Annotated in this window: 54 protein-coding genes (2 of these 54 only partly in view); 34 read left to right on the forward strand and 20 right to left on the reverse strand. The window is 70.7% G+C overall.

The genetic code is table 11. The features are described 5' to 3' along the window. A protein-coding gene (gene purD, locus AC3ANN_RS17470) for a phosphoribosylamine--glycine ligase (protein ID WP_488338650.1) crosses the window boundary here: on the forward strand, positions 1-1,068 show its 3' portion. The gene continues 207 nt to the left of window position 1, outside the view; 1,068 of the gene's 1,275 nt are visible here — the last part of the coding sequence; the start codon falls outside the window, past its left edge; it ends in the stop codon at positions 1,066-1,068. Positions 1,069-1,100: 32 nt separating this feature from the next. On the opposite strand, the gene AC3ANN_RS17475 is transcribed toward purD, so the two are convergent. Beyond that, the gene (locus AC3ANN_RS17475; RefSeq protein ID WP_488338651.1) at positions 1,101-2,003 is read right to left on the reverse strand and encodes a LysR family transcriptional regulator; all 903 of its coding nucleotides are present in this window, start codon (positions 2,001-2,003) and stop codon (positions 1,101-1,103) included. 118 nt (positions 2,004-2,121) lie between these two features. On the opposite strand from AC3ANN_RS17475, the gene AC3ANN_RS17480 reads away from it, so the two are divergent. After that, a complete protein-coding gene (locus tag AC3ANN_RS17480; protein ID WP_488338652.1) occupies positions 2,122-5,655 on the forward strand; it encodes a bifunctional proline dehydrogenase/L-glutamate gamma-semialdehyde dehydrogenase in 3,534 nt (1,177 codons plus the stop codon). Positions 5,656-5,826: 171 nt separating this feature from the next. On the opposite strand, the gene AC3ANN_RS17485 is transcribed toward AC3ANN_RS17480, so the two are convergent. The 3 genes from AC3ANN_RS17485 to AC3ANN_RS17495 all read right to left on the reverse strand — a co-directional run bounded on the left by AC3ANN_RS17485 (position 5,827) and on the right by AC3ANN_RS17495 (position 8,001). Then, positions 5,827-6,573 (reverse strand): GAF and ANTAR domain-containing protein, encoded by a 747-nt coding sequence (locus tag AC3ANN_RS17485; protein ID WP_488338653.1) that lies wholly within the window; start codon positions 6,571-6,573, stop codon positions 5,827-5,829. 41 nt (positions 6,574-6,614) lie between these two features. Then, entirely contained in the window at positions 6,615-7,712 is a 1,098-nt protein-coding gene (locus AC3ANN_RS17490) for a fatty acid desaturase family protein (RefSeq protein ID WP_488338654.1), read from the reverse strand. A 130-nt stretch (positions 7,713-7,842) separates the two neighbouring features. Next, on the reverse strand, positions 7,843-8,001 hold the full coding sequence (locus AC3ANN_RS17495; RefSeq protein ID WP_164861522.1) for a hypothetical protein: 159 nt from the start codon (positions 7,999-8,001) through the stop codon (positions 7,843-7,845). A gap of 120 nt (positions 8,002-8,121) precedes the next feature. Between AC3ANN_RS17495 and AC3ANN_RS17500 the strand changes: the two genes are divergently transcribed. Both AC3ANN_RS17500 and AC3ANN_RS17505 read left to right on the forward strand, forming a co-directional pair. Then, positions 8,122-8,460, forward strand: coding sequence for a TfoX/Sxy family protein (locus tag AC3ANN_RS17500; RefSeq protein ID WP_488338655.1), 339 nt, complete (start codon positions 8,122-8,124; stop codon positions 8,458-8,460). A gap of 30 nt (positions 8,461-8,490) precedes the next feature. Then, positions 8,491-9,465, forward strand: coding sequence for a phosphoribosylaminoimidazolesuccinocarboxamide synthase (locus AC3ANN_RS17505; RefSeq protein ID WP_488338656.1), 975 nt, complete (start codon positions 8,491-8,493; stop codon positions 9,463-9,465). Positions 9,466-9,565: 100 nt separating this feature from the next. On the opposite strand, the gene AC3ANN_RS17510 is transcribed toward AC3ANN_RS17505, so the two are convergent. After that, the gene (locus AC3ANN_RS17510; RefSeq protein ID WP_488338657.1) at positions 9,566-11,143 is read right to left on the reverse strand and encodes a hypothetical protein; all 1,578 of its coding nucleotides are present in this window, start codon (positions 11,141-11,143) and stop codon (positions 9,566-9,568) included. Then, complete coding sequence (locus tag AC3ANN_RS17515) at positions 11,125-11,931, reverse strand: ABC transporter ATP-binding protein (RefSeq protein WP_488340866.1); 807 nt, start codon at positions 11,929-11,931, stop codon at positions 11,125-11,127. The genes AC3ANN_RS17510 and AC3ANN_RS17515 overlap by 19 nt, the downstream gene beginning before the upstream one ends. A 155-nt stretch (positions 11,932-12,086) precedes the next feature. On the opposite strand from AC3ANN_RS17515, the gene AC3ANN_RS17520 reads away from it, so the two are divergent. Together AC3ANN_RS17520 and AC3ANN_RS17525 are read left to right on the forward strand one after the other, a co-directional pair. Then, positions 12,087-13,433, forward strand: a complete 1,347-nt coding sequence (locus tag AC3ANN_RS17520; RefSeq protein WP_488338658.1) for a uracil-xanthine permease family protein — start codon at positions 12,087-12,089, stop codon at positions 13,431-13,433. 206 nt (positions 13,434-13,639) lie between these two features. Next, the gene (locus AC3ANN_RS17525; RefSeq protein ID WP_488340867.1) at positions 13,640-14,479 is read left to right on the forward strand and encodes a VOC family protein; all 840 of its coding nucleotides are present in this window, start codon (positions 13,640-13,642) and stop codon (positions 14,477-14,479) included. A 33-nt stretch (positions 14,480-14,512) separates the two neighbouring features. Here AC3ANN_RS17525 and AC3ANN_RS17530 read toward each other — a convergent pair whose 3' ends face one another. The 5 genes from AC3ANN_RS17530 to AC3ANN_RS17550 form a co-directional block, all read right to left on the reverse strand. Further along, complete coding sequence (locus AC3ANN_RS17530; protein WP_488338659.1) at positions 14,513-15,526, reverse strand: LacI family DNA-binding transcriptional regulator; 1,014 nt, start codon at positions 15,524-15,526, stop codon at positions 14,513-14,515. Positions 15,527-15,587: 61 nt separating this feature from the next. Next, on the reverse strand, positions 15,588-17,090 hold the full coding sequence (locus tag AC3ANN_RS17535) for a GH1 family beta-glucosidase (protein ID WP_488338660.1): 1,503 nt from the start codon (positions 17,088-17,090) through the stop codon (positions 15,588-15,590). Between the two features lie 7 nt (positions 17,091-17,097). Beyond that, on the reverse strand, positions 17,098-18,018 hold the full coding sequence (locus tag AC3ANN_RS17540) for a carbohydrate ABC transporter permease (RefSeq protein ID WP_488338661.1): 921 nt from the start codon (positions 18,016-18,018) through the stop codon (positions 17,098-17,100). Continuing rightward, entirely contained in the window at positions 18,015-19,046 is a 1,032-nt protein-coding gene (locus AC3ANN_RS17545; protein WP_488338662.1) for a carbohydrate ABC transporter permease, read from the reverse strand. The genes AC3ANN_RS17540 and AC3ANN_RS17545 overlap by 4 nt, the downstream gene beginning before the upstream one ends. Before the next feature lie 92 nt (positions 19,047-19,138). Further along, positions 19,139-20,416 (reverse strand): ABC transporter substrate-binding protein, encoded by a 1,278-nt coding sequence (locus AC3ANN_RS17550; RefSeq protein WP_488338663.1) that lies wholly within the window; start codon positions 20,414-20,416, stop codon positions 19,139-19,141. Between the two features lie 266 nt (positions 20,417-20,682). Between AC3ANN_RS17550 and purS the strand changes: the two genes are divergently transcribed. Both purS and purQ read left to right on the forward strand, forming a co-directional pair. Next, on the forward strand, positions 20,683-20,931 hold the full coding sequence (gene purS / locus AC3ANN_RS17555) for a phosphoribosylformylglycinamidine synthase subunit PurS (RefSeq protein WP_488338664.1): 249 nt from the start codon (positions 20,683-20,685) through the stop codon (positions 20,929-20,931). Next, positions 20,928-21,635 carry a phosphoribosylformylglycinamidine synthase subunit PurQ gene (gene purQ / locus AC3ANN_RS17560; protein ID WP_488338665.1) on the forward strand — a complete coding sequence of 236 codons (708 nt, stop codon included), beginning with the start codon at positions 20,928-20,930 and terminating at the stop codon, positions 21,633-21,635. The genes purS and purQ overlap by 4 nt, the downstream gene beginning before the upstream one ends. Before the next feature lie 18 nt (positions 21,636-21,653). Here purQ and AC3ANN_RS17565 read toward each other — a convergent pair whose 3' ends face one another. Continuing rightward, entirely contained in the window at positions 21,654-22,085 is a 432-nt protein-coding gene (locus AC3ANN_RS17565) for a DUF1761 domain-containing protein (RefSeq protein ID WP_488338666.1), read from the reverse strand. A 61-nt stretch (positions 22,086-22,146) separates the two neighbouring features. Here AC3ANN_RS17565 and AC3ANN_RS17570 point away from each other — a divergent pair, with 61 nt between their 5' ends. Beyond that, positions 22,147-23,079 (forward strand): 2-hydroxyacid dehydrogenase, encoded by a 933-nt coding sequence (locus AC3ANN_RS17570; RefSeq protein WP_488338667.1) that lies wholly within the window; start codon positions 22,147-22,149, stop codon positions 23,077-23,079. Positions 23,080-23,308: 229 nt separating this feature from the next. Further along, positions 23,309-23,779, forward strand: coding sequence for an anthrone oxygenase family protein (locus AC3ANN_RS17575; protein WP_488338668.1), 471 nt, complete (start codon positions 23,309-23,311; stop codon positions 23,777-23,779). A 7-nt stretch (positions 23,780-23,786) separates the two neighbouring features. Here AC3ANN_RS17575 and AC3ANN_RS17580 read toward each other — a convergent pair whose 3' ends face one another. Next, positions 23,787-24,305: an adenine phosphoribosyltransferase gene (locus tag AC3ANN_RS17580; protein WP_488338669.1), complete on the reverse strand. Its 519-nt coding sequence runs from the start codon at positions 24,303-24,305 to the stop codon at positions 23,787-23,789. A gap of 145 nt (positions 24,306-24,450) precedes the next feature. Here AC3ANN_RS17580 and AC3ANN_RS17585 point away from each other — a divergent pair, with 145 nt between their 5' ends. From AC3ANN_RS17585 to AC3ANN_RS17595, 3 genes are all read left to right on the forward strand, one after another. Then, positions 24,451-26,133 (forward strand): glycoside hydrolase family 13 protein, encoded by a 1,683-nt coding sequence (locus AC3ANN_RS17585; RefSeq protein WP_488338670.1) that lies wholly within the window; start codon positions 24,451-24,453, stop codon positions 26,131-26,133. 72 nt (positions 26,134-26,205) lie between these two features. Further along, positions 26,206-27,225, forward strand: coding sequence for a LacI family DNA-binding transcriptional regulator (locus AC3ANN_RS17590; RefSeq protein ID WP_488338671.1), 1,020 nt, complete (start codon positions 26,206-26,208; stop codon positions 27,223-27,225). Positions 27,226-27,249: 24 nt separating this feature from the next. Next, a complete protein-coding gene (locus AC3ANN_RS17595) occupies positions 27,250-28,479 on the forward strand; it encodes an amidohydrolase (protein ID WP_488338672.1) in 1,230 nt (409 codons plus the stop codon). A 96-nt stretch (positions 28,480-28,575) separates the two neighbouring features. Here AC3ANN_RS17595 and AC3ANN_RS17600 read toward each other — a convergent pair whose 3' ends face one another. Continuing rightward, the gene (locus tag AC3ANN_RS17600; protein ID WP_488338673.1) at positions 28,576-29,640 is read right to left on the reverse strand and encodes a VanZ family protein; all 1,065 of its coding nucleotides are present in this window, start codon (positions 29,638-29,640) and stop codon (positions 28,576-28,578) included. A gap of 153 nt (positions 29,641-29,793) precedes the next feature. On the opposite strand from AC3ANN_RS17600, the gene AC3ANN_RS17605 reads away from it, so the two are divergent. The 9 genes from AC3ANN_RS17605 (at position 29,794) to AC3ANN_RS17645 (ending at position 41,779) form a co-directional block, all read left to right on the forward strand. Further along, entirely contained in the window at positions 29,794-31,833 is a 2,040-nt protein-coding gene (locus AC3ANN_RS17605) for an APC family permease (protein WP_488340868.1), read from the forward strand. Between the two features lie 63 nt (positions 31,834-31,896). Next, on the forward strand, positions 31,897-33,198 hold the full coding sequence (locus AC3ANN_RS17610) for a cysteine desulfurase (RefSeq protein WP_488338674.1): 1,302 nt from the start codon (positions 31,897-31,899) through the stop codon (positions 33,196-33,198). Beyond that, complete coding sequence (gene sufU, locus AC3ANN_RS17615; protein ID WP_488338675.1) at positions 33,195-33,647, forward strand: Fe-S cluster assembly sulfur transfer protein SufU; 453 nt, start codon at positions 33,195-33,197, stop codon at positions 33,645-33,647. Before AC3ANN_RS17610 ends, sufU begins: the two co-directional genes overlap by 4 nt. A gap of 329 nt (positions 33,648-33,976) precedes the next feature. Further along, the gene (locus AC3ANN_RS17620; RefSeq protein WP_488338676.1) at positions 33,977-34,066 is read left to right on the forward strand and encodes a potassium-transporting ATPase subunit F; all 90 of its coding nucleotides are present in this window, start codon (positions 33,977-33,979) and stop codon (positions 34,064-34,066) included. After that, positions 34,066-35,748 (forward strand): potassium-transporting ATPase subunit KdpA, encoded by a 1,683-nt coding sequence (kdpA, locus tag AC3ANN_RS17625; RefSeq protein WP_488338677.1) that lies wholly within the window; start codon positions 34,066-34,068, stop codon positions 35,746-35,748. The genes AC3ANN_RS17620 and kdpA overlap by 1 nt, the downstream gene beginning before the upstream one ends. Before the next feature lies 1 nt (position 35,749). Beyond that, on the forward strand, positions 35,750-37,927 hold the full coding sequence (gene kdpB / locus AC3ANN_RS17630) for a potassium-transporting ATPase subunit KdpB (protein WP_488338678.1): 2,178 nt from the start codon (positions 35,750-35,752) through the stop codon (positions 37,925-37,927). A 21-nt stretch (positions 37,928-37,948) separates the two neighbouring features. Beyond that, positions 37,949-38,560, forward strand: a complete 612-nt coding sequence (gene kdpC / locus AC3ANN_RS17635; RefSeq protein WP_488338679.1) for a K(+)-transporting ATPase subunit C — start codon at positions 37,949-37,951, stop codon at positions 38,558-38,560. 34 nt (positions 38,561-38,594) lie between these two features. Further along, positions 38,595-41,108, forward strand: a complete 2,514-nt coding sequence (locus tag AC3ANN_RS17640; RefSeq protein WP_488338680.1) for a sensor histidine kinase — start codon at positions 38,595-38,597, stop codon at positions 41,106-41,108. Beyond that, positions 41,105-41,779 (forward strand): response regulator, encoded by a 675-nt coding sequence (locus AC3ANN_RS17645; RefSeq protein ID WP_488338681.1) that lies wholly within the window; start codon positions 41,105-41,107, stop codon positions 41,777-41,779. The genes AC3ANN_RS17640 and AC3ANN_RS17645 overlap by 4 nt, the downstream gene beginning before the upstream one ends. Before the next feature lie 144 nt (positions 41,780-41,923). On the opposite strand, the gene AC3ANN_RS17650 is transcribed toward AC3ANN_RS17645, so the two are convergent. From AC3ANN_RS17650 to AC3ANN_RS17660, 3 genes are all read right to left on the reverse strand, one after another. Beyond that, the gene (locus tag AC3ANN_RS17650; RefSeq protein ID WP_488338682.1) at positions 41,924-42,826 is read right to left on the reverse strand and encodes a TerC family protein; all 903 of its coding nucleotides are present in this window, start codon (positions 42,824-42,826) and stop codon (positions 41,924-41,926) included. 69 nt (positions 42,827-42,895) lie between these two features. Beyond that, a complete protein-coding gene (locus tag AC3ANN_RS17655; RefSeq protein WP_488338683.1) occupies positions 42,896-43,876 on the reverse strand; it encodes an SRPBCC family protein in 981 nt (326 codons plus the stop codon). Between the two features lie 2 nt (positions 43,877-43,878). Further along, positions 43,879-44,301, reverse strand: a complete 423-nt coding sequence (locus AC3ANN_RS17660; RefSeq protein WP_488338684.1) for an ArsR/SmtB family transcription factor — start codon at positions 44,299-44,301, stop codon at positions 43,879-43,881. A gap of 129 nt (positions 44,302-44,430) precedes the next feature. Between AC3ANN_RS17660 and AC3ANN_RS17665 the strand changes: the two genes are divergently transcribed. The 11 genes from AC3ANN_RS17665 (at position 44,431) to AC3ANN_RS17715 (ending at position 53,872) form a co-directional block, all read left to right on the forward strand. Further along, positions 44,431-45,126, forward strand: coding sequence for a DUF2306 domain-containing protein (locus tag AC3ANN_RS17665; RefSeq protein WP_488338685.1), 696 nt, complete (start codon positions 44,431-44,433; stop codon positions 45,124-45,126). 4 nt (positions 45,127-45,130) lie between these two features. Next, positions 45,131-46,252, forward strand: coding sequence for a sensor histidine kinase (locus AC3ANN_RS17670; RefSeq protein WP_488338686.1), 1,122 nt, complete (start codon positions 45,131-45,133; stop codon positions 46,250-46,252). After that, complete coding sequence (locus AC3ANN_RS17675) at positions 46,249-46,929, forward strand: response regulator (protein ID WP_488338687.1); 681 nt, start codon at positions 46,249-46,251, stop codon at positions 46,927-46,929. Before AC3ANN_RS17670 ends, AC3ANN_RS17675 begins: the two co-directional genes overlap by 4 nt. A 44-nt stretch (positions 46,930-46,973) precedes the next feature. Then, positions 46,974-49,307, forward strand: coding sequence for a phosphoribosylformylglycinamidine synthase subunit PurL (gene purL, locus AC3ANN_RS17680; protein WP_488338688.1), 2,334 nt, complete (start codon positions 46,974-46,976; stop codon positions 49,305-49,307). Positions 49,308-49,338: 31 nt separating this feature from the next. Further along, entirely contained in the window at positions 49,339-49,476 is a 138-nt protein-coding gene (locus tag AC3ANN_RS17685; RefSeq protein WP_488338689.1) for a hypothetical protein, read from the forward strand. 67 nt (positions 49,477-49,543) lie between these two features. Beyond that, positions 49,544-49,720, forward strand: a complete 177-nt coding sequence (locus tag AC3ANN_RS17690) for a hypothetical protein (protein ID WP_488338690.1) — start codon at positions 49,544-49,546, stop codon at positions 49,718-49,720. 161 nt (positions 49,721-49,881) lie between these two features. Further along, on the forward strand, positions 49,882-50,706 hold the full coding sequence (locus AC3ANN_RS17695; protein ID WP_488338691.1) for a hypothetical protein: 825 nt from the start codon (positions 49,882-49,884) through the stop codon (positions 50,704-50,706). A 39-nt stretch (positions 50,707-50,745) separates the two neighbouring features. Beyond that, a complete protein-coding gene (locus AC3ANN_RS17700; protein WP_488338692.1) occupies positions 50,746-51,732 on the forward strand; it encodes a hypothetical protein in 987 nt (328 codons plus the stop codon). Positions 51,733-51,840: 108 nt separating this feature from the next. Next, entirely contained in the window at positions 51,841-52,233 is a 393-nt protein-coding gene (locus tag AC3ANN_RS17705; RefSeq protein ID WP_488338693.1) for a GntR family transcriptional regulator, read from the forward strand. Further along, positions 52,230-53,180, forward strand: coding sequence for an ABC transporter ATP-binding protein (locus tag AC3ANN_RS17710; RefSeq protein WP_488338694.1), 951 nt, complete (start codon positions 52,230-52,232; stop codon positions 53,178-53,180). Before AC3ANN_RS17705 ends, AC3ANN_RS17710 begins: the two co-directional genes overlap by 4 nt. Then, a complete protein-coding gene (locus tag AC3ANN_RS17715) occupies positions 53,177-53,872 on the forward strand; it encodes a hypothetical protein (protein ID WP_488338695.1) in 696 nt (231 codons plus the stop codon). Before AC3ANN_RS17710 ends, AC3ANN_RS17715 begins: the two co-directional genes overlap by 4 nt. A gap of 85 nt (positions 53,873-53,957) precedes the next feature. Here the strand turns inward: AC3ANN_RS17715 and AC3ANN_RS17720 are convergent, their stop codons facing one another. Then, positions 53,958-54,269, reverse strand: coding sequence for a chorismate mutase (locus AC3ANN_RS17720; protein WP_488338696.1), 312 nt, complete (start codon positions 54,267-54,269; stop codon positions 53,958-53,960). Between the two features lie 79 nt (positions 54,270-54,348). Here AC3ANN_RS17720 and AC3ANN_RS17725 point away from each other — a divergent pair, with 79 nt between their 5' ends. Then, positions 54,349-55,548, forward strand: coding sequence for an AI-2E family transporter (locus AC3ANN_RS17725; protein WP_488338697.1), 1,200 nt, complete (start codon positions 54,349-54,351; stop codon positions 55,546-55,548). 40 nt (positions 55,549-55,588) lie between these two features. Here the strand turns inward: AC3ANN_RS17725 and AC3ANN_RS17730 are convergent, their stop codons facing one another. Beyond that, the gene (locus AC3ANN_RS17730) at positions 55,589-56,791 is read right to left on the reverse strand and encodes a lactonase family protein (RefSeq protein WP_488338698.1); all 1,203 of its coding nucleotides are present in this window, start codon (positions 56,789-56,791) and stop codon (positions 55,589-55,591) included. After that, positions 56,791-56,812: the 3' end of an adenylosuccinate synthase gene (locus AC3ANN_RS17735; protein ID WP_488338699.1), read on the reverse strand. The gene runs 1,265 nt beyond the window's last position; the window shows 22 of its 1,287 coding nt (coding positions 1,266-1,287); the start codon falls outside the window, past its right edge; its stop codon occupies positions 56,791-56,793. Before AC3ANN_RS17735 ends, AC3ANN_RS17730 begins: the two co-directional genes overlap by 1 nt.

Raw genomic sequence — 56,812 nt, forward strand, 5'->3', positions numbered from 1 at the left:
CCCGAGGCTCCCCTGGTCGCCGGCGTCGCCGACGCGGTCCGCGAGCGCGGCATCCCGGTCTTCGGGCCGGGCAAGGCGGCCGCGCAGCTCGAGGGCTCGAAGGCGTTCGCGAAGCGGATCATGGATGCCGCGGGCGTGCCGACCGGCCGGGCGGTCCGGGCGTCGAGCCGGGCCGAGGTCGAGGCGGCGTTCGACGAGCTCGGGGCTCCGCACGTCGTCAAGGCCGACGGACTCGCCGCGGGCAAGGGCGTGATCGTGACGGCCGACCGCGCGGCGGCGCTCGACCACGCGGACGCGTACCTGCCGTTCGGACCGGTGCTCGTCGAGGAGTTCCTCGACGGACCGGAAGTCTCGCTCTTCTTCCTGAGCGACGGCGACCACGTGCTGCCTCTCAGCCCGGCTCAGGACTACAAGCGCCTGCGCGACGGCGACGAGGGTCCCAACACGGGCGGAATGGGCGCGTACTCGCCGCTGCCGTGGCTCGACGGACGGTTCGGCAGCGAGCAGGAGTTCGTCGACCTCGTGACCCGCGAGATCGCCGAGCCCGTCATCCGTCAGCTGGATGCCGAGGGCGCCCCCTTCATCGGCCTGCTCTACGCGGGCCTCATCCTCACCGAGGCCGGCGTAAAGGTGATCGAGTTCAACGCCCGCTTCGGCGATCCCGAGACCCAGGTCGTGCTGCCGCGGCTCGTCGACCCGCTGTCGGAGCTGCTGCTGGCCGCGGCATCCGGTCATCTCGAGGATCACGCGCGCCCCGCGTTCGCCGACGCCGTCGCGGTGACGGTCGTGCTCGCGAGCGAAGGGTATCCGGGCGCCCCGGTGACCGGCCGGCCTCTCACCGGACTTCGGGAGGCGGAGGCGGTCGAGGGCGTGCACCTCGCGCACGCGGCGACGGCCGAGTCCGACGCCGGGCTCGTCGCGACCGGTGGCCGTGTGCTGAACGTGGTCGGCGTCGGCACGACGTTCGTCGAGGCACGCGACCGCGCCTATCGCGCGATCGGCGAGATCGGGCTCGCCGGCGGGCAGCACCGCACCGACATCGCGTTGCGCGTCGCCGAAGGGCTCTGAATCCGCCCAGGATCGCGGAGGGGCAGGGCGGCTCAGTCCGAGCTGAGATCGGCGGCGACCTGCGCGAGCACGTCGCGGAACACCGCGACCGCCGGGAACTCGCCGCCGGCGCTGCGCGCCGACGTGAACACCGTGCGTCTGGGCGTTCCGGGCAGCTCCACGAGCCGGCACCCGTTCGCGTCGACGCCCGACCAGATGAGGTCGGGGAGGAACGCGACGGCATTGCCCGTCGCGACGAGCCGCACGTGCGCCTGGAGATCGGCGGTCTCGTACCGGACGTCGGGTTCGAAGCCGGCGACGCGGCACTGCTGCTCGGCGAAGTGGCGTGATGCCGCGCCGCGCGGTTCCATGACCCAGGGCAGGTCGCGCACCGCAGCGACGGAGGCCACCGCCGCATGCTCGCGCACCGGGACCGCGAGGCGGATCGCGTCGGTCATGAGCGACTGCCGGTCGAGTCCCGGATGATGCGGCGCGGCGTGGGCGGGGTAGTGCTCCGCCACGACGAGGTCGAAGTCGCGCATCCAGGTCTCGTGCAGCGCGGTCTCGGGTTCGCGCTGCACGAGCTCGACGCGGACGTCGGGCGCGACCTGACGCATGGCCTCGAGGGCCGCCGGCATGAGGGCGAGCATCGCGGACTGGAACACCGCCGCGCGGACCGTGCCCACGACGTCCTCGCCCGACGTGCGCAGCTCCGACTCCGCCCGCTCCATGATGTCGAGCAGCTCGGCCGTTCGGGCGACGAGCCGCTCGGCCGCCGGCGTGAGCCGCAGTCCGCGGCCCGACTTCTGCAGCAGCTCGACGCCGGCTTCGCGCTCGAGCTGCGCGAGGTGCTGCGAGATCGCCGACGGACTGTACGCCGCCGCCTCGGCGACCGCGGCGATCGTGCCGCGCAGCTGCAGCTCCCGCAGCAGCCGGAGCTTCTTCAGATCGAGCATCGGCGCAGGCTCCTTAGACAGTGAAGCGATACTGAAGAGAATACGGAAGGAACCATCGCTTTTCTTTCACGGATGCCGCGCTCACACTGAGATCCACCGCACATCTCCTGGAGCACCCGTGACCACTCCCGTCCTTCCCGACAGCACCGCCGCGTCGGGCGCCACCCCGCACCTCGCCGCCGAGACCACCGCGCTCGTCGATCGATGGCTGGCCGAGGCATCCGCGATCCCCGCGAGCGTCGCGGCCCAGCGGCTCGCCGGAGTGCTGAGCGACCCGAAGGGCCTGGAGTTCACGACGGGGTTCGTCGACGGCGTGGTGCGTCCCGAAGACACTCGCGTCGCGGCCCGCGCGCTGGCGCGCGTCGCACCTCTGGTCCCCGGATTCCTCCCCGCGCCGCTGCGTGGCGCCGTGCGTCTGGGCGGCGCCGTCGCACCGCTGGCCCCCGGCATCGTCGTGCCGATCGCACGCAGCGTGCTCCGCCGCATGGTCGGGCACCTGATCGCCGACGCGCGGGACGAGAAGCTCGATAGGACGATCCGCGCGCTCACGCGCGACGGCGTGCGCCTGAACGTGAACCTGCTCGGTGAGGCAGTGCTCGGCGCGGCCGAGGCGCAGCGGCGCCTCGACGGCACGATGAGACTGCTGGCGCGCGCCGACATCGACTACGTGTCGATCAAGGTGTCGTCGATCGTCGGTCCGCATTCCGCGTGGGGCTTCGACGAGGCCGTGGACGTCATCGTCGAGCGCCTCCGCCCGCTCTACCGGCTCGCGGCGGCGTCGCCCACACCGAAGTTCATCAACCTCGACATGGAGGAGTACCGCGACCTCGACCTCACGATGGCGGTGTTCACGCGCCTGCTCGACGAGCCGGAGTTCGTCGAGCTCGAGGCGGGCATCGTGCTGCAGGCGTACCTCCCCGACGCGTTCGCCGCGATGATGCGCCTGCAGGAGTGGTCGGCCGCACGTCGCGCGCGCGGCGGCGCGGGTATCAAGGTGCGCCTCGTGAAGGGCGCGAACCTCTCGATGGAGCGGGTGGATGCCGAGGTCCACGGCTGGCCGCTGGCCACGTGGAGCACCAAGCAGCAGAGCGACACGCACTACAAGCGCATCCTCGACTGGGCGCTCACGCCCGAACGCATCGCCAACGTGCGGCTCGGCATCGCGGGGCACAACCTCTTCGACATCGCGCACTCGTGGCTGCTCGCGACCGAGCGCGGGGTCGCCGACGGCGTCGAGTACGAGATGCTGCTCGGCATGGCCGAGAGCCTCGCGGAGGTCGTGCGCCGCGAGGTCGGCGGGCTCCTGCTGTACACGCCGGTCGTGCATCCACGCGAGTTCGACGTCGCGATCGCGTATCTCATCCGCCGCCTCGAAGAGGGCGCGTCGAGCGACAACTTCATGTCGGCGCTGTTCGAGCTCGACTCGAGTCCCGCGATGCTGCGGCGCGAGACCGAGCGGTTCCTGGCGTCGCTGCGCGAGGTCGACGCCACGGTGCCCGGTCCGAACCGCGTGCAGGACCGCAGCGCCCCTCCGGCCCCGGGTGCCTCGACCGGATTCGCGAACACGCCCGACACCGATCCGGCGGTGGCCGCGAATCGGGCCTGGGGCCGCGGCGTCCTGTCTCGCGTCCCGGCCTCGCGACTCGGCATCGACACCGCCGACGGCGCGGTGCTGACGGTCCCCACGCCCCCTCCAGGCGCCGCTGGCGCGTCGCCCGGAGCCTCCGGGCGCGTGGACCCAGCCGCAGCCGTCGACGCGACGCTGAGCCGCGGCCGCGCGGCCGCCGCCGGCTGGCAGGCGCTTGGCGCCGCCGAGCGCGCCCGCATCCTGCACCGCGCCGGCGACGTGCTCGAGGCGCGCCGCGCGGACCTGCTCGAGGTGATGGCGTCCGAGGCCGGCAAGACGCTCGACCAGGGCGATCCCGAGGTGTCGGAGGCGGTGGACTTCGCGCATTACTACGCCGAGCGCGGGCTCGATCTCGAGCGCATCGAGGGTGCCCGGTTCACGCCCGCCGACCTCACGCTCGTGACGCCGCCGTGGAACTTCCCCGTCGCGATCCCTGCCGGCTCGACGCTCGCGGCGCTCGCATCGGGCTCGGCGGTCGTCATCAAGCCCGCCCGGCAGACGCGTCGCAGCGGCTCGGTCATGGTCGAGGCGCTGTGGGAGGCCGGCGTGCCGAGGGACGTGCTGCAGCTCGTACAGCTCGCCGACCCGTCGCTCGGCGAGCGGCTCGTCGCCTCGCCGGCCGTGGACCAGGTGATCCTCACCGGCGGCTACGAGACCGCCGAGCTGTTCCGCGGCTTCCGCCAGGACCTGCGCCTCCTCGGCGAGACGAGCGGCAAGAACGCGATCGTCGTGACGCCCAGCGCCGACCTCGACCTCGCCGTCAAGGACGTCGTGTCGAGCGCGTTCGGGCATGCCGGGCAGAAGTGCTCCGCGGCATCCGTCGTCATCCTCGTCGGATCGGTCGCGCGCTCGCGGCGATTCCGCGCACAGCTCGTCGACGCGGTGCGCTCGCTCCACGTCGCACTCCCGACGGACCCGACCGCGCAGGTCGGACCCGTGATCGCACCGCCCACCGGCAAGCTCGCCGAGGCCCTCACCTCACTCGGCGACGGCGAGTCGTGGCTCGTCGAGCCGAAGCCGCTGCCCGGCGACGACCGCCTGTGGGCCCCCGGCGTGCGCGACGGCGTGCGGCGTGGCTCGGAGTACCACCTGACCGAGTACTTCGGCCCGATCCTCGGGATCATGACGGCCGAGACCCTCGACGAGGCCATCGCGATCCAGAACCAGGTCGACTACGGCCTGACCGCGGGCCTGCACTCGCTCGACGCCGCCGAGATCCGGCAGTGGCTCGCGACCGTCCAGGCCGGCAACCTCTACGTCAACCGCGGCATCACCGGCGCCATCGTGCAGCGGCAGCCGTTCGGCGGTTGGAAGAAATCCGTCGTCGGTGCGGGATTCAAGGCCGGCGGCCCGAACTATCTCGTCGGCCTCGGCCGCTGGACCGACGATGAGACGACGACGGTCCCCACGACCCCTCCAGGCGCTGCCGTGCCATCGAGCGCCGACTCGCCCGCGGCGGGGTTGGTCGCGGCGGCCGGCTCCGTACTCGACGCGGGCGAGCGCGCGTGGCTCGCCCAGGCCGAGGCATCCGACGCCGCGGCGTGGGTCGAGGAGTTCGGCGTGCTGCGCGACCGTACTGGCCTGGCGTGCGAGCGGAACGTCTTCCGCTACCTCCCCGCCGAGGTCGACATCCGTGCCGAGGTGGGAACCCCGCTCGTTCAGATCGTGCGCGTCGCCGCCGCCGCGGTGCGCGCCGGCGGACCGGTGCGCGTCTCGGTCGCCGAGGAACTGCCGCGCGCGATCGCCGAGGCCCTCCACGATCGCGGAGTGGACGTCATCGTCGAGGACGCCCGCGCGGCCCACACCCGACTCGCGTCACAGCCGCGTCCGCGCGTGCGGCTGCTCGGCGCCCCCGCCGCCGTCCTCGACCGTGCGGCGAACGGGCGACCCGACATCGCGGTGTTCGACGGTCCTGTCACGCGCTCCGGCCGCATCGAGCTGCTGCCGTTCCTGCACGAGCAGGCCGTGAGCATCACGGCGCACCGTTTCGGCACGCCGTCGGCGCTGGCTCACGAGGTGCTCTGAGCCGAGGCTGGGCCCACGCGCCCGGAGGCTCCGGGCGACCCGTCCGGGTCCCCACCGCCGGAGGCTCCGCTCGACGCGCCAACGGCGAGTGGAGGGGCAGCGGGGACGGCGCCCGGAGGGGGCGTGGGGACCGTCGACGCCGTCACCACCCGCCCGATGATCGCCGGCGGGTCAGAACGAGGGGTCGCCCGGCCCCGCGGATCGTTCGGCGTCCCCCGTCGAGCGGGCGATCAGCTCGCGGGCGACCTCCGACATGCGTGCGCGGCCGTCGCGGGCACGCGCGCGCAGCCGGCGGAACGCCTCGTCCATGTCGACGTTCTCGGAGGTGGCGATGACCCCCTTCGCCTGCTCGATGACGACGCGACTGTCGAGCGCGCGCTGCAGCTGATCGCGCGCGGTGGTCTGCTCCTTGAGCGACTGCTCGTGCAGGATGCTGATCGTGGCGACGTCGGCGAGCCCCTGCACCGCTTTGCGGTCCTCGATCGAGATCGTCGCGTCGCGGTCGAAGAAGAGGTTGAGCGACCCGAGGCGGTCGTCGCGCAGCCGCATCGGCACCGCGAGCACCGACTCGTAGCCCAGCCGGCGGACGGAGTCGGCGAACCGCGGCCAGCGCGCGTAGATCGCCGCCCAGCCGTGCACCGAAATGATCTCGCCGGAGTGGTAGGCCTCGACGCACGGGCCCTCGTCGGCGGCCAGCTGCATGAGGCTGATGAGGTGGCTGCGTTCGCTGGACGCCGCCAGCACTTCCAGGCGACCGCCGCCACCGGTGAGCAGGATGCCGGCATCCGTCGCCGCGAAGAGGTCGCGGCTCTGCTGCGAGAGCGTGCTGAGGAGGTCGACGACGTCGTACTCCTCGACGAGCGTGTCGGCCAGATTCACGAACGCATCAACCAGAGCGCCCTCGCGGCTCGAATCCATCTCGCCCCGATTTTACGGCGGAGATGGTCGGGTGGCGCGCGTCACACCGTCTGACGCTGCTGGAGCAGGGGGCACTCGAACGGGTCTCGTTCGCCCAGCCCGACGCGATTGATGTAGCGCGTCACTATCCGGTACGACTCCCAGAGCCCGGTCTCGGTGTACCGGACGCCGTGCGCGGCGCAGTACGCCTTGATCGTGCCCGATGCCTTGCGCAAGTGCGGACGCGGCATCGACGGGAACAGATGGTGCTCGATCTGGTAGTTCAGCCCGCCCATCGCGACGTCGAGGAACCGGTTGCCTCGGACGTTCCGGCTCATCAGCACCTGCCGCCGCAGGAAGTCGAGCTTCGTGTCTGCCGGCACGAGCGGCATCCCCTTGTGGTTCGGTGCGAAGACCATGCCCATGTAGACGCCGAACAGACCCAGCTGCACCGCGAGGAAGGCGGCCGCGATGCCGGGCGACAGCACGAGGAACACGAGGGCGAGGTAGCCGCCGATGCGCAGCGCCAGGAAGACGGCCTCGACGGCGCGACGCCGCAGCGGCTCTCGCGACACCACGCGTCGCACGCTCGACGCGTGGAGTGAGAGGCCCTCGAGCACCAGGATCGGGAAGAAGAACATGCCCTGGTGGGACATCAGCCATCCGAGTGCCGGACCGTAGCTCTTGGCGCGCTGTTCGACCTGATCGGGGGTGAACGAGACCACGGGCAGCTCGATGTCGGGGTCGGACCCGATCTTGTTCGGATTCGCGTGGTGACGCGTGTGCTTGTGCTGCCACCACCCGTAGCTCATGCCGACGAGCAGATTGCCGAGGATCATCGACGTCCAGTCGTTCCACCGCCCCGACACGAAGATCTGCCGATGCGCGGCGTCGTGGCCGAGCATCGCGATCTGGGTGAACACGACGGCGAGGCCGGCGGCGGTGAAGAGCTGCCACCAGGTGTCGCCGATGGAGACGAACAGGGCGAGCGACACGGCCAGCACCACGACCGCGCCGATGAGCTTGGTCCAGTAGTAGCCGTAGCGACGGCGCATGAGACCGCTCGACTGGATCGCCTTCGCCAGCTCCGTGAAGTCGTTCGGGGACCGGGTCGTGCGCGGGACGGTCGTGCGGACAGCGGGTGTCAGCTGGTCGGTCATGTCTTCAGCCCCGATCCTCCGGCCGCACAGTGGTGCGATCCGCGGATGTCGGGGTCCAGGACATCCCTGCGCTCAGGCTACGCGCGTGCCGGGCGGCGCGGCGTACCTTTCGGCGAGTTCACAGACGCATTCAGGTCTGACGGCGGATGAAGCGCATCAGCCACATGATCACGGCGATCACGAGGATGATGATGCCGATCCACAGCAGGAATTGCACCGCCTCGACGAACACGCCGAACAGCAGCAGCACGATTCCGATGATGAGCAGGGTCACTGCGAGTGCGGTCATGACGCTATCGTGAACGGATGCCGCGCCTCGCGCCACCGGGTTGACAACGCCGTCCGATCCGCGCAATCGGGCCCGGCCGCCCTCTTCCGCGGCGTCGCGGCGGGCCGTATCGTGCTCGGCATGACCGACGCTGCTGCCGTCGCACGCGCTCACGCTATCTTCGATCCGATCGTGGCCGAGTACCTCGGTCGCCCCGGCGTCGACATCGGACCGATGTTCGGCAGCGAGGGCGTCCGCATCCGCGGCAAGGTCTTCGCCTTCGTGGGTCATCGCGGCAGTCTGGTGGTCAAGGTTCCCGCGGAGCGCGCCGATGCACTGGAGGCCGCGGGCGACGGCGAGCGCATGCGCATGCGCGGTCGCACCATGCGCGAATGGGTGGTGCTCGACCCCGACCGCGCCGACCGCTGGCCGGCGGTGACCGCCGAGGCGTTCGCCTACGTCGACGAGCTCACCCCCTGACCCGGGGCGGACACCCGCGATAATGGGCGGGTGACGGATGCGACCCCGACCCCGCTCGACCTCCCCGGCTGGCGCCATGTGTACTCGGGCAAGGTGCGCGATCTCTACGTCCCCGCCGATGCTCCCGAGGACGCCGCGGAGTCGGACCGGATGCTCGTGGTCGCGAGCGACCGCGTCAGCGCGTTCGATCACGTGCTCTCTCCCGGCATTCCGGGCAAGGGCGTGCTGCTGACGACCCTCAGCCTGTGGTGGTTCGACCGGCTCGCCGGTGCGGACGGCGGGCGCGGCATCCCGAACCATCTGGCGGCGTCGCACGTGCTCACCCTCGGCGCGGACGGCCAGGCGAACACGGCCGACGATCTCAAGGCCCTGATCCCGGATGCCGTCACCGGGCGGGCGATGGTGGTGAAGAGCCTCGAGATGCTGCCCATCGAGTGCGTCGTGCGCGGGTATCTGACCGGTTCGGGGTGGGCGGAGTACCGCGAGAGCGGCACCGTCTGCGGCATCCCGCTGCCCGGTGGCCTGTCGAACGGCGACCGACTGCCCGAGCCCATCTACACCCCGGCGTACAAGGCGCCCCTCGGCGAGCACGACGAGAACATCTCGTTCGAGCGCACCGTGGAGCTCGTCGGCAAGGAGCACGCCGAAGCGCTGCGCGACCTCTCGCTCGAGATCTATGCCCGCGCATCCCGGACGGCCGAGGCGCGCGGCGTGATCCTCGCCGACACGAAGTTCGAGTTCGGCCTCGACGACAACGGCGTGATGACGCTCGCCGACGAGGTGCTCACGAGCGACTCGTCGCGGTACTGGGATGCCGCGACCTGGGCCTCGGGCGCCACCCCCGAGGAGCGCATGGCCAGCTTCGACAAGCAGATCGTGCGCGACTGGCTCGCGGCGAACTGGGCACCGCCGCGCGAAGGAGAGCCGCCGGCCCTGCCCGACGAGATCGTCGAGCGGACGGTCGCGCGCTACCGCGAACTGCTCGACCGCCTGACCTCCGCCTGACCGGCGGCCGAGGCATCGGTTCGACAGGAGATCGCGCGCTCCGCAGGACGGATCTGCCGAATCCGTCCTGTCGAACGCGAAATCTCCTGCGCTCCCGGGATCACGCGTTCTTCATCGCCTTGAGCCGGGCGAGCAGCACGGGCCCGGTGCGGTCGAGCATGCGACCGCCGAGCAGGATGCCGCCCACGAGCACAGCGACGCCCAGCACGATCCCAAGGGCACCGGCGATCCAGCTCATCGTCGCGCTCGCGGTGAAGAACCCGATGATGCCGACGATCACCGCGGGGGCCGACAGCGCGAGCGCGATCAGCCAGATGCCGAAGAAGGCCAGTCCCTGCAGGAAGGTGGTTCCCGGCACGCGTTTGAAGGGATTGTCGCCCGAGCCCGCCACGGGCACGACGAACTGCGCCGAGGTCACCGCGCACACGCCGTAGCAGGTGAAGAGGATCCCGATCGACATTCCGAGGATGCCGGGGAACTGGGTCCAGTCGCCCGAGAACGCGAACGGCAGGATGACCGCGAGCAGCACCAGCGGAAGCGCCACGGCGCCGGCGGCGAGCGTACGGCCGATCCTGTCGGCGCGACCGGACGCTCCGGTGATGAGCTCGGTGCCGAACGCGGTGCCGTCGTACGAGATGTCGGAGTACACGACGATGCCGATCACGATCGCGATGATCGGACCCGAGAACGCCAGCGCGACCAGTGGGTCGCCGTCGCGCGCGTAGAACCACAGCAGCACCGGCACCAGCGGCGCGCCGACGAGCTGGCGCAGATAGCGCGGATCCCGGGTCCAGTACGTCAGCGCGCGGGCGAAGATGGCGCCCGCAGAGCCCGTCGGCACGCGGCCGAACCAGCCGATCGAACCGGCGCGCGCCGCGGCGGTCGACGTCTGGCGCGGGTGCACGAGCGACCGGGCCAGGGACTGCCGCCACACCAGCCACAGCAGCGCGAGAGTCGCGAGTGCGATCAGCAGCTTCGCCCCGGCCGACGCCAGGTCGCCGGCCGCGGCATCCGCCGGCACCGCCCAGGCCGCGCCGATCGGCGTCCAGCCGAGCACGGGCACGACCGCCGCCAGCGTCTCGGCGTTGACCGCGAAACCCGTCGCGACGCCGACGATGATCGGACCGGCGAGGATCAGCGGGATGAACACCACGATCCCCGACACCTCGCGGAAGCGGCGGCCGCCGCTGAGGCCCGACGCGAGCGTCGCCACGGTGCGCGACGCGACGACGGCGGTGAGGACGGCGACGGGAGTGCTCACCAGCCACGCGATGATCGCCGCCGGCCAGTGCGCCCACGTCGCGATGGTCGCCAGCGCCGCCGCCGACGTCACCATGCCGGGGATGCCGCAGACTCCCGCGACCGCCAGCGCCACCATCATGCGCGACAGCGATATCGGGAACGCCACGAGCCGATCAGGGTCGAGCGTCGTGTCGACGCCGAACGCGAGCAGCGGGACCAGCGCCCACCCCAGCGTCACGAGCGACCCCGCCCCGACGATGACGAGGCCGGCCAGCCGCACGTCGCCGAATCCGAGCACCACGAGACCGGCGACGATCCCGGCGAGGATCCCGAGCCCGTACAGTGCGCCGAAGATGAACCCGATGAGCTGCCACGGGCTGCGCGCGAGCTGATTGCCGAGGACGCGGAAGCGCAGCCTCAGGAGCGTCGCAACCATTCCGGCCCTTCCGTGTGTCGCCGGCCCCCGACGAGTTCGACGAACCTGTCCTGCAGCGACTCCCCCGCGCGCACGTCGTCGACGGTGCCGGCGACGAGCAGGCGCCCGGCGGCGACGATCGCGACGTGGTCGCACATGCGCTGCACCAGGTCCATCGAGTGGCTCGAGACGATCACGGTTCCGCCGCTGGCGACATAGCCGGTGAGGATGTCCTGGATGTTCGCCGCCGAGACCGGGTCGACCGATTCGAACGGCTCGTCCAGCACGAGCAGCCGCGGCGCGTGGACGAGCGCGCACGCCAACGCGATCTTCTTGGTCATGCCCGCCGAATAGTCGACGACCATCGTGCCCGCGGCATCCGTCATGTCCATCAGGGCGAGGAGGTCCGCCGTGCGGCGCGCGATCTCGTCCTGCGGGATGCCGAACAGCAGGCCGTTGTACGTGACGAGCTGCTCACCCGTGAGTCGGTCGAACAGCTTCACGCCGTCGGCGAGGTTGCCGAGCATGCTCTTCGCCGTGACCGGGTCGCGCCACACATCGACCCCGTGCACCAGCGCCTGCCCGGCATCCGGCGCGAGGAGGCCCGTCGCCATCGAGAGCGTCGTGGTCTTGCCCGCCCCGTTCGGACCCACGAGCCCGTAGAACGAGCCGGTCGGCACCCGCAGGCTGAGGTCGGCGACGGCCACCTTCTGCCCGAACCGCTTGACGAGGCCGCGCAGCTCGAGGGCGGCGGCTGCGGGCGGGGGCGCGGCGGCGGGGCCGGCGGGAGCTTCGGGCTGCGGGGGAATCGATGGGTCTGTCACGTCTCTCCGTCACATCGGTGGCAGGCGCGCGAGCGCCGCCTGTCCACCCTTTCGGATGCCGCTTGCCCGAAGCAACTCGCGCGCGGACGCGCGACCGCTATCGTGAGGCCAGCACAAACCCCTGAGCGCAAGGAGCGCGCATGCCACTGTGGACTCTGCACGGCAACGGCCGGACCGTCGAACCCGGCAAGGTAGTGAGACCCGAAGAGCGCCTCAACTGGCCCGCGACCATCGCGATCGGCGCGCAGCACGTCATCGCGATGTTCGGCGCGACCTTCCTGGTGCCGATCATCACGGGCTTCCCGGTCTCGACGACGCTGCTGTTCTCGGGCATCGGGACGCTGCTGTTCCTGCTCATCACGCGCAACAAGCTGCCCAGCTACCTCGGCTCGTCGTTCGCGTTCATCGCGCCGGTGACCGCAGCGACAGCGTCACAGGGCATGGGCTCGGCCCTCGCCGGAATCGTCGCGGTCGGCGTGCTGCTCGCAGCGGTCGGCTTCATCGTGCAGTTCGCCGGGCTCGGCTGGGTCGAGAAGCTCATGCCGCCGGTGGTCGCCGGAGCGATCGTGGCGCTCATCGGATTCAACCTCGCGCCGGTCGCGTGGGACAGCTACCAGCAGGCGCCCTTCACCGCGACCGTCACGCTCGTGGCCGTCGTGCTGTTCAGCGTGCTGTTCCGCGGATTCCTCGGCCGCATCTCGATCTTCCTCGGCGTGATCGTCGGGTACGTCGTGGCGCTCCTCCTCGGCGAGGTCGACTTCACCGCCGTGAATGAACTCATCGCGAACGGCCAGTGGATCGGTCTTCCGACCTTCCACTTCCCCGACTTCGTGTCGCCCGGCACCTGGAGCGTCATCGCGATGTTCCTGCCCGTCGTGCTCGTGCTCATCGCCGAGAACGTCGGACACGTGCGCGGCGTCGCGACCATGACCGAGGCATCCGTCAACCAGCAGACCGGCCGCGCGCTCATCGCCGACGGCGCGGCCACCGTGCTCGCGGGCACCTTCGGCGGGTCGGGCACCACGACGTACGGCGAGAACATCGGCGTCATGGCCGCGACCCGCGTGTACTCGACGGCCGCGTACTGGGTGGCGGGTGTCTTCGCGATCCTGCTGTCGATGTCGCCCGTCGTCGGCGCGGTGTTCAACTCCATCCCGGCCGGCGTGCTCGGCGGCGTGACCACCGCCCTCTACGGGCTCATCGGCATCATCGGCATCAAGATCTGGGTCGACAACCGCGTCGACTTCTCGCGCCCCGTCAACCAGTACACGGCGGCCGTCGCGCTCGTGATCGGCATCGCCGGATTCACGATGCAGTGGGGCGACTTCCAGCTCGGCGCGATCGTCATCGGCGCGGCGGCGGCGCTGCTGATCTACCACCTCGGCAACCTCATCGCCCGCTGGCGCAAGACCGGCGCCGACGACGGCGGCCCGCTGCCGCCCGTGGGTCAGCTCGGTGGCGACCCGCAGGACGTCCAGGTCCGCTGACCCGGAGCCCCGGCGCCCGCCCGGCCGGTCACGGTGTCCCGAGTTCGGCCGAGCATGTCCCACTTTCGTCCGCAAGACGGCGCTCTTACAGCCGAAAGCGGGACACGCGCGCCCCGGCCCCGGGAATGGGCGACGGATGCCGAGGGTTCTACATTCATGTGAATGCACAGCAGACGGCGGCCGACCGCCTCGCCGCCGACACCGCGATGGGAGCCGTGACGCTGCTCGTCGGCGACCTCGACGGCATGACCGCGTTCTACCGCGACGTCGTCACGCTCGAGGTGCTCGTTGCGGACGGCGACCAGGTCGTGCTCGGCCGCGCCCGGCGGGCGATCGTGGCGCTGCGGCACGACCCGGCGCTGCGCCACGCGACCCCGGGCTCGGCGGGGCTCTTCCACACCGCGATCCTGTTCGAGTCGCAGGAGGCGCTCGCGGCCGCGCTCTACAGCGTCGCGACCCGCGCGCCGCACACGTTCACGGGGTCGGCCGACCACCTGGTCAGCCAGGCGTTCTACTTCACCGATCCCGAGGGCAACGGCATCGAGCTGTACTGGGACCGCGCCCGCACCGAGTGGTCGTGGGTGCACGGGCAGATCGAGATGGCGACGCTGTACCTCGACCCCAACGCGTACCTGCGTGAGCACCTGACCGAGCGTGCCACGGGCGGCGCGACGGCGCAGGACGCGGCATCCGTCGGTCATGTGCACCTGTCGGTCGGCGACGTCGCCACCGCCCGCTCGTTCTACGTCGACGCGCTCGGCTTCGACGAGACGGCCGCGCTGGGCGATCAGGCGGTGTTCGTGAGCGCCGGTGGCTACCACCACCACATGGCGATGAACACCTGGAGCTCGCGCGGGGCAGGCCCGCGCATGCCCGCGCTCGGTCTGGGCCGCGTGGATCTCGAGCTGCCCGACGCCGACGCGCTGGGCGAGCTCGCCGAGCGGCTGCGCCACCACGGCTTCGCGGTGCGCGACGACGGGCGCACGGTGTCGTTCGACGACCCGTGGCGCAACCTGCTGCACGCCACCGTGCCAGGCCGGGGCTGACCCCAGCGCCCCGGCCTCCGGCCCCAGCCGGCCTCAGACGGAGTCGCGGATGACGAGCTCGGTCTCGAGGATCGTGACGTGGCGCGGATGCCGTCCCGCGAGCAGATCGATGAGCACCGAGGCCATGCGCTCGCCCTGCTGGAACGACGGCTGACGTACCGTCGTCAGCTGCGGGATGACGGATGTCGCGACCGGTGAATCGTCGAAGCCCATGAGCGCGACATCGTCAGGCACGCGCAGTCCCTCAGCCGTCAGCGCGGTGAGGACGCCGCGCGCCATGAGATCGCTCGCGACGAACACCGCGTCGGGCGGGGATCCTGCGGCAAGGATGCGACGCATGGCGTCGGCCCCGCCGTCCGCCGTGAAGTTGCCGTCCTCGATCGCGTGCTCCTCGAGGTGGAACGCCGCCAGGGCGTCGCGGTAACCCTGGAGGCGGTCGATGCCGGCGGGCATGTCGAGTGGTCCCGTGATCGTCGCGATCCGGCGGCGGCCACTCTCGATCAGGTACACCGTGGCGTCGTACGCGCCCCGGACGTTGTCGACGTCGACGTAGTAGTCGCGCTCGCGCTCGCGCACCGGCCGGCCGCCGTAGACGACCGGCACGACGCTCGCGATGCGCTCGATGAACGTGTCGCTGGTGTGGTGCGAGACCACGATCGCCCCGTCGACGGCGCCGCTGCGCACGTAGCTCGTCGTCTTGTCGCCGGGGTCGTCGCTCGCGATGAACAGGTTGAGCACGTAGTCCGAGCGGCTGAGCCGCGAGTTGATGCCCGACACGATCGCCGCGAAGAACGGGTCGCCGAAGAACCTCGTGGTGTCTTCGGGCACGATGAGGGCGACGGCGTGCGTCTTCTGGCTCGCGAGCGAGCGCGCCGCACGGTTCGGGACGTAGTTGAGGTCCGCGATGGCACGCTTGACCGCCTCCAGCGCCTCGGGACTCACCGCGGTGGAGCCGTTGACGACGCGCGAGACCGTCGACCGCGAGACCCCCGCGGCCGCGGCGACCTCCTCGATCGTCACGGCATGGCGCATCGTCTCGGTGGTCATCGCGATGCGCCCCCCGTCACGTGTGTGGTCATACCCTCATCCTGCCCCTCGCGCGAGCCCGTCAGGCGTCGACCGGCAGATCGGAACCGGTGAGCGCGCGGGCCGCGATGATCCGACGGTAGTCGCGCGCGCTGTCCTTGAGGGACCGCTCCTGCGTGTCGTAGTCGACTCGCACGATACCGAATCGCTTCTCGTACCCCCACGCCCACTCGAAGTTGTCGAGCAGCGACCAGTAGAAGTACCCGCGCACGTCGACGCCCGCATCGGCCGCGTCGAGGATCGCGGCCAGGTGCGCCCGCAGGAACTCGGCGCGATCCTCGTCGTGCACGCGGACCTCGCCCTCCTCGACGACGCGGGCGTCGTCGTAGGCCGCCCCGTTCTCGGTGACGTACAGCACGGTGCCGGCGGGCTCGGCGTACTCGTGCCACACGCGCTCGAGCAGGCGCGTGAGCCCTTCGGGCTGCACCTCCCAGTTCATCGGCGTGCGCGGAAGGCCGCGCTCGTGCCAGAAGATGCCCTCGTGCGACGGGAACGGCGAGCGTCCCGGACGATCGGTCGGTGCGTCACCGGCCTTCGGCGGGTTCTCGGGGGCGTGGCCTCCGACGTATTCGCCGTGGTAGTAGTTCACCCCGAGCGTGTCGAGGGGCGTCGAGATCGCGTCGAGGTCGCCCGGCCGGATCGCGGACTCCCATGCGGCGACGGCCTCCGCATCCACCTCCCGGATGTCGTCGACGATGTCGGCGGGGTACTCGCCGCGGAAGATCGGATCGAGGAACCAGCGGTTGAACTGCCCGTCGATGCGGCGCGCCGCGTCGACGTCCGCCGGGTCGGACGCGTCGACCGGATCGGCGACCGTGAGGTTGAGCGTGATGCCGAGCGTCAGCGACTCGTCGCGCGCCCGCAGCTCGCGGACGGCCTGACCGTGGCCGAGCATCAGGTGGTGCGCGGCGAGCACGCCCTCGGTCACGCTGTAGTGGCCCGGAGCGTGCAGGCCCGCCGTGTAGCTCAGGAACGACGAGCACCACGGCTCGTTGAGCGTCGTCCACACGTCCACACGGTCTCCGAGCGCGTCGTGCATGTCGAGCGCATACTCGGTGAACCTCTCGGCGGTGTCGCGGTTCGCCCAGCCGCCCTTCTCCTGCAGCGCCTGCGGCAGGTCCCAGTGGTACAGGGTGAGCCACGGGAGGATGCCGGCGCCCAGCAGCTCGTCGACCAGCCGCTTGTAGAAGTCCACGCCCTGCTCATTGACGGGTCCCCCGTCGGGACGCACGCGCGCCCACGACGTCGAGAAGCGGTAGGTCTGCAGCCCCATGTCCTTCATGAGGGCCACGTCGTCGCGGTACCGGTGGTAGTGGTCGCACGCGACATCGCCGTTGTCGCCGTTGATCACGGCGCCCGGCACGCGGCAGAACGCGTCCCAGATCGAGTCGCGGCGACCGTCCTCGCGGGCGGCCCCCTCGATCTGGAAGGCGGCGGTCGCGGCGCCGAACAGGAAGTCCGACGGGAACGCACGCGAAGTCGCGGTCGTCATGAGGGCAGAGTCCTCTCTGGATGCGATGGTCATGTGTCTATCAGCCCTTGACGGCGCCGGCCATGATCCCGCTGACGAGCTGGCGACCGGCGAAGGCGAACAGCAGGATGAGCGGGATCGTCGCCAGCAGCACGCCGGCGAGCACGATCGAGTAATCGACGAAGTAGTTCGACTGCAGCAGCGACAGCGCCACCGGCAGAGTGGGGTCGCGCCGGTCGAGCACGATGAAGGGCCAGAAGAAGTTGTTCCACGCGCCGACGAAGGTGAAGAGGAACAGCATGGCCGCCGCTGGACGCGCCGCCGGGACCGCGATGGTCCAGAACGTGCGCAGCATCGTCGCGCCATCCACGCGCGCAGCCTCGATCAGCTCATCGGGAACCGTCTGCTGCAGGTACTGCGTCATCCAGAACACGCCGAACGCGCTCGTGAGCGCCGGGATGATGATGGCGCCGACGCTGCCCGTCCAGCCGAGGTCGGCGAACAGGATGTACAGCGGCACGACGCCCAGCTGGGTCGGCACCGCCATCGTGGCGACGACGAACACGAGCAGGCCCTTGCTCCCCGGGAAGCGCAGCTTCGCGAAGGCCCAGCCGGCGAGCGTCGACGTGAGGACGACGGATGCCGCGATCAGGGTCGAGCTGTAGAGCGAGTTCCACAGCGCGGGCCAGAAGTTCACCGCGGGGTCGTTGACCACCGAGGCGGCGTTGGCGAGGAAGTTGCCGCCGGGGATCCACGACATGTTCGGGTCGCTGATGGTCGTGGAATCCCCCGACCCGATCAGGAACGACCAGTAGTAGGGGAACACCGCGGACAGCACGACGACCGCGAGGCCCGCGTAGACCCAGAACCCCGCGCGGAAGCCGCGGATCTTGGTGGTCCTGTTCTCGCGGCCGCGACCGCGCCCCAGCCCTGCGGTGGCGATGGGCTCTTCCACCATCGCGATGGGAGGTGTGGTGCTCATCGGGCGTCCCCCTTGCGGTCCATGCGCCGCAGGACGCCGGCGGCGCCCCGGCTGGTCTCGTCGCGGACGAGCCGGCGCGTGACCATCAAATTGATGAGTCCGATGACGAGGATGAGGAGGAACAGGATCCACGCCAGCGCCGCGGCGCGGCCGAAGTTCCACTCGCGCCAGCCGATGTTGTAGAGGAACAGGGTGATCGTGAGCCACTGACCAGCGGCGCCGCCCTGGCCGGTGTTGTCGAACTGGCTCGGCTCGTCGAAGATCTGCAGGCCGCCGATCGTCGACGTGATGATCACGAAGATGAGCGTGGGACGCAGCGAGGGGAGCGTGATGCTCCAGAACTGGCGGAAGCCGCCGGCGCCGTCGACGGTGGCCGCCTCGTAGTAGTCGCGGGGCACGGCCTGCATCGCGGCGAGGAGGATCAGCGCGTTGTAGCCGGTCCAGCGGAAGTTCACCATCGTGGCGATCGCGACGTGGCTCCAGAACGGGTCCTTGTGCCACGGGATCGCCGGCAGGCCGAGGCCCGTGAGGATGTTGTTCACCAGGCCGTGGTTGTCGCCGAACATGTTGCTGAAGATCAGCGCGACGGCCACGGGCGCCATGACGTACGGCAGCAGGACGCTCGTGCGCCAGAACGTCTTGGCGCGGATGTTCTTGTCGAGCATCGCAGCGATGAAGATCGCCAGGATCAGCTGCGGGACGCTCGAGAGCAGGAAGATGCTGAAGGTGTTGCGCAGCGCGGTCCAGAACTGCGGGTTCTGCAGGATCCAGATGTACTGGTCGAACCCGATGAACTCGCCGGAGTTGCGGACGAGGTCCCACTCCATGAACGAGATGACCGCCGTGTAGGCGATGGGGAAGAGACCCACGATCGCGAACATGAGGAAGAACGGCGAGATGTAGAGGTACGGCGAGACCTTGAGGTCCCAGCGGCTGAGCTGCTGGCTGAAGGACAGCACGCGAACGCGCTTCTCTGTCGGCTTCGGCGGCGCCTCAGGCGCGTCAGGGCGCACTTGGGTGGCAGTCACGATGGCTCCGGTGAGGTCGGGGTCGGACAGACCGAGTGCGCGCGGGCGTCGGGTTCACCCGCGCGCACTCGATCATGAATCGGATCGGAGCCTCAGAAGGCCTCGACCTCGGCGACCCAGGTGTTCCACGAGGTCTGCTCGTCTTCGACGCCGTCGAAGACTCGCGTGACCGCGTTCTGGAGCGCGTCGTGGTACTTGAAGTAGCTCGCGTCCTTGTAAGGCGCGACCGTGACGGCCTCGGCGCGGGTCGAGAGGATCTCGCCGACGGGCGCGTCCTGGAAGTACGCGTTGGTGGCCTCCGCGAGCTCCGTGCTCTCGAGAGCCTCGAGCTGGCTCGGGAAGGTGCCCGCGTTCGCGAACGCCTTCATCTGCTGCTCGGGAGCGGTGAGCCAGTCGGCCAGCGCGAGCGCCGCCTCGACGTTGTCGCCATCGGCCGGAACGGTCAGGTACGAGCCGCCCCAGTTGCCGCCGCCGCCCGGGAACACGTCGGCGATGTCCCAGTCGGTGGTGTCGGGCGCGTTGCCTTCGATGACGCCGAGCATCCAGCCCGGGCACAGCATCGCGGCGAACTCGCCGTTCGCCATCGAGGCGAACCAGTCGTCCGACCACTGGCCGGCGTACGCCGAGTTCGGCACCGCGCGCTCGGTCACGAGCTCGTACGCCGCCTGGATCTCGGGGTTCTCGGTGGCGATGACCGCGCCGTCGGGCTCGGTGTACGTGTACTCGATCTGGTTCACGATGCCCTGCAGCACCGAGTTGGCCGAGTCGATCATCGGCTTGCCGGTCGCCGCCTTGTACTGGTCGGCGACGTCGAGGAAGTGCTCCCAGTCGCCGTTGAACAGCTCGGCGACGCCCTCGCGGTCGCTCGGCAGGCCGGCGGCGGCGAACAGCTCGCTGCGGTAGCAGATGCCCTGCGGGCCGATGTCGGTGCCGAAGCCGACGAGACGCCCGTCGGCGTCGGTCGCGGCGGCTTCCTTCCAGTCCAGCCAGCGCCCCTTGACCGAGTCGGGTGCCTCGGCGAGGAGGTCTGAGTACTGCATGGCCTCGGCGAACCAGTCGATCTCGACCGCCTCGATGTCGGCCAGGCCGCCCTTGCCGAGCTTCGCGAAGTAGTTCGCGCGGGCGTCGCCCGACTCGGCGGCGCGGGTGTGCTCGATCGTGACGTTCGGGTTCTCGTCCATGTACTCCTGGAGGAGCTCGTCGGTGTACCCGAAGTCGTTGAAGGTGGCGACCGTCAGCGTGATCTCCTCGTCGGCGTTGCCGCCGTCACCGGTGTCGCCGCTGTTGCCGGCGCAGCCGGCCAGGACGATGGCCGAGGCCGAGAAGGCGGCGACGGCCACGGCGCTTCTGCGGAAGGCGCGTGCGTTCACTGTCACTCCTTTGTGTTGTCAGGTTGGTGTGTGTTGCAGGAACCGGCCCCGGATGGGTTCCGCGGCCTTGGTGTCGTGGGAGCGTTCCCAACGATTGAGACGCAACGCTATGGGACCGCTCTCACGGATGTCAAGGGAGCGCTCCCATGGATGTGTCACGATTGCGTCACGGGCCGTGATCGCACGCGAACGACGCGGAGACCGGGGCGGATGCCGGGGCCCGTAGACTGGACGAGACCCCTGCCCGCGACATCCGGAGCTGTCTGATGCCCACCATCGTCGTCGACGTCATGCCCAAGGCCGAGCTGCTGGACCCGCAGGGGAAGGCCGTCTCCGGCGCATTCGCCCGTCTGGGCGTGTCGGACTTCAGCGGTGTCCGGATCGGCAAGCGCTTCGAGCTGACCGTCGACGGCGACGTGACCGACGAGGTCCTGGCCGAGGCCAAGCGGGTCGCCGAAGAGATCCTCTCGAACTCCGTGATCGAGGATGTGGTCGGGGTCGAGGTGGTCGAATGACCGCCCGCATCGGGGTCATCACGTTCCCCGGATCGCTCGACGATCGCGACGCGCAGCGCGCGATCCGCATCGCGGGGGCCGAGCCCGTCGCCCTGTGGCACGGCTCGCACGACCTCGAAGGCGTCGACGCGCTCGTGCTGCCCGGCGGCTTCAGCTACGGCGACTACCTGCGCGCGGGCGCCATCGCCGCGCTCGCGCCGATCATGGCGGAGGTGAAGGATGCCGCGGCCAAGGGCATGCCCGTCCTCGGCATCTGCAACGGCTTCCAGATGCTGGTCGAGGCTCACCTGCTCCCCGGCGGCCTGATCCGCAACGCGCACCAGCAGTTCATCCGCCGCGATCAGCGGATGCGCGTCGAGAACAACGACACCGCGTGGACCAGCGATTTCGCCGCCGGCCAGGAGATCGTCATCCCGCTGAAGAACGCCGACGGCGGCTACATCGCGTCGGAGTCCGAGCTCGACCGGCTCGAAGGCGAGGGGCTCGTGGCGTTCCGCTACGTCGGCATCAACCCGAACGGTTCGCTGCGCGACATCGCGGGCATCGCGAACGAGCGCGGCAACGTCGTCGGCCTCATGCCGCACCCCGAGCACGCGGTCGAGCCGGGCTTCGGTCCCGACACGTCCGCCGCGATGCGCTCGGGCGAGGACGGCCTGCCGTTCTTCACCTCGGCGATCGCGGCCGTGGTCGGCGCCGCGGCCTGACGCGCGGCATCCGCCGGCTCACACCGTTCCGGCAGGCGGCCACACGCCGATGATGAGGCCCATGATCACGAGCGTCACCAGCTCGTGCGCGATGTTGAGCACCGTCAGCGACGTCGGGCGCCCTTCGAACGCATCGTGCGTGATGAAGCGGGCGGCGGTGAAGCCCGCCCACAGGATCACGGCGGTCGCGAGCGCCGCCCACAGATAGCCGCCGCCGTAGAAGTGCCAGGCGATCGAGGACGCGCCGGCCAGCACCCATGCCGTGATGAAGCTCACGATGACGGTCACGACGATGGGCACGACGGCGGTCGCACCCGGCCGGTCCATGTCGACGTTCGCGAGCTTGGCCCACCTCGTGCCGAACACCTTCGGCGTGTACCAGATCGCGCCGACGACCATGCTCGACGCGGTCGCGATCAGCACCGCCCAGTAGTTGATCTCGGGAACCATCCTTGCCTCCCTGTCCGGTTGCTCGAACTCTAGTCCCCGCGTGCGCCGGTAGCGTGGAACCGTGAGCGACAGCATCCGGAATCTCGTCGTCAGCGTCCCGACCGAGCAGCTCGCCGCCGACCTGGGCGAGCTCCCCGAGGGCGTCGAGGTGGTGGTATGGCCGATGGATGCCGCGGCCCCGCGCGACCGATTCGACATGGTCGTGCCCCCGTACATGTCGATGGCCCGCGTGCTGTCGCGCCTCGAGGGCGTCGAGGTCGGGCTCGTCCAGAGCCAGTCGATCGGATACGACGGCGTCGAGAGCATCCTTCCGCCCGGCCTGGTGTTCGCCAACGCGGCCTCGGTGCACGAGACGTCCACGGCCGAGCTCGCGGTGGGACTCACGCTCGCCGCGCAGCGGCGCCTCGACGCGTTCGCCATCGACACGGCGGCGGGCCGCTGGTCGCCCGCGTTCACCGAGAGTCTCGCCGACCGGCGTGTGCTGCTGCTCGGCTACGGCGGCGTCGGCAAGGCCGTGGCCGCACGGCTCGCGCCCTTCGAAGTGAGACTGACAGCGGTCGCCTCCCGTGCGCGGGACGAGGACGGGATGCCGGTGCACGGCGTCGACGAGCTGCCTGGGCTGCTGCCGGATGCCGAGATCGTCATCGTCACGCTGCCGGGCGGCGCGGCGACACAGGGGATCGTCGACGACGCGTTCCTGTCGGCGCTGCCGGACGGCGCGTTGCTGGTGAACGTCGGCCGGGGCACCCTCGTCGACACCGACGCGCTCGTGGACCACGTGCGGCGCGGCCGCATCCGGGCGGCACTCGACGTCACCGACCCTGAGCCGCTCCCGGAGGGTCACCCGCTCTGGGGTCAGCCAGGGGTGCTGATCTCGCCCCATGTCGGCGGAGCCTCGAGCGCCATGCGACCTCGCGTGGCACGGCTGGTGCGTGCGCAGATCGAGCGCCTCGCCGCCGGCGAGCCGCCGCTGAACGTCGTCCTCGGCGGCTGAGGCTCCCTTTCGGCCCCAGCGAGCACGCTGGGGCCGAAGCCCGCGTGCCGATTCCGCTCGGGAACGGCTCGAGAGCTCTCGCCGGGTTCCGCCGGCCGCACTCCCGCTCGCCGACCGGGCCGCGTCCTTCGGGATGCGGCCGTGTCCGCGTCCGCACGGCGTCAGCGGGTCGCCGTAAGCTCGCTGGCGACGCGCAGCTGCGCTCGATCACGCCGTCCCGAGGAGCCGTATGAACCTGCCCGACGCGCTGGCGGCGGCATCCGCCCTCCTCGGCGCCGCGATCGCGGGCGTCTACTTCGGGTTCTCGCTGCTCGTGATGCCGGGCCTCGCCCGCACCCCGGACGGCGCGGCGCTCCGCGCGATGCAGCAGATCAACCGCTCCATCCGCCCCGTGTTCCTGCTGCTCTTCGTCGGATCCGCCCTCGTCGCGCTGGCCTCGGCGATCGCCGAGGCGCTCTCGTGGAACGGCGCCGTCTCGGCGTGGCGGATCGCCGGCGACGTGCTGATCATCGCCCACTTCTTCATCACGGCGGGATTCAACATCCCCCGCAACAACGCCGTGGACCGGCTGTCGGCGGATGACGCCGCCGATCAGCGCACGTGGCGCACGATCGCCCGCCAGTGGACGCTGGGCAATCACCTCCGCGGCTGGTCCGCCTTCGTCGGCGCCGGCATCCTCGTCGCCACGCTCCTGGTGTGACGCCCGGTCAGGCGGTGAAGACGGCGTGCACGTCTCCGACGACGTCGCGGCCGCCGAGCGCGGCCAGCTCCATCAGCACGGCCGTGCCGACGACCTCGCCGCCGAGGCGCCCGACGAGCTCGTGCGCCGCGACCAGAGTGCCGCCGGTGGCGAGCACATCGTCGACGAGCAGCACGCGCATGCCGCTCGTGATGTCGTCGTGCGCCTCGATGGTCGCGGTGCCGTACTCGAGGGCGTAGTCGACGGATGCCGCGGGCCGGGGCAGCTTGCCCGCCTTGCGGATCGGAACGAGGCCGGCGCCGGCCTCCATCGCCGCGGCGCCCGCGAGGAGGAACCCACGCGCCTCCACCCCCGCGACGACGTCGAACGACCCCTCGAACGGGGCGATCATCGCGTGGATGACGGTGCGAAGTGCCGAGGCATCCGCCAGCAGGGGCGTGATGTCGCGGAACAGCACGCCCGGCTCGGGGTAGTCGGGGATCGTCCGGATGAGGGATTCGGCACGCGTGAGAGCCTCGGAGAGCACCCGCCCACCCTACGCCGCACGCGTGCGAGACGAGGACATGTGCCGAAACGAGGACCCACGCGCGGAATCCGTCCTCGATTCGGCGCTCTTCCTCGCCTCCCGCCCGGCGATACGGATGTGTAAGCGCTTGCAGTAGACTGGCGCGATGACTTCCCCAGAGACCGCAGAGCGCACGGACGCGTTCCTCGCCACCGTCGGCGGCGAGTGGTGGCGCACCGCCGTGATCTACCAGATCTACCCCCGCTCGTTCGCGGATGCCTCGGGCGACGGCATCGGCGATCTGCCCGGCATCACGTCGCACCTCGACGACCTGGCGCAGCTGGGCATCGACGCGATCTGGCTGAGCCCGTTCCAGCGCTCGCCGCAGAAGGACGCCGGCTACGACGTCAGCGACTACTGCGACGTCGATCCGCTCTTCGGCACCCTGGCCGACTTCGACACGATGCTCGCGGCGGCGCACGAGCGCGGCATCCGCGTCATCGTCGACCTCGTCCCGAACCACTCGTCCGACCAGCATGAGTGGTTCCAGCAGGCCCTGGCAGCCGCGCCCGGCAGCCCCGAGCGCGCGCGGTACATGTTCCGCGACGGCACGGGCGAGCACGGCGAGCTGCCACCCAACAACTGGGACTCGGTCTTCGGCGGCCCCGCGTGGACGCGCGTGATCGAGGCCGACGGCACGCCGGGCCAGTGGTACCTGCACCTGTTCGACTCGTCGCAGCCCGACTTCGACTGGTCCAACGAGGAGGTGCGCGAGGAGTTCCGGCGCATCCTGCGCTTCTGGCTCGACCGCGGCGTCGACGGATTCCGTGTCGACGTGGCGCACGGCCTGGTGAAGGCCGAGGGCCTCCCCGACTACATCCCGGCCCCCGAGGCCGGCTCGATGGGCGGCGAAGAGGAGAACGTGCCGTACTGGGGCCAGGAGGGCGTGCACGAGGTGTACCGCGATTGGCGCAGGATCATGGCCGAGTACGAGGGCGACCGCGCACTCGCCGCCGAGGCGTGGCTGCCGACCGCCGACAGGACCGCGCTGTGGGTGCGCTCCGACGAGATGCATCAGGCCTTCAATTTCCCCTACCTGCAGACCGAGTGGAACGCCGCCGAGCTGCGCGAGGTCATCGACGAGTCGCTGCGCGCATTCCCGGGCGTCGGCGCCCCCAGCACGTGGGTGCTGTCCAACCACGACGTCGTCCGCCACGCCTCGCGCCTGGCGCTCACCGCTGAGAACCCGCAGGGCCACGGCATCGGCCCGGACTCACCGGGCAAGCCGATCCCCGAGGTCGGCCTGCGCCGCGCCCGCGCCGCCACGACCCTGATGCTCGCCCTCCCCGGCTCGGCCTACCTGTACCAGGGCGAGGAGCTCGGGCTTCCCGAGGTCATCGACATCCCCGGCGCGGCCCGGCAGGACCCCACCTGGTTCCGCACCGACGGCGAGCGCTACGGCCGCGACGGCTGCCGGGTGCCGATCCCGTGGGAGACGGATGCCCCGGCCTACGGCTTCAGCCCCTCCGGTGCGTCGTGGCTGCCGCAGCCGGCCGAGTGGGCCGAGCTCGCGCGCAGTGCGCAGGTCGGTGTCGAGGGGTCGACGCTCGAGCTCTACCGCCTGCTGCTCGCGGAGCGCCGCGCCCGCGGCCTCGGGGCCGGCACGCTGGAGTGGATCGATGGATACGGCCCGGATGCCGTGGCATTCCGCAACGGGAATGTGACGGTCGTCGCGAACACCGGCACGGCGTCCATCCCCGTGCCGGACGGTATCGTGATCGCAGCGAGCGGCCCGCTCGCCGGCGCCGAGCTGCCGGCCGACACGACCGTCTGGGTGGCGAACGGCTGAGGGTGCGAGCGGGATGCCGAGCGCGGCGTCCCGCGATCCGGCCGGATCGCCGGTCGAAGGAGAGGTGACGACGTGGTCAGCATCGACGAGGTCGCGCGCGCGGCGGGCGTCTCGACCGCGACCGTGTCGCGCGCCCTGAGCGGACGCGGTCATGTCTCGGCGGGGGCGAAGGCCAAGGTCGAAGCCGCCGCGAAGAGCCTCGGGTACGTCGTCTCGGCGTCGGCCTCGAGCCTGGCCTCGGGTCGCACGCGCAACATCGGCGTGCTCGTGCCCTTCCTCGACCGCTGGTTCTTCTCGACGGTGCTGAGCGGCATCGCGTCGGCGCTCATGCGCCGCGGCTACGACATCACCCTTTACAGCCTCACCGCCGACCGGGCGGAGCGCCGCGACATCTTCGACACGTTCCTGCGGCGCCAGCGCGTCGACGGGGTCATCGCGATCGCGATCGAGCTCGGCCAGGAGGAGACCGAGCACCTGCTCGAGCTCGACCTGCCGGTGATCGCGATCGGCGGTCCGAACCCGCGGCTCACGACACTCACCGTCGACGACGTCGCGGTGGCGCGCCTGGCGACCGAGCACCTCCTCGCACTCGGACACCGCGAGATCGCCCACATCGGCGCGAGCCCCGAGTTCGACATCGACTTCCACATCCCCACGCACCGCCGGCAGGGCTTCGAGCAGGCGCTCGCGGATGCCGGGATCCCGGCCAAGCCGTCGCTGTACGAGCCCGCCGACTTCACGATCGAGGGCGGGTTCCGTGCGGCGAAGCAGCTGCTGGGCCAGCCCGGAGGCCGCCCGACGGCCATCTTCGCGGCATCCGACGAGATGGCGATCGGCGCGCTGCTCGCCGCCCGCGAGCTCGGCTACCGCGTGCCCGAGGACCTCTCGGTCATCGGCATCGACGGCCACGAGCTCGGCGAGTTCTTCCGCCTCACGACGGTCGACCAGTTCCCGCTCGGCCAGGGCGAGCGGGCCGCCGACGCGATCCTCGCCGAGCTCGAGTCGGCGCCCGGCGAGACCTCCGCGCATCGACCGGGCGACCTGCCGTTCGAGCTCATCGTGCGCGGCTCGACGGCTCGCCTCACCCACTGACCGCCCGCGGATAGGCTCGTCCGCATGACGATCGACCTCGAAGCCCTCTACATCGACCTGCACCGGCATCCGGAGCTGTCCTTCCAGGAGACGCGGACGGCCGGCGTCGTCACGCAGCACCTGACCGACCTCGGCATCGAGTTCGAAGAGGGCATCGGCAAGACCGGGGTCGCGGCCGCGATCCGCAACGGCGAGGGGCCGGTCGTGTGGCTGCGCGCCGACATGGACGCCCTGCCCGTGCCCGAGCAGACCGGGCTCGAGTACGCCAGCACGGCCCGCGGCACCGACCCTGCAGGCAACGACGTGCCGGTCATGCACGCGTGCGGCCACGACATGCATGTGACCGCGCTCGTCGGCGCGCTCGAGCGCCTGGTCGCGACGAAGGACGAGTGGTCGGGCACCGTGGTCGCGGTCTTCCAGCCCGCCGAGGAGTACGGCGCAGGCTCGCAGGCCATGATCGCCGACGGTGTGCTCGAGCGTTTCCCGAAGCCCGACATCGTGCTCGGTCAGCACGTCACGCCGCTGCCCGCGGGCACCATCGGCGTTCGCAGCGGCACGCAGATGGCGGCATCCGACGGCCTCACCGTCACCCTGCTGGGCCGCGGCGGCCACGGCTCGCGCCCGCAGGCCACGATCGACCCGGTCGTGATGGCCGCGGCGACGGTGATGCGGCTGCAGACGATCGTGTCGCGCGAGGTCGACCCGCGGGACGTCGCGGTGGTGACCGTCGGGTCGATCCACGCGGGCCTGAAGAACAACATCATCCCGGCGGAGGCGAAGCTCGAGCTGAGCCTGCGCTATCCCGATGACGACGCGCGGGCCGCCGTCCTCGAGAAGGTCGAGCGCATCGTCCGGGCCGAGGCGCAGGCTTCCGGTGCCGAGCAGCCGCCGGTGATCGTGACCGACCACACGCTCCCGCCGACGATCAACGACGTCCACGCCACCGCGCGCCTCGTGCTCGCGTTCGATGCCGCCTTCGGGGACGGCACCGTCATCGACCCTGGCATGTTCACCGGCAGCGAGGACGTCTCGTGGTTCGCGCGCGAGGCCGGCGTGCCGCTCGTCTTCTGGTTCTGGGGCGGCGCCGACGCGGAGGCGTTCGCGGCGGCACAGGCCGCGGGCACGATCGAGCGCGACATCCCGACGAACCACTCGCCGTTCTTCGCGCCGGTGCTGCAGCCGACGCTGTCGCGCGGCGTCGACGCTCTCGTGGTGGCCGCGCGCGAGTTCCTGGCCGAGCCCGCCGGCGCCTGAGCCGGACGGATGCCGTGGCACGCGGCATCCGTCGACCCGCTCACCTGCTTCACGGGGTTCGCGGCGAGGCTCCCCGAAGTCGGCGCCGTGAGCGGCTCAGAGCGAGTCGGCCGGCGTGCGGGCGTCGACCAGGTGCTGACCCGACACCAGGCCGGGGAGCCCGCGTCGGTCGGGTGTCGTCAGCACCAGCGTGACCGACGCGACCGCGAAGACGCCGGCGACGAAGCCCCACGCGCCGGGAAGGGCGAGCAGCACGAGGTAGCCGCCGATGCCGCCGGCGAAGCGCAGGAACCGGGCGAGTCCGACGGGAAGCGGCCCGCCGACGAAGCGCAGCTGCACGGCGAGGTCGCCGACGGTACGGCCCGTCGCCATCACGACGACGAGCCACACCACGATCGGAACCACACTGCCCACCGCCCCGGCCGCCGACCCGTCGCGCATCGCGGCCTGGGCTCCGAGCGCCCACAGCGCGAGCTGGAACACGACGGCGGCCGCGATCCCGGTCAGCCACGCTCCGAGCACGTCGCACAGCGTGGCCAGGAAGCGCCGTCCGCGCGTGACCGGTCTCGGCGCCTCGGCGTCGGGGTGTCGCGGCGTTCCCCAGTGCCGTCGTGGCACGAGCAGGGCGAGCAGCGACCCCAGCAGCGCGCCGCAGGTGTTCGTGAGCAGGTCGTCGACGTCGAACACGCGGTACGCGCACGGGTAGAGGCCCCAGACGCCGGTCAGCTGCGTGGTCTCGACGAGCGCCGAGACCGCGAATCCGGCGACGATGGCGGTGGGGATGCCTCGGCCGCCGAGCACGCGGACGAAGAAGCCGAGCGGGACGAACAGCAGCACGTTCAGCAGCACCTGCAGGACAGCGGGGTCGGTGAGGGCACTGCGGCCGCGGCGTGAGACGGCGTCGCGGATGTCTCGAGTGAACGCCCAGAGATCGAGGTTGACGCCCGCGCAGCGGATGGCGTCCGGGTCGGGGAGCGGCAGGAGCGTGTAGGTCCAGATCGCCATGAGGTAGATGAGGGCCGCACCCCAGACCACGAACCGGGCGGCACCGAACCCGCCGCGGCGGCGATAGCTCAGCGCGACGAACGGCACGAACAGCAGCACGGCCAGCGTCACCCCCGCGGCGACCGCGAGCCCGCCCAGAATGACCTGTTCGCGCACGTCCGCAAGTCTCCCAGAGCACGGCGTGCATGGATTTCGTGAGGATGCCGCTCTCGAGGCGTCCTCACGTTCCGCTCACGCGTAACATCGCCCGCCGTGACGAACGACGACACTCGCAACGGGACCGGAGAGGCTCCGATCGCCGAGACGCCCATGGCGAAGCGAATCCTGATCGGCGACCCGCTGTCGTCCGAGCACGCTGACGAGCATCTGCTGCGCAAGCGCATGGCGCTCCCGATCTTCGCATCCGACCCGCTGTCGTCGGTGGCCTATGCGCCTCAGGAGCTGGTGATGATCCTCCTGATCGGTGGCACCGCGTTCCTGGCGTTCAGCCCGTGGATCGCGGTGGCGGTGGTCGTCGTGCTGCTCGTGGTCGTGATCAGCTACCGGCAGCTCATCAAGGCGTACCCTTCGGGCGGCGGCGACTACGAGGTCGCTCGCACCAACCTGGGCGAGGTGCCGGGTGTGATCGTGGCGGCGGCGCTGCTGGTCGACTACGTGCTCACCGTGGCCGTGTCGATCGCCTCCGGCGTCGACAACATCATCTCGGCGATCCCGGAGCTGAACCCTGCGCGCGTCGGGCTCGCCGTCGGCTTCGTGGTCGTGATCGTCCTCATCAACCTGCGTGGCGTGCGCGAGGCATCTCTCCTGTTCGCGATTCCCACGTACGTGTTCATCGGGTCGGTGCTCATCATGATCGGCGTCGGGGTGACGCGCACGATCCTGGGTGATCCGCCGGTCGCGTCGAGCGCGGAGTACGCCGTGCAGGCCGAGCAGCTGACGCAGGCGGCCGTGATCCTGCTGCTGCTGCGCTCGTTCTCGAGCGGATGCGCCGCCCTGACCGGTGTGGAGGCGATCGCCAACGGCGTGCCGGCGTTCCGCAAGCCGAAGGTGACGAACGCCCAGACGACCCTCGCTCTCATGGGCGGCACGGCGATCGTGCTGTTCTCGGGACTCGTGTTCCTCGCCCTCGTGAGCGGCGTGCACTACGCCGAGAACCCGTGCCACCTCATCGGCTTCGACTGCACCGGCCCGCAGCCGAGCCTCATGGCGCAGGTCGCGGCGGCGACGTTCGGCATGGGGTCCGTCCCCTTCTACGTCATCCAGGCGGCGACGGCGTGCGTGCTGCTGCTGGCGGCCAACACGGCTTTCAACGGCTTCCCGCTCCTGGGCTCCGTTCTCGCGCGCGACGGCTACGCCCCCAAGGCCCTCAACACGCGCGGTGATCGCCTCGTCTACTCGAACGGAATGATCATCCTCGGCATCGTCGCGATCTCGGTGCTGCTGGTGTTCCAGGCGAACCTCACGAACCTCATCCAGCTGTACATCATCGGGGTGTTCACATCGTTCACCGTCGGGCAGATCGGCATGATCCGGCATTGGCATCGAGGGCTCAAGACGATCCGGGGGTACACCACGGCCGCGCAGGAACAGCCCGAGGTGCGCTCCGAGCGTTTCACGTATCGGAAGGGTCTCGTCATCAACTCGATCGGCGCGACGATGACGATGGCCGTGCTCGCGATCGTCACGATCACGAAGTTCACCCACGGTGCCTGGATGGTGTTCCTCGCCATCCCGGTGCTGACCTTCCTCATGATCGGCGTGAACCGCTACTACCGCGACGTCGAGCATGAGATCGACATGGACGACGAGGTCCACTACGGCTCGACCGGCGATGTCGCGCTGATCCTCGTGAACCGCCTGCAGAAGCCGGTCGCGAAGGCGATCGACTATGCCCTCGCTGCCAAGCACGACAAGACGCTCGCACTGCATGTGGCCGTCTCGAAAGAGGAGGCGGACGCCCTGCAATCGGAGTGGCAGGAGCATCGGATGCCGATTCCCCTCATCATCATCGAGTCGCCGTTCCGTCACTACGCCCAGCCCGTCGCCCGCTTCATCGCGGAGTACCGCGAGCGGCACGGCTCATCGGTCATGACGGTCTACCTGCCGCAGTACATCGTGGGGCACTGGTGGGAGTCGCTGCTGCACAACCGGCGCTCGCGCCGCATCGCCCAGCAGCTCATGCTGCTGCACGGCGTGACGATCACCCTCGTGCCCTGGCTGCTCGACTCGTCCGAGCTCATCTACGGACGACGCTCCCGCCCGATCCCGGGTCAGGAACGCGCGGGCCGCGCGTTCGACCCCGCGGAAGAGGTCGTGTATGCCGATCACTCCAGCCTCGAAGTGCCGTAGCGGATGCCTCGGCGCAGGTCTCGCACCCGCCCGGTATCCAGGCATCCCGCGTAGCCTTGAAGGGTGAGCCTCACCACCCCCGCCTCGTCTCTCCACGCGCCGCTGGATGCCGCCGCGCTGCGCGCGGACTTCCCGCTGCTCGCCGAGCGCGTGAACGGGCAGCCGCTCGTCTACCTCGACTCGGGAGCGACGAGCCAGAAGCCGCAGGCCGTCATCGACGCGGAGGTCGCGTTCCTCACGCGGGCGAACTCCGCCGTGCACCGCGGCGCGCACACTCTGGCAGCCGAGGCCACCGAGCTGTTCGAAGACGCCCGCGCTGCCGTGGCGCGCTTCGTCGGCGCCCGGCCCGAGCAGCTCGCCTGGACCAGCGGCGCCACCGCGGGACTCAACCTCATCGCCTACTCCATCGGCAACGCATCGGTCGGGCGTGGAGCCCCGGCGTCCTCCCGCTTCGCGCTGAAGCCGGGCGACGAGATCGTCGTCACCGAGAGCGAGCACCACGCGAACCTCATCCCGTGGCAGGAGCTGGCCGCGCGCACCGGCGCCGTGCTGCGCCACATCCCGGTCCGCGACGACGGGACGCTCGACACGGATGCCGCGGCCGAGCTCATCGGCGAGCGCACCAGGATCGTCGCCTTCACGCACGTCTCGAACGTCCTCGGCACCGTGAACCCGGTCGCCGAGCTCGTCGCCCTGGCCCAGGCCGTGGGTGCCGTCACGGTGCTCGACGCATGCCAGTCCGCACCGCACATGCCGCTCGACCTCCCCGCGCTCGGCGTCGACCTCGCGGTCTTCTCGGGCCACAAGATGCTCGGGCCGTACGGGATCGGCGGACTCTACGGCCGCGCCGAGGTGCTCGACGCGCTGCCGCCGTTCCTCACGGGCGGCTCGATGATCACCACCGTGACGCTCGACGAGGCGCAGTACCTGCCTCCGCCGCAGCGGTTCGAGGCGGGCACGCAGCCGGTGTCGCAGGCCATCGGTCTCGCAGCCGCCGTCCACTACCTCGACGGCATCGGGATGGATGCCGTGCACGCGTACGAGAAGACGCTCGAGGCCCGCATGGCCGCGGGGCTGCGTGAGATCCCCGGAGTGCGCCTGCTCGGCGATGCCGAGGGTGCGGAGCGCGTGGGTCTGTGGTCGTTCGAGGTCGAGGGCGTGCACGCGCATGACGTCGGGCAGTTCCTCGACGCGCGCGGAGTGGCCGTGCGCGTCGGACACCACTGCGCGCAGCCGCTGCACCGGCGGTTCGGGCTGACCGCCTCGGTGCGGGCGTCGACCGCGCTTTACAACACCGCGGACGATGTCGACACGTTCCTCGAGGCGCTCTCCGGCGTGCGCTCGTTCTTCGGAGCGGCCTCGTGAGCGGGCTCGAGTCGCTCTACCAGGAGCTCATCCTCGATCACTCCAAGCGCCCGCACGGCAAGGGCCTCGGCGAGGAGTCCGGGCGCGTCGCCACCTCGCATCAGCGCAACCCCATCTGCGGCGACGAGATCACGCTCCGGGTCCGGCTGTCGGACGACGGCTCCGAGGTGAGCGAGGTGACGTGGGACGGCGCCGGCTGCTCGATCTCGCAGGCCTCCGCCTCGATGCTCGCGTCGCTCGTCGACGAGGAGGACGGGATGCCCCGAGCCGAGGCATCCGTTCTCATCGAGGGATTCCGCGAAGCGCTGCGCTCGCGGGGCGGGGTGGCCCTCGACGAGGAGGTGTTCGGCGACGCGGCCGCTCTGTCGGGCGTCTCGAAGTTCACCGCGCGCGTGAAGTGCGCGATGCTCGCGTGGGTCGCGTTCGAGGACGCCCTGGCCCGCGCCTGAGAGCAGCCGCAGCCGGACGACGGCGCGAGCGGGCGTGCACAACTCCTGAACATCGGCCGCGGCCGTGGCACCGCGAGCGGTGAGCCCGCGTGATGAGCTCGGATGTCAGGAGTCCCGCACACCCGCACCCACCGGGACACCTCTCTCGCGGGCCTGACGCCGCATGCGACTCGTGAGGGAACGGGCTCGGACCGTAGGGAAACCGTACGGATGCCTCATCCGTCGCATCGCCGGGTGTTGCATCGATCCGTGCTCGATGTCATCTACCTTGTCGCGACCCTCGCGCTCTTCGCCGTCGTCGCTCTGATCGCTCGGGGGGTGGAGAGGCTGTGATCGTCCTCTCCCTCCTCGCCGCCGCCCTGGGCGTCGCCGCGATCGTCTACCTCGTGGTCGCCCTCGTGAAGCCGGAGAAGTTCTGATGGAGGCCGCAGCCGTGTGGACCGGCATCCTGCAGCTCGCCACCATACTGCTGATCCTCGGCCTGCTCTACCGGCCCCTCGGCGACTGGATCGCCCGCACCTACACGACCGGCAAGGACTGGCGCGTCGAACACGGTGTGTACCGGCTCGCCGGCGTCGACCCCCGGTCGGAGCAGACGTGGCAGGCGTACGTACGCGGCGTGCTCGCGTTCTCGCTGATCGGCGTGCTGTTCGTCTACGCGCTGCAGCGCCTGCAGACCGTGCTGCCGTACTCGCTGGGCCTGCCCGCGGTGCCCGAGGGCCTCGCGTTCAACACGGCCGTGTCGTTCGTGACGAACACGAACTGGCAGTCGTACTCGCCCGAGCTCACGCTGGGCTACACGGTCCAGCTCGCCGGACTCGCCGTGCAGAACTTCGTGTCGGCGGCCGTCGGCGTCGCCGTCGCGGTCGCGCTGGTGCGAGGCTTCGCACGGCGCGGCTCCGCGACCATCGGCAACTTCTGGGTCGACCTGACCCGCGGGATCACGCGGCTGCTGCTGCCACTGTCGATCGTCGCGGCGGTCGCGCTCGTCATCGGCGGCGTGGTGCAGAACTTCGCCGGCTTCACCGAGGTCCAGACCCTCGGCGGCGGCTCGCAGGTTCTGCCCGGCGGCCCTGTCGCCTCGCAGGAGGCGATCAAGCTCCTGGGCACGAACGGCGGCGGGTTCTTCAACGCCAACTCGGCCCACCCCTTCGAGAACCCGACGCCCTGGACGAACGTCCTCGAGATCCTGCTGCTGCTCGCGATCCCGGTCGCGATGCCTCGCGCGTTCGGCCGCATGGTCGGCGACAACCGCCAGGGCTACGCGATCCTCGCGGTCATGACGAGCATCGCGCTCGTCTCGATCGTCGCGGTGACCTGGCTCGAGAGCATGGGCCTCGGCGCCGCGCCGCAGTTCGCGGGCGGTGCGATGGAAGGCAAGGAGGTGCGATTCGGCATCTTCGGCTCGACGCTCTTCGCCGGCGCGACCACCCTCACCTCCACCGGCGCCGTCAACTCGATGCACGACTCCTACACGGCGCTCGGCGGCATGATCCCGATGGTCAACATGATGCTCGGCGAGATCGCGCCCGGGGGCGTCGGGTCGGGGCTCTACGGCATGCTCGTGCTCGCGGTGATCGCGGTGTTCGTCGGGGGCCTCCTCGTCGGCCGCACGCCCGAGTACCTCGGCAAGAAGATCGGCCCCACGCAGATCAAGCTCGCAAGCCTGTACATCCTCGTGACGCCCGCTCTCGTGCTCGCCGGCACGGCGCTGAGCTTCGGCATCCCCGCGATCCGGGCGGATGTCGAGACCACGTCGATCTGGAACCCGGGCGTGCACGGACTCGGCGAGGTGATGTACGCGTTCACGTCGGCGGCGAACAACAACGGCTCCGCGTTCGCGGGACTCACCGCGAACACGCCATGGTTCAACACCGCGCTCGGCGTCGCGATGCTGCTGGGACGCTTCATCCCCATCGTGCTCGTGCTGGCCCTCGCCGGCTCTCTGGCGGCCCAGAAGCCGGTCCCGTCGACGACCGGCACGCTGCCCACCGACCGTCCGCAGTTCGCCGGCCTGCTCGCCGTCGTCGCGGTCGTCATCACCGCACTCACGTACTTCCCCGTTCTCACGCTGGGTCCCCTGGCGGAAGGGCTCGTCTGACATGTCGATCTCCACGCTCACTCCGGTCTCCGGCTCGGTCCCGTCCTCGGAGAAGCCGAACTCGTCCCGCGCCTTCAGCGCCGCACAGCTGTGGAACGCGCTTCCCGGAGCGCTCCGCAAGCTCAACCCGGCGGCTCTGTGGCGAAACCCGGTGATGTTCCTCGTCTGGGTCGGCGCCGCGCTGACGACCCTGATCGCCATCGCCGAGCCGTTCCTCGGCGGCCCGGGATCGTCGGGCGGAACGTCCGTGCCGTTCGGCTTCACATGGGGCATCGCGATCTGGCTGTGGCTCACGGTCCTGTTCGCCAACGTCGCCGAGGCGGTCGCCGAGGGTCGGGGCAAGGCGCAGGCCGCCACGCTGCGCAAGACCCGCACGTCGACCATGGCCCGCCGAGTGGTCCGATACGACGCATCCACGGATGCCGCCGCCGCGCGCGCCGAGACCGTCGAGGTCTCGTCGGCCGAGCTGCGGCTCGGCGACGTCGTGATCGTCGAGGCGGGCGAGCTGATCCCCGGTGACGGCGACACCGTGCACGGCATCGCCACGGTGGACGAGTCCGCCATCACCGGCGAGTCCGCTCCCGTCGTTCGCGAGTCCGGCGGAGACCGCAGCGCCGTCACCGGCGGCACCCGGGTGCTGTCGGACCGCATCGTGGTGAGCATCACCTCCAAGGCCGGCGAGACGTTCGTCGACCGCATGATCGCGCTCGTCGAGGGCGCGAGCCGCCAGAAGACGCCCAACGAGATCGCGCTGAACATCCTGCTGGCGAGCCTGTCGATCGTGTTCGTGATCGTCGTGCTGACCCTGAACCCGATCGCCTCCTACGCCGCCTCTCCGGTGAGCATCCCCGTGCTCGTCGCGCTTCTCGTGTGCCTCATCCCGACCACGATCGGCGCCCTGCTCTCGGCGATCGGCATCGCCGGCATGGACCGGCTGGTGCAGCGCAACGTGCTGGCGATGTCGGGGCGCGCCGTCGAGGCGGCAGGGGACGTCACCACGCTCCTCCTCGACAAGACCGGCACGATCACGTACGGCAATCGTCGCGCCTCCGATTTCGTCGCGATGCCCGGCGTGGGCGACGACGAGCTGGCGAGCGCGGCCGCGCTGTCGTCACTGGCCGATCCCACTCCGGAGGGAATGTCGATCGTCGAACTCGCGGCTGCTCGAGGCGTCCGTGTCGAGCAGCCCGCCGGCGGCACAACGGTGCCGTTCACCGCCCAGACCCGCATGAGCGGTGTCGACCTCGCCGACGGCACCCAGGTGCGCAAGGGCGCCGGGTCTGCCGTGCTGGCGTGGCTCGAGGCATCCGGATCCCCCATCGCCCCGTCGTCGCGCGCGCTGCTGACGAGCGAGACGGATGCGATCGCGCAGTCCGGCGGCACGCCCCTGGTCGTCGCCGTCCGACCGGCGCAGGGACGCGACGGGGTTCAGGGGGCGGGCGCCGTCCTCGGCGTCGTGCATCTGAAGGACATCGTCAAGGACGGCCTGCGCGCGCGGTTCGACGAGCTGCGCACGATGGGTATCCGCACCGTCATGATCACCGGCGACAACCCGCTCACCGCCGCCGCGATCGCGAAGGAGGCGGGCGTCGACGACTACCTCGCCGAGGCCACCCCCGAAGACAAGCTCGCGCTCATCCGGCGGGAGCAGGAAGGCGGCCGGCTCGTCGCCATGACGGGTGACGGCACGAACGACGCGCCGGCGCTCGCGCAGGCCGACGTGGGAGTCGCGATGAACACGGGCACGTCGGCCGCAAAGGAGGCCGGCAACATGGTCGACCTCGACAGCGACCCCACGAAGCTCATCGACATCGTGCGCATCGGCAAGCAGCTGCTCATCACGCGCGGCGCCCTCACGACGTTCTCGCTGGCCAACGACATCGCCAAGTACTTCGCGATCATCCCCGCGATGTTCATGGGGGTCTTTCCCGGCCTCGCGGCGCTGAACGTCATGCAGCTCAGCTCGCCGGCGTCCGCCGTCCTGAGCGCGATCATCTTCAACGCGATCGTCATCGTGTTCCTGATCCCCCTCGCGCTGCGCGGAGTCACGTACCGGGCGGCGAGCGCCTCGCAGATCCTCAGCCGCAACCTCGCCGTCTACGGGTTCGGCGGCGTGATCGCACCCTTCATCGGAATCAAGCTCATCGACCTGGTCGTGAGCCTCATCCCGGGCTTCTGAGCCCGGAGCAGGAGACGCAACATGTCCAGCACCACCCGCACCACCGTGCGCACCGCCGGAGTCGCCCTCCGCGTGATGCTCGTTCTCACCCTCGTGCTCGGGCTCGGCTACACGCTTCTCGTGACCGGCATCGGGCAGTTGGCGCGGCCGTGGGAGGCGAACGGCTCACGCGTCGAGGACTCCTCGGGCTCCACCGTGGGATCGGCGCTCATCGGTCAGTCCTTCACGGATGCCGACGGCGACGCGCTGCCGGAGTACTTCCAGTCGCGGCCGTCCGCCGCGGGCGACGGCTACGACGGCGGTGCCTCGAGCGGCTCGAACCTCGGCCCGGAGAACGCCGATCTCGTCGCCGCCATCGAGGAGCGCCAGGCGGCGGTCGCGGAACTCGAGGGCGTCGATCCTGCGGAGGTCCCGCTCGACGCCGTGACCGCGTCGGGCTCGGGCCTCGATCCGCACATCAGCCCCGCGTACGCGCTGCTGCAGGCGCCGCGCGTGGCCGCGGCGCGCGGGCTCGACGCCGACCGGGTGCGCCAGCTCGTCGAATCGCACCTCCAGCAGCGCGACCTCGGATTCCTCGGCGAGCCCCGCGTCAGCGTGCTCGAGCTCAACCTGGCCCTCGACGCCCTGGGCTGATGAGCACGCGGCGGGCACGGCATAGGGTGACGACATGAAGCGCGGCAAGCTGCGGGTTCTGCTGGGAGCCGCACCGGGCGTCGGCAAGACCTACGAGATGCTCGAAGAGGGTCGGCGGCTGCGCGACGACGGCCAGGATGTCGTGATCGCGGTCGTCGAGACGCACGGACGAGCCGCGACCGCGGCGCTCACGGAAGGGCTCCCCGTCGTCCCGCGCGCCGTCGTCTCGCACCGCGGCGTGGAGCTGACCGAGATTGATCTCGACGGCGTGCTGCGGCGGCATCCGTCGATCGCCCTCGTCGACGAACTGGCCCACACCAACGCCCCCGGGTCGCGCCACGCCAAGCGATGGCAGGACGTCGCCGACCTGCTCGACGCGGGCATCGACGTCATCACGACGGTGAACGTCCAGCACATCGAGTCGCTCGGCGGGGTCGTCGAGCAGATCACGGGCGTCGCGCAGCGCGAGACGGTCCCGGATGCCGTGGTCCGGAGCGCCGACCAGGTCGAGGTCGTCGACCTCGCGCCGGAATCGCTGCGGGAGCGTCTCGCGGCGGGCGTGGTGTATCCGGCGGAGCGCGTCGACGCTGCGCTGTCGAACTACTTCCGGCTCGGCAACCTGACCGCTTTGCGCGAGCTGGCGCTGCTGTGGCTCGCCGACGAGGTCGACAGCGCCCTGAAGACCTACCGGACCGAGCACGGCATCGAAAGCACCTGGCAGGCCCGCGAGCGCGTGGTCGTCGCTCTCACCGGTGGGCCGGAGGGCGAGACCCTCATCAGGCGGGGAGCGCGGATCGCGGCACGGGCGGCCGGTGGTGAGCTGCTCGCGGTCCACGTGTCGAGTCAGGACGGATTGCGGGATGCCGCGCCCGGCGCGCTCGCGTCGCAGCGATCCCTCGTCGAGTCCCTCGGTGGCACGTATCACCAGGTCGTCGACGACGACGTCCCGCGCTCGCTCGTCGAGTTCGCGCGCTCGGTCAACGCGACGCAGCTCGTGATCGGCGTCAGCCGCCGCGGGCGGCTCGCCGCCGCGCTCACCGGGCCCGGAATCGGCGCGACGGTGATCCGCGAGTCCGGCGACATCGACGTGCACATCGTCTCGCACGCCGCGGCAGGAGAGCGGTTCACGCTGCCCCGGCTCACCGGCGGCGCGCTGAGCGTGAAGCGACGGCTGGTCGGGTTCGCCCTCGCGCTCGTCGGCGGGCCCCTGCTGACGTGGTTCCTCGTGTCGATCCGGAGCGAAGAGACCATCACGAGCGACGTGCTGGCCTACCAGCTCCTCGTGGTCCTCGTCGCTCTCGTCGGCGGCATCTGGCCGGCGGTGTTCGCGGCGGTCATGTCGGGGGTCACGCTCAACTTCTTCTTCGTCGAGCCGTTCCACACCGTCACCATCGCCGACCCGCGCAACGCGTGGGCGCTCGTGCTGTACGTCGTGATCGCGGTGCTGGTGAGCTTCATCGTCGACCGTGCGGCGCGGGCGGCGCGCGCCGCCACCCGGTCGGCGGCCGAGTCGGAGCTGCTGGCCACGGTCGCGGGCAGCGTGCTGCGCGGTCAGGGCGCGGTGCCGGCGCTCGTCTCGCGCACGCGCGAGGCGTTCGGCATGTCGGGGGTTCGACTGCTGTCGCCGTCGGGTGAGCTCATCGCCACCGACGGCGAGCCGTTGCGCGACGACCGTCACCTGGTCGTGCCCGTCGGGGCGCGCGCGCAGCTGGAGCTCCACGGGCCCGAGCTCGACGCCTCGGAGCGCCGCCTGCTCGACGTGGTCGTCGCGCAGCTGGACGCCGCCCTCGAACAGGCGGAGCTGCACGAGGCAGCGCGCGCAGCCGACATGCTCGCCGAGACGGACCAGGTGCGCAGCGCGCTCCTCTCGGCCGTGAGCCACGATCTGCGCCGTCCTCTCTCGGCGGCCGTCGCGGCGATCGGCGGGCTGCGGGCGGCCGGACCGCAGCTGTCCTCGGAGGATCGCGCCGAGCTCCTCGCGACGGCGGACGAGTCGCTCGGCACCCTCTCGGCGCTCGTGACCGACCTGCTCGACGTCAGTCGCGTCGAGGCGGGGGTCCTGGCCGTCTCGGTCGCGTCCGTCGACCCCGATGACAGCGTGCTCGCCGCGATCGACGAGCTCGGGCTCGGGCCGGGCACCGTCGATCTCGCCCTGGATCCCGACGTGCCTCTCGTCCGTGCGGATGCCGTGCTGCTGCAGCGGGTGCTGGTCAACGTGCTGGCGAACGCCGTGCGCCACTCGCCGGAGGACTCCCGCGTACGCGTCGCGACGAGCCGTCTGGGCGCCACGGTGCAGATCCGCGTGGTCGACCGCGGCGCCGGGGTCTCGCCCGAGCGGCGGCAGGAGATGTTCGCGCCCTTCCAGCGTCTCGGCGACATCGACAACACGACGGGGCTCGGCCTCGGGCTCGCGCTCTCGAAAGGGTTCACCGAGGGGATGGGCGGTACGCTCACGCCTGAGGACACCCCCGGCGGCGGCCTCACGATGGTCATCGAGCTGCCCGCGGCGACCGACGAGCAGTCCGACGAGAACGGAGCCCGTACGTGAAGGTGCTGATCGCCGACGACGATCCCCAGCTCGTGCGTGCCCTGCGCATCACGCTCGCCGCCCACGGCTACGACGTCGTCGCCGCTCCCGACGGCCCCGCGGCGATCGCACTGGCGGCGAAAGAGCATCCCGACCTCGTCATGGTGGATCTCGGGATGCCGCACCTGGACGGCGTGCAGGTGATCCAAGCGCTGCGCGGCTGGAGCACGGCTCCAATCATCGTCGTCTCCGGCCGGACGGGGTCGGCCGACAAGGTGGAGGCACTGGATGCCGGCGCCGACGACTACGTCACCAAGCCGTTCCAGATCGACGAGCTGCTCGCACGGCTGCGAGCGCTGTCGCGGCGTGCGGGCGCGGCATCCTCCGATCCCGTCATCACCTTCGGCGAAATCTCGGTCGATCTCACGTCGAAGGCGGTCTCGCGTGCCGGTGAGCGCGTGCACCTGACCCCGACGGAGTGGCGCATCCTCGAGTTCCTGGCCCGCAACGCCGGGAGCCTCGTGACGCGCCAGAGCCTCTTCAAGGACATCTGGGGAACCGACCAGGTCACCGACACCGGCTACCTGCGGCTGTACATGTCGCAGTTGCGCAAGAAGCTCGAGGCCGACCCCGCTCATCCTCGGCACCTGCTGACCGAGCAGGGCATGGGCTATCGGCTCATCGCCGACTGACCGGCCGCCGCTCCGTCGTGGGCATGCGCTGCCGCCGCGGGCGAGCCCGCCGTGCGCTCCTGAGCATGGGCCGCGGCCGGGCCGCCGCGGGCCTCAGCTGCCGGCGGACGAGCCGGATCTCAGGAGTACCGCACGCGGCCGCGATCAGCCGAGGCCCTGACGCTCCTCGTCCGGGACGGGTGCGGCATCCCCCACGACCGGCTTGCTCGACAGGCCGACCGATCCGGCGTGCGGGTCCTTCGAGAGCGCGGCGGCCACCGCCACGGACTCGTCGACGTCGGGGTATTGGGGGCGCAGCTGCACCGCCGTCTGCCGCTTGTGCTCGCGCCGGGCCTTGCGCGCCGCGTACATCAGGTTGAGCGCCTCGACGAAGATCGCGAACGCCATCGGACCGTAGATGAACGCCTTGTCGATGTGGAAGCCGAAGCCCTCGGCCACCAGGAACACACCGATCAGCAGCAGGAACGACAGCGCCAGCATCTTCACCGTGGGGTGCTTGTTGACGAAGGCGAAGATGAAGCGCGCGGCGAAGAGCATGATGCCGAACGACAGCACCACGACGGTGATGATGACCACGAGGTTCTCGGTCATGCCGACCGCCGTGATGACCGAGTCGAGCGAGAAGACGATGTCGAGCGCGAGGATCTGGGCGATCACCGATCCGAACGTTACGGCCTTGCGGCCGGCGCCGCCGTGCTCCTCCTCGGCGCCCTCGAGCTTGTGGTGGATCTCCGTCACGGCCTTGTAGACCAGGAACAGTCCACCGGCGATGAGGATGAGGTCCTTCCACGAGAAGCCCATCTCGCCGATGAAGAAGACGTCCTCCTTGAGCGTGATGATCCACCCCGCGAAGAGCACCAGGATCACTCGGATCACCATCGCGAGCGTCAGGCCCAGGTTGCGGGCCTTCGCCTGCTGCTCCTTGGGGAGCTTCGACGCGAGGATCGAGATGAAGATGACGTTGTCGACGCCCAGCACGACTTCCAGGACGAACAGCGTCAGGAAGACGGCGATCAGATCGGGCGTGAAGGCGAAGGAGAAGTCCACGGGTCCACAATACGGACGAAGATCCGGATGCCTCGCCTCGAGGCATCCGGATCTTCAGGGCAGTGCGGCTCAGACGGCCGTGAGCACGCCCTCGAGGCGTGCGTAGCTCGACTCCATGCCCTCGGTCATGCCCGTGGCAAGCACGATGTCGCGCGTCTCCTTGTCGGGGTACTCGATGAGGAGCGTGATGAGGGTGGCGCCGTCCTCCTCGAAGAGGTTCAGGTCGTTGAGCGTCGACGGGTAGTCGGTGCCCGTCATGTGCTCGGTCGTGACCGCCCGTCGCGGCGCGTCGACGAGCAGCGTCTCGCCGTCGAAGCCGAAGCGCTCGCCGTCGACTCCCTCGCCGGGCTCCCACACGTAGCGGTAGGTCGCGCCGACCGTCGGAGCCACCTCGCACTCGACGAGGCTCCAGCCATCGGGCCCGAGCATCCACTTCTTCAGCAGCTCGGGATCGTGGTGGGCGCGCCACACGAGGTCGATCGGTCCTTCGATCAGCCGCGTGATGCGCACGTGCGTGTCGTCGAGGATCTCGGTCTGCGTGCCCTTGCCCTGCGCGTAGGCGCGCAGGCCCTCGAGCACGCGGTCGAGCTGGCTCATGGCCATCGTGGCGCCCTCGATCATGCCCATCGCGACGACCTGCTCGAGGGCGTCGGCGGTCGTGAAGTGGGTGGTGTTGCGCAGCTGCGAGCCGGTGGCGGTGCTGTCGAAGCTGAAGACCATGCGTGAGACCGGCATGTCGGGGATCGGCGTGCCGCTCTCGTCGGCGAACGCATCGAGCACCTCGAAGCCTCGCGGCGCGTCGATCGAGAGGAACTCCCACGACCCGCCCGACTTCTCACCGCGTGGGCCGGTCATGTAATAGGTCGCGCGGCCGCCGGGCTCGAAGTCGAACGAGGTGAACGTCGCGGGCCAGCCGGGAGGTCCCCAGAACCGCTCGAGCTGGCGGGGGTCGGTGAAGGCCTCCCAAAGTCGCTCGACGGGAGCCGCGAAGTCGGCCGTGAGCGTCAGGGTGAGCGCTTCGGGGTCGGTGGTGACATCGGTGACGGGCATCGTCATTCTCCTTGTTCGGTGTTCTTGCGTGTCTGGTTCTTGCCGGTGGCGGGCCGATCGGCCGCGTCGGCGGATGCCGCACCCGCCGTCCGCGGCTCGGCGAGCAGGGCGTCGAGCCGGTCGATGCGCGACCGCCACAGCTCCTCGTAGCGCGCGAGCAGCGCGCGGGCCCGGGCGATCATCGCGGGATCCGCCCGGACGAGACGTTCGCGCCCTTCGGCGCGCTTGATGATGAGACCGGCCTCCTCGAGCACCGCGACATGCTTCTGCACCGCGGCGAACGACATGTCGTAGTCGCGTGCCAGGGCCGACACCGAGTGCTCGCCCTCGATCGTGCGGCGAAGGATGTCGCGTCGCGTCGCCGCCGCGAGCGCATGGAACACGCGGTCGATCTGGTCATCACTGAGTTCCGTTCGTACAACCATTTGGTTGTAGATTACGGATGCCGCGGCCCTGTGTCAACAGTCGATTCCAGAGAGATCGGCCGTTCGGCCGAGGGAGCTCGGGCCTCTCGGCCGATGCCGCGCCGTCGCCGGGACGGAAGCATCGAGGGCATGACCGCATCAACCGCCGGACGCGCTCGACGCGAGTGGCTCGCCCCCGCCGGGCTCATCGCACTGTCGCTCGTTCCGATGCTCGCGGGCGCGTCACGCCTGACGCAGCTGTCGACCGGCGCCGCGGTGACCGCCGACAACGCCCGCTTCTTCGACTCGCCGGTGCCCGTCGTCGCGCACATCGTCGGTTCGTCCGTGTTCCTGCTGCTCGGGGCTCTCCAGTTCGCTCCGTCGCTGCGCCGCCGGCGCTGGCACCGGATCTCCGGGCGGGTGCTCGTGCCGGCCGGCATCATCTCGGCGCTCTCGGGGATGTGGATGGCGGTCGCCTACGACCTGCCCGCGAACAGCGGCGTCGCGCTCATGCTGATGCGCCTCGTGCTCGGCGCGGCGATGGGCGCCGGCATCCTGCTCGCCATCGTCGCGATCCGCCGCCACGACGTGCCGACGCACAGCGCATGGATGACCCGGGCGTACGCGATCGGGCTCGGTGCCGGCACGCAGGTGCTCACGCTGGCGCCGTGGGCGGCGCTCGTCGGTCCGCCCGACGAATTGGCGAACACGCTGCTCATGGGACTCGGCTGGGCGGTCAACCTCGCCGTGGCGGAGGTCGTCATCCGGCGGCGGGCGCGCCGGGCACGGCACCCGCTGCGCGCGGCGCAGCGCGCGACGGGGCCCGTCGGTGCCCGCCTATCATGAGGGCATGACGAGCCCCGTGCGGGCGCTGTGGAACACTCCCGCTGCTGTGCCCGCGCCGCCCGCCCGGGTGTGGCGCGACTGGGTGCTGGTCGGCGTGCTGGCGCCGCTCATCGTCGTCGAGGCAACGCTTCGCCCCGAGGTGCCGGCGCGGTGGGCGTGGGCCGCGGTGCTCGTGGTGCTGCTGCCGACGCTGCTGTGGCGCCGCACGCGGCCCTTCACGATGCTCGCGATCGCCTTCGCCGTGACCTCGGTGGCAGGACTGTTCGCAGGCGCCGACCCTCAGCTCTATACGACCGCGTACGTCATCGTGCTGCTCTACGCCGCGATGCGGTGGGGCAGCGGGCGCGCGATGGCGGGCGCCGGCGTCGTCGTCGTGGTCGGCTGGGTCGTCTCATGGCTCGGCCCTTCGACACCGGGCGACGTCATCGGCAGCATCGCGGTCGTCGTGAGCGTGTGCAGCGTCGCCGCGGCACTGCGCTGGCGTGCCGCGGTGCGCGCTCGGGAGCTCGACCGGGTCCGGCTGCTCGAACGCGCGGAGCTCGCCCGGGAGCTGCACGACACGGTGGCCCACCACGTCTCGGCGATCGCCATCCAGGCTCAGGCCGGCACGGTGCTCGGCGCGGATGATCCGGATGCCGCGACCCAGGCGCTCCGCGTCATCGAGGAAGAGGCGGCGCGCACCCTGACCGAGATGCGGTCGATGGTGCGCGTGCTGCGTCAGCCCGGCGAGGCCGACCGCGCGCCGTCGGCCGGCATCGCCGAGCTCGATCGGCTGGCGGCCGCCGGACCCCCTGCCGTGCGGGTGACGGTCACGGGCGACACCGGTGGGCTGCCGTCTTCGATCGGCGCCGCCGTGTTCCGGATCGCGCAGGAGTCCGTCACGAACGCGCGCCGCCACGCGCACCAGGCGACGCTCGTCGAGGTCGCCGTCCGCGCCGACTCCGACACGGTGCGCCTCGAGGTGCGCGACGACGGCGAGGCCACGGCATCCGTTCGTCCCGGCTTCGGCATCGCCGGCATGGTCGAGCGTGCGACGATGCTCGGCGGCACGTGCACGGCGGGGCCCGCACCGGACGGCGGCTGGACGGTCACCGCCGAGCTGCCGACGACGGGAGGCAGGCGATGACCGTGCGCGTGCTCATCGCCGACGACCAGGACCTGGTGCGCGCGGGCCTCCGCGCGATCCTCGACGCGCAGCCCGACATCGAGGTCGTGGGCGAGGCCGCCGACGGCGAGCGCGCGGTCGCGCTGGCGCGGGAGCTCCGGCCCGACGTCTGCCTGTTCGACATCCGGATGCCGCGGGCCGACGGTCTCGCGGCGACGCGCGCGGTCGCCGGCCCCGACGTGGCCGACCCGATCCCGGTCGTGGTGATCACGACGTTCGACCTCGACGAGTACGTGTACGAGGCGCTGCGCTCGGGGGCGCGGGGGTTCCTGCTCAAGAACGCGGGCCCGGTACTGCTCCGCGAGGCCGTGCACGCCGCCGCCCGGGGCGACGCGCTCATCGATCCGAACATCACCGTCCGGCTGATCGAGGCGTTCGCCGGGTCGGCTCGCACACCGCGGCGAGAGCCGACGTCGCCGCTGACCGACCGTGAGGAGGAGGTGCTCGCCGCGGTCGCCCGCGGACTCGGCAACGCCGAGATCGGGCGCGAGCTGCACATCTCCCTGAGCACGGTGAAGACGCATCTCGGCAGCCTGATGTCGAAGCTCGGCGCCCGCAACCGCGTCGAGCTCGCGATCTGGGCGGCCGAGCCGGCCGGGTCGTCTCACCGGCCCCGACGGATGCCGCGGCCGAACTAGACTGGTCGGGTCCGGCATCCCCCGAATTCCTGGAGCTGAGCCGCGTGACCACCCCCTCTTCGAAGGCCCTGGCCGACACCGTCTCGAACGCCGAGGCCACGCCCGAGAAGGAGCAGCCGTACGCGGCGCTGGGCCTCAAGCCCGACGAGTACGAGCGCATCCGCGAGATCCTCGGCCGCCGCCCCACGTCGGGCGAGCTGGCGATGTACTCGGTGATGTGGTCGGAGCACTGCTCCTACAAGTCCTCCAAGATCTACCTGCGCCAGTTCGGGCAGAAGGTCTCGGACGAGATGAAGGAACGGCTCATGGTCGGCATCGGCCAGAACGCCGGCGTCGTCGACATCGGCGAGGGCTGGGCGGTCACCTTCAAGGTCGAGTCGCACAACCACCCCAGCTACATCGAGCCGTTCCAGGGCGCCGCGACCGGCGTCGGCGGCATCGTGCGCGACATCATCTCCATGGGCGCACGCCCGGTCGCCGTCATGGACCAGCTGCGCTTCGGCGCCATCGACAATCCCGACACCGCCCGCGTGGTGCACGGCGTCGTGAGCGGCATCTCGTTCTACGGCAACTGCCTAGGCCTCCCGAACATCGGCGGCGAGACGGTGTTCGACGCGGTCTACCAGGGCAACCCGCTGGTCAACGCCCTCGCGGTCGGCGTGCTCCGCCACGAGGACCTCAAGCTCGCGAACGCGTCCGGGGCGGGCAACAAGGTCGTGCTGTTCGGCGCCCGCACCGGCGGCGACGGCATCGGCGGCGCATCGATCCTCGCGTCCGACACGTTCGCCGACGGCGGTCCCACCAAGCGCCCCGCCGTGCAGGTCGGCGACCCGTTCGCCGAGAAGGTGCTCATCGAGTGCTGCCTCGAGCTGTACCAGGGCGAGCTGGTCGAGGCGATCCAGGACCTCGGCGCCGCCGGCATCTCGTGCGCCACCTCCGAGCTCGCGGCCAACGGCGGCTCGGGCATGCGCGTCGACCTCGAGAAGGTGCTGCTGCGCGACCCCACGCTCACGCCTGAGGAGATCCTCATGAGCGAGAGCCAGGAGCGCATGATGGCGATCGTCGCGCCCGAGAAGCTCGATGCGTTCCTCGAGGTGACGAAGAAGTGGGATGTCGAGACGAGCGTGCTCGGCGAGGTCACCGGCGACGGACGCCTGCAGATCTTCTGGCACGGCGAGCAGATCGTCGACGTCGACCCCTCGACCGTGGCGGTCGACGGCCCGGTGTACGAGCGGCCCGTGGCCTACCCGACCTGGATCGACGCGCTGCGCGAGGACTCGGCATCCGCTCTCCCCCGCGATCTCGACCCCGACACGCTGCGCCGCCAGTTCACCCAGCTCGTGGCGAGCCCGAACCTCGCCGACACGTCGTGGGTGACGAACCAGTACGACTACTACGTCATGGGCAACACGGCGCTGTCGTTCCCCGACGACGCCGGCATGATCCGCGTCGACGAGCACTCAGGGCTCGGCTTCGCGATCGCGACCGACTGCAACGGGCGGTACTGCCAGCTCGACCCCGCCCAGGGCGCGAAGCTCGCGCTCGCCGAGGCCTACCGCAACGTCGCCGTCACGGGCGCCGTGCCGACCGCGGTGACGGACTGCCTCAACTTCGGCAGCCCCGAGAACCCCGAGGTGATGTGGCAGTTCTCGCAGGCCGTCGAAGGGCTGTCGGACGGATGCCTCGAGCTCGGCATCCCCGTCACCGGCGGCAACGTCTCGTTCTACAACCAGACCGGCGACCAGCCGATCTTCCCGACGCCGGTCGTCGGCGTGCTCGGCATCATCGACGACGTCGCCCGCCGCATCCCGTCGGGCTGGCAGGACGCCGGCGAGAACATCTACCTGCTCGGCGTCACCGCGACCGAGCTCTCGGGCTCGCAGTGGGCCGGCACGATCCACGGCCACCTCGGCGGACGCCCGCCGGCCGTCGACCTCGCGCAGGAGAAGAAGCTCGCCGAGCTGCTGCACGCCGCCGGCCAGCAGTCGCTCGTTTCGTCGGCGCACGACCTGTCGGCGGGCGGACTGGCACAGGCCCTCGCCGAGGCCGTCATGCGCTTCGGCGTCGGCGCGCGGGTATGGCTCGACGAGATCATCGAGCGGGACGGGGTGGATGCCGCGACCGCCCTCTTCTCGGAGTCCACGGGCCGCGTCATCGTCTCGGTGCCGCGCGAGGACGACGTCAAGTTCCGCGGTCTGTGCGAGGGCCGGGGCTACCCCGTGCTGCGGATCGGCGTGACCGACTCCGCCGGCGACGGGGACGACCCGGCGCTCGAGGTGCAGGGACTGTTCACCGTGCCGCTCTCCGAGCTGCGCGACCTGTCGACCTCGACGCTTCCGGCGGCCTTCGGCGCGACCGTCGCCGAGCCCGTCGCCTGACCGCACTTTCACCGGTTCTAGGATGGGACGCATGGCGGCGGACGACGAAGAGTACAGCGGTTTCAACGACACCCGGCAGCGCCGTGTCAAGGTCATCGCGTGGGTGACGATCGTCGCCCTGATCCTCGTCGGCGGCGGCGCAACGGTCTTCGCTCTGCTCTTCGGCTGACGACGGATGCCGCGGCGCGGCTGTCGCGCAGCGCCCGGGCACGATAGGTTCGGGCCAGGAGGACCTCATGGCCCAGAAACAGTCGGTGTGGACGCGGATCAAGCACTTCTTCTCTCCGCCGCGGGAGAGCTACGACACCCGCCAGGCTCGGCCGGACGGATCTGCCGACGCCCCGGGGAACCCGGTGTACGAGGCCGCCGACCGTCGCCGGCACGGCGGCACGATGGACATCGGCTCGCACTGACCCCCGCGTCGCCGCCGGTCGCTCCGCAGGAGGAACCGCGCTCCGCAGGACGGATTCGCGGAGTTCGTCCTGCAGCAGCGTCCTTCTCCTGCGCACCGCACGCGTCAGTCGCCCAGCAGACTCCCTGCCGGCGGGTCGACGCGCGCGGTTAGCATGTCGGTGTGGAGCCGATCCTGCTCATCGTGTCGAGCTGGTGGTGGGTCGCACCGGCCGCCGTCGGCGTCGGAGCCGTGTCGTACGCCGGATTGACGACCCGCAACCGCCGCGCCCGGCGGCTCGAGCTCGACGCCGCCCGCCACGAGGAGTCGCACGCCTACCGCGAGCTCGTCGCGGCGAAGGCGCGGGTGCGCTCCGCTCACGCCGATGTGCTCGCGGCCAAGGCGCACGGCACGGCGTCCCAGGCCGCGGGTGCCCGGCACGCGCTCCAGTCCGCGAAACAGTCCGAGAGGTCCGCGTCGCTCGCCGTGCGCGCGACGCGCTCCCGCGTGAAGGCCGTGCGCGCCCAGTACGTCGTCTCGTCGTCGCGCGACCCGCTGCCGATCGACCGCCTGTATGCCGCGCACGACGCCGTCAACGCGCGGTGGCTGGCGTACGAGACCGATGTCGACAAGGCTCTGGCGTTTCCGCAGCTGACCGACGCCCGGCATCCGTCGACCGTCGTGTTCCTGCGCGCGCAGCGCGAAGCGCTCGCCCGGCGCCCGATGCTGCGCGACCGCGTGACGCCGCAGCAGTACGCCGAGTACCGCGCGGCGGTGCAGGCGCTCGAGGCGGCGCTCACCGAAGCCGAGCGACAGGCGGGCGTTCCTGGCGCGGCACCGCTGCCGGGCTCGCCCGCCGCCGCGGCCGCCGCCGCCGCTGCGACGGCGGCTGCGAACGTGACCGCTGCGGCGGCGGCGCTCGCCGACCTCGCCGGCCGTCTGCCGGAGCTGCTCGCGAGGCCACCCGCCGCCCGCGGCGGCGAGGTTCCCCCTGACAGGGCGCCCTGAGCCGGTCGCGCGCGGGGCCCTGACGGCTAGCATGACAGGGTGGAGCAGATCTTCGAGTCGCTCTCACCGTTCTTCAACTGGCTCGGCGACAACTGGTGGGTGATCTTCCCGGCCCTCGGAGTCGTCGGGTGGGTCGGCAGCGCGTGGGAGCAGAGCGCCCGCCGCCGCCACAAGCGGCGCCTCGAAGTGCTCCACGCGAAGGCCGAGCTCAAGGCGGCCCAGGCGGCGGCGCGCGGCAAGCCAGTGGCCGCGGCATCCCTCCCTCCCGTCACGGGTGCGACCGCGACGACGGTCGGTGCACCGGCCGAGTCCGCGGCCCGCGAGACGCAGGCCACGCAGCTCGAGCGCCTCTTCGCGACGCATGACGCCGTGACCGCGCGGTGGCTCGAGTACGAGCTCGATGTCGCGAAGATCATCGCGTTCCCGGCAATGAGCGACGGCCGCCAGCCGCTCACCGCCGCGTTCCTGCGCGCCAAGCGCATCGCCGACGGGCTCCGCCCTGCCTCGGTGAAGGCCCGCATCACCAAGGAGCAGCTCACCGAGTACCGCAATGCGGTCGCCGACTTCGAGGTCGCGTTCGACGTGGCCGAGCGCGATGCGCGGCGCTTGCGCGACTCGAGCTTCACCGAAGCCGAGCGCAAGCGCCTCGAGACCGCGAAGCAGCTGCTGACCGTGGCCGTCGACGAGGCCGCGACCCCGGCCGAGCGCCAGCTCGCCTACCGGCGCGTCCGCGAGGAGCTCGACGGGCTCATCTCGGTCTCGGACGAGGCGATCGAGGTGCTCGAGAAGAAGGTCATGCTCGAGCTCGGGCCTTCCGCGCCCGCGTCGACGGCGACGGATGCCTCGGCCGCCGTCGACGAGACGGGACCGGAGTCCGCGCCGGTCACCCTTCCCGCCTCCGCGCCCAAACGCCCCGGGACGACTCCGCCGCCTCCGCCGAAGGCGGCCGGCACCTGGCCCGTTCCGTCGCGCGGCGACGGACGCGGAGCGCCGGGCCGGGTCGTCCATCCCAAGAATCCGCACTGACGACTGCCGTGATCTGAGCCCGTCCGCTCACGGTCGGACTTGACGACGGCGCTCCGTGTGTTGCATGGTTACTTAGTCAAGTAAGTAACCATGCAAGCCGGAGTGGACGTGATTGAAGAAGGCCGGGCGCTGTTCCTCCAGATCGCCGAGAGCGTGGAGGACTCCATCGTCGACGGCTCGCTCGCCGAAGAGGCGCGCGCGCCCTCGACGAACGAGCTCGCCGCCTTCTACCGCATCAACCCCGCCACCGCTGCGAAGGGAATCGCCATGCTCGTCGACAAAGGCGTGCTCTACAAGCGACGCGGCATCGGCATGTTCGTCGCATCCGGCTCGCGCGACCTGCTGCTCGCCGAGCGTCGCTCCGCCTTCACAGACCGTTTCATCGATCCGCTGCTCGCCGAGGCACGCAAGCTCGGGCTCGGACCCGATGACCTGGCAACACTCATCCGCGATCGCGCCGAGGCGCGCACCGCGACCACCACGGAAGGGACCCCCCGATGACGACCGCGACCCACGTCATCGAGGTGAAGAACCTCACGAAGCGCTACCGCGAGACACTCGCGGTGGACGATGTGAGCTTCACCATCGAGAAGGACACCATCTACGGCCTCCTGGGGCGCAACGGCGCCGGCAAGACCACCGTCATGTCGATCCTCACGGCGCAGAACTTCGCCACGAGCGGTGCCGTGCGCGTGTTCGGCATGGACCCCTATGAGAACGCCAAGGTGCTCTCGCGCATGTGCTTCGTGCGCGAGAGCCAGAAGTACCCCGACGATGCGCTCCCGCGCCACGCGTTCGAGACGGCGCGGCTGTTCTTCCCGAACTGGAACCAGGAGCTCGCTGACCGCCTCATCGACGAGTTCCAGCTGCCGCTCAAGCGCCGCATCAAGAAGCTCTCGCGGGGCCAGCTGTCGGCGGTCGGCGTCATCATCGGTCTCGCGTCGCGGGCCGAGATCACGTTCTTCGACGAGCCGTACCTCGGCCTCGACGCCGTCGCGCGGCAGATCTTCTACGATCGGCTGCTCGAGGACTACGCCGAGCACCCGCGCACCGTGATCCTCTCGAGCCATCTGATCGACGAGGTCTCCAACCTCATCGAGCGCGTGCTCGTGATCGATCGCGGTCGCATGATCATGGACGAGTCGACGGATGCCGTCCGCGGCCGTGCGGCGAACATCGTGGGCGACACGGCCGCCGTCGACGCGTTCATCCAGGGTCGCGAGGTCATCCACCGCGAGAGCCTCGGCCGCGTCTCGTCGGTCACGGTGGTCGGAGCACTGACCGCCGACGACCGTGCACGGCTGGCCGCCGCGGGCCTCGATGTCGCACCGGTGTCGCTGCAGCAGCTCATCGTGCGCACCACCCAGCACGCGGCCGAGACCGCGGGAGCGGCATCCGTCACCGCCGACACCACCACCGCCGACCTCGACGAAGGAGCACTGCGATGAACCGCACCGTCAGCGTCGTCCGCATGCAGCTGATCAACCGGCAGACCTACATCTGGGTGCCGCTCCTGGTGCTCGGCGGGTCGTTCCTCATCACGCTCGCCATCTACGCGATCCTCATGAACGCCGGGGTCGAGGGACCGATGTACGGGGGCGGTGCGCAGGCACCACTGTGGTACTTCGGCGTCGTGGGCGTCCAGGCGCTCACCCTCACGTTCCCGTTCTCGCAGGCCATGAGCGTCACGCGCCGCGAGTTCTACCTCGGCACGCTGTTGACCTCGGTGATCACCGGCGCGATCCTCGCGCTCATCTTCGTGGTCGGCGGGCTGATCGAGGAGGCCACGGACGGATTCGGCATGAACGGCTACTTCTTCTACCTGCCGTGGATCTGGGAAGCCGGGCCGCTCGGCGCGGGCGTCTTCTTCTTCACGGTCACGATGCTGTTCTTCGTCGCCGGCTTCTGGGCCGCCACGATCTACAAGCGCTTCGGCTCGGTCGCGCTGACGACGGTTCTCGTGGGAATCGCGGCACTGCTCGTCCTCGCCCTGTTCTGGGTGGGTCAGCTGCAGGCCTGGGGCGACGTGTTCGCCTGGTTCGGCAGCCAGGGCGCGCTCGGGCTCGCGCTGTGGGGTCTGCTGCTCGGCGCGATCCTCGCCGGCATCTCGTACCTCACGCTGCGGCGCGCGGTGCCCTAGACCCTCCGTGCCTCGGGCTTCGGCACGGAGAAGCGGATACCTCGGCCCGCGCACTGCGCGCGGGTCGGGGCATCCGTCGTCCAGGTCAGCGGGAGCCGGCCGAGCCGTTGGCGTCGCGCAGCACCTCGTGGTGGCGGATCACCTCGGCCACGATGAAGTTGAACCACTTCTCGGCGAAGGCGGGGTCGAGGTCGGCCTGCTCGGCGAGGCTGCGCAGGCGTGCGACCTGCTGCTCCTCACGGAGCGGGTCGGAGGGCGGCATGCCGTGCTCCGCCTTCAGATGACCCACCTGCTTGGTGGCCTTGAACCGCTCGGCGAGCAGGTACACCAGCGCGGCGTCGATGTTGTCGATGCTGCTGCGCAGCCGGGTGAGCGTCGTCCGCGGATCCTCGGTCATGGGTCCTCCTCGCACCACGACGATACCCGAGCCGGAATTCACCCAAATCAGACGATGGCCCTGGCCCTAGAGTGTCACCATGACGCAAGACGCGAGTGCCCTCAGCGCGGAACGGCCTCACGACGGGGCGGACGACCCTCGGGCGGCGCTGACGGACGACGCCGAGACGACGGTCGCCGACGTCGAGGGTGCGACGGTGTTCACCGGCGAAGCACCGGCGGGCAAGACCTTCTGGGCGAACCTCAACAGTCCGTTCTCGCTCGGTCTGCTTGTGACGCTCGGTGGCCTGGCCGCCATCGCTCTCGGCCTCGCGTTCTGGAACCTCTCGACGATCATCATCTACATCGTCTTCGCGCTGTTCGCCGCGCTCGGACTCGATCCGGTGGTGCGGTTCCTCGGCAAGCGCGGGATCTCGCGGCCGTGGGCCATCGTCATCGTGTACGGCGCCTTCGCCGTCGTGCTCGCGCTGGTGCTGCTCCTGGTCGTGCCCGCGCTGGTGCGTCAGATCGCCCAGTTCATCGGGGACATCCCCGACCTCATCGACCAGTTCCAGGCGTCGGACTTCTATGCGTGGCTGAGCAGCACGTTCGGCGCCCAGGTCGGCGACATGTTGTCGCAGGTGGAGTCCTTCCTCACCAACCCCGCGAACCTCGCCGCGATCGGCGGCGGCGTCCTGAACTTCGCCGTCGGGGTCGGCACGGCGATCTCCGGCCTGATCATCGTGCTGGTGTTGAGCCTGTACTTCCTCGCGGGGCTCCCCTCGATGAAGGTCGCGTTCATCCAGTTCGCCCCGGCGCGCAACCGCCCCAAGGCCACCGCCATGACCAACCAGATCACCGACTCGATCGGCGCCTACCTCATGGGCATGGTCGTGCTGGCCTTCTGCAACTCGATCGTCGCGTTCCTGCTGCACCTGTTCCTCGGGCTGCCGTTCCCGGCGCTCATGGGCGTGCTCGCGTTCCTCATCACACTGATCCCGCTCATCGGTTCGGTGCTCTACTGGATCACGGCGACGTTCATCGCGCTGTTCACTGGCTGGCTCCCGGCCCTGATCTTCGCGGTCATCTACCTCGTCTACATGCAGCTCGAGGCGTACGTCCTCACCCCCCGCGTGATGAACAAGGCGATCGCGGTGCCCGGAGCGCTCGTCGTCATCGGCGCGATGGTCGGCGGCACGCTGCTGGGGCTGCTCGGGGCGCTCGTCGCGATCCCGGTCACGGCCTCGATCCTCCTCATCATCAAGCAGGTCTTCATCCCCCGTCAGGACGCCAAGCTCTGACCTCGACAGCGTTGGAGCGGCCGCCGCAGCGGCGGGCGCGTCAGCGGGCGGGGAGGATGCAGGTCGGCGATGGGGCCGCGGTGCGGTGGCGCACTCGGCCCGGCACGCCCGTGCGGAGGTCGAGCGTGAGCGAGGCGACCTCGTCGGAGCGCTGGCCCGCGACGAGCAGCGTGTCGCGGACCACCGCGTGGTGGCGCGGCCAATCGACACCGGCGTCCGCGAGCGCGACGGACTCGACCGTCTCGCCCGCGCCACGCACACGCAGGGTCGCGATCGTGTTGCTGCCGCGCACCCCGGCGTAGACGAAGTCGCCGTCGCGCGACATCGCGAGCTCGGCCGCCGCGTCGTCGGGCAGCGTGCCCGCGCCGAGCGGCGTTCCGCCCACGAGGCGCCACGTCCCATCGATCGCGGGCGCGAGCACGAACAGCTCGCACGACAACTCGGTCACGACGTACAGGTGCCCGCTCGGGTGCCACACCATGTGCCGCGGGCCGCTGCCCTTCGGCAGCACGACCTGCTGCACGGGCCGGAGCCCGCGGTCGCTAGCGCGCCAGAAGCGCACGAGATCGTGGCCGAGGTCGGTCGTCGCGATGAGCCCGCCCGGCAGGAAGAGCGCCTGATGAGCGCGCGAGGGCCGGATGGGGACGGATGCCGCGCGCGAAGCGTCCGTCGCAGCGTCGGGCTCGTCCGGCGAGGTGTCGTCCGCGTCGCGGTCATGACCCGGAACGAGATGCGCGTACTCCGACCCGGCCGCTTCGCGGAGCGCCCGGGCTGCCGCGACGAGGTCGATGTCGGGCTGCCCGGAGGACGGGGCGTCAGGGCCGTACGGGTCGGCGCTCGCCGGGGCGAGGACCGGCGCGGACGGCCGGCCCGCGCCATCCAGCGCCATTGTCACCACGCGTCCGTCGCCCCAGCAGCTCGCCACGAGGAAGCGGCCGTCAGGCGCGACCGCGACATGGCAGACCGCCTCGCCGGCCGGTACCGGCGGGCCGAGGGCGAGGAACGTCGTCTCGCCGGTGCGGCGGAACGCCTGCACCGCCTGCCGGTGCTCGAGCGCCGCGTACACGACATCCTGGGTCGGATGCGGCGCGAGCCAGGACGGGGAGTCCGCGGCGACGGCCTCGCCGGCGTAGCCCAGAGGTCCACCGGCCAGGACATCGTCGGCGGCGCCGGCCAGCAGCATCCCGATCCCCGACGCGTGCCCGTCCATGTCGGCGGTGTACCCGCCCAGCCAGAAGCGCATCAGTCGACGAGGTCGTGGCGA

Source organism: Microbacterium sp. STRO-2N (assembly GCF_057747775.1).

What these genes read in the sequence shown, in the direction of transcription:
- AC3ANN_RS17475 (WP_488338651.1), bottom strand. Translation starts at nt 2,003, where the DNA reads ATGCTCGATCTGAAGAAGCTCCGGCTGCTGCGGGAGCTGCAGCTGCGC.
- AC3ANN_RS17485 (WP_488338653.1), bottom strand. Translation starts at nt 6,573, where the DNA reads ATGGATTCGAGCCGCGAGGGCGCTCTGGTTGATGCGTTCGTGAATCTG.
- AC3ANN_RS17490 (WP_488338654.1), bottom strand. Translation starts at nt 7,712, where the DNA reads ATGACCGACCAGCTGACACCCGCTGTCCGCACGACCGTCCCGCGCACG.
- AC3ANN_RS17495 (WP_164861522.1), bottom strand. Translation starts at nt 8,001, where the DNA reads ATGACCGCACTCGCAGTGACCCTGCTCATCATCGGAATCGTGCTGCTG.
- AC3ANN_RS17500 (WP_488338655.1), top strand. Translation starts at nt 8,122, where the DNA reads ATGACCGACGCTGCTGCCGTCGCACGCGCTCACGCTATCTTCGATCCG.
- AC3ANN_RS17510 (WP_488338657.1), bottom strand. Translation starts at nt 11,143, where the DNA reads ATGGTTGCGACGCTCCTGAGGCTGCGCTTCCGCGTCCTCGGCAATCAG.
- AC3ANN_RS17520 (WP_488338658.1), top strand. Translation starts at nt 12,087, where the DNA reads ATGCCACTGTGGACTCTGCACGGCAACGGCCGGACCGTCGAACCCGGC.
- AC3ANN_RS17525 (WP_488340867.1), top strand. Translation starts at nt 13,640, where the DNA reads ATGGGAGCCGTGACGCTGCTCGTCGGCGACCTCGACGGCATGACCGCG.
- AC3ANN_RS17530 (WP_488338659.1), bottom strand. Translation starts at nt 15,526, where the DNA reads ATGACCACCGAGACGATGCGCCATGCCGTGACGATCGAGGAGGTCGCC.
- AC3ANN_RS17535 (WP_488338660.1), bottom strand. Translation starts at nt 17,090, where the DNA reads ATGACCATCGCATCCAGAGAGGACTCTGCCCTCATGACGACCGCGACT.
- AC3ANN_RS17540 (WP_488338661.1), bottom strand. Translation starts at nt 18,018, where the DNA reads ATGAGCACCACACCTCCCATCGCGATGGTGGAAGAGCCCATCGCCACC.
- purS (WP_488338664.1), top strand. Translation starts at nt 20,683, where the DNA reads ATGCCCACCATCGTCGTCGACGTCATGCCCAAGGCCGAGCTGCTGGAC.
- purQ (WP_488338665.1), top strand. Translation starts at nt 20,928, where the DNA reads ATGACCGCCCGCATCGGGGTCATCACGTTCCCCGGATCGCTCGACGAT.
- AC3ANN_RS17565 (WP_488338666.1), bottom strand. Translation starts at nt 22,085, where the DNA reads ATGGTTCCCGAGATCAACTACTGGGCGGTGCTGATCGCGACCGCGTCG.
- AC3ANN_RS17575 (WP_488338668.1), top strand. Translation starts at nt 23,309, where the DNA reads ATGAACCTGCCCGACGCGCTGGCGGCGGCATCCGCCCTCCTCGGCGCC.
- AC3ANN_RS17585 (WP_488338670.1), top strand. Translation starts at nt 24,451, where the DNA reads ATGACTTCCCCAGAGACCGCAGAGCGCACGGACGCGTTCCTCGCCACC.
- AC3ANN_RS17595 (WP_488338672.1), top strand. Translation starts at nt 27,250, where the DNA reads ATGACGATCGACCTCGAAGCCCTCTACATCGACCTGCACCGGCATCCG.
- AC3ANN_RS17605 (WP_488340868.1), top strand. Translation starts at nt 29,794, where the DNA reads ATGGCGAAGCGAATCCTGATCGGCGACCCGCTGTCGTCCGAGCACGCT.
- kdpA (WP_488338677.1), top strand. Translation starts at nt 34,066, where the DNA reads ATGGAGGCCGCAGCCGTGTGGACCGGCATCCTGCAGCTCGCCACCATA.
- kdpB (WP_488338678.1), top strand. Translation starts at nt 35,750, where the DNA reads ATGTCGATCTCCACGCTCACTCCGGTCTCCGGCTCGGTCCCGTCCTCG.
- kdpC (WP_488338679.1), top strand. Translation starts at nt 37,949, where the DNA reads ATGTCCAGCACCACCCGCACCACCGTGCGCACCGCCGGAGTCGCCCTC.
- AC3ANN_RS17640 (WP_488338680.1), top strand. Translation starts at nt 38,595, where the DNA reads ATGAAGCGCGGCAAGCTGCGGGTTCTGCTGGGAGCCGCACCGGGCGTC.
- AC3ANN_RS17655 (WP_488338683.1), bottom strand. Translation starts at nt 43,876, where the DNA reads ATGCCCGTCACCGATGTCACCACCGACCCCGAAGCGCTCACCCTGACG.
- AC3ANN_RS17660 (WP_488338684.1), bottom strand. Translation starts at nt 44,301, where the DNA reads ATGGTTGTACGAACGGAACTCAGTGATGACCAGATCGACCGCGTGTTC.
- AC3ANN_RS17665 (WP_488338685.1), top strand. Translation starts at nt 44,431, where the DNA reads ATGACCGCATCAACCGCCGGACGCGCTCGACGCGAGTGGCTCGCCCCC.
- AC3ANN_RS17670 (WP_488338686.1), top strand. Translation starts at nt 45,131, where the DNA reads ATGACGAGCCCCGTGCGGGCGCTGTGGAACACTCCCGCTGCTGTGCCC.
- AC3ANN_RS17675 (WP_488338687.1), top strand. Translation starts at nt 46,249, where the DNA reads ATGACCGTGCGCGTGCTCATCGCCGACGACCAGGACCTGGTGCGCGCG.
- AC3ANN_RS17685 (WP_488338689.1), top strand. Translation starts at nt 49,339, where the DNA reads ATGGCGGCGGACGACGAAGAGTACAGCGGTTTCAACGACACCCGGCAG.
- AC3ANN_RS17690 (WP_488338690.1), top strand. Translation starts at nt 49,544, where the DNA reads ATGGCCCAGAAACAGTCGGTGTGGACGCGGATCAAGCACTTCTTCTCT.
- AC3ANN_RS17710 (WP_488338694.1), top strand. Translation starts at nt 52,230, where the DNA reads ATGACGACCGCGACCCACGTCATCGAGGTGAAGAACCTCACGAAGCGC.
- AC3ANN_RS17715 (WP_488338695.1), top strand. Translation starts at nt 53,177, where the DNA reads ATGAACCGCACCGTCAGCGTCGTCCGCATGCAGCTGATCAACCGGCAG.
- AC3ANN_RS17720 (WP_488338696.1), bottom strand. Translation starts at nt 54,269, where the DNA reads ATGACCGAGGATCCGCGGACGACGCTCACCCGGCTGCGCAGCAGCATC.
- AC3ANN_RS17725 (WP_488338697.1), top strand. Translation starts at nt 54,349, where the DNA reads ATGACGCAAGACGCGAGTGCCCTCAGCGCGGAACGGCCTCACGACGGG.
- AC3ANN_RS17730 (WP_488338698.1), bottom strand. Translation starts at nt 56,791, where the DNA reads ATGCGCTTCTGGCTGGGCGGGTACACCGCCGACATGGACGGGCACGCG.